The organism is Xanthomonas sp. Leaf148, from assembly GCF_001423585.1.
Lineage (GTDB): Bacteria > Pseudomonadota > Gammaproteobacteria > Xanthomonadales > Xanthomonadaceae > Xanthomonas.
The window spans coordinates 631,310-688,980 of record NZ_LMOP01000001.1 but is presented as its reverse complement, the minus strand read 5'-3'; the positions used below and the strand labels follow the sequence as shown (position 1 = coordinate 688,980).

The 57,671-nt window shown below is 64.3% G+C and carries 47 protein-coding genes, 1 tRNA gene, 1 other RNA gene and 1 pseudogene (2 of these 50 running past the window's edge); 29 read left to right on the top strand and 21 right to left on the bottom strand.

Features of this window, described 5'->3' with window-relative positions; all coding sequences use genetic code 11:
* The 3 genes in view from ASF90_RS02850 to ASF90_RS02840 are tightly spaced (at most 9 nt apart) and all read right to left on the bottom strand, a layout consistent with a single transcriptional unit that may run on beyond the window.
* Positions 1-9, bottom strand: the beginning of a protein-coding gene (locus tag ASF90_RS02850) for a hypothetical protein (RefSeq protein ID WP_055845582.1). The gene continues 171 nt to the left of window position 1, outside the view; only the first 9 of its 180 coding nucleotides appear in the window; the start codon lies at positions 7-9; the stop codon falls past the left edge of the window.
* Positions 6-290: a hypothetical protein gene (locus ASF90_RS02845; protein WP_055845579.1), complete on the bottom strand. Its 285-nt coding sequence runs from the start codon at positions 288-290 to the stop codon at positions 6-8. Before ASF90_RS02845 ends, ASF90_RS02850 begins: the two co-directional genes overlap by 4 nt.
* A gap of 9 nt (positions 291-299) precedes the next feature.
* On the bottom strand, positions 300-1,169 hold the full coding sequence (locus tag ASF90_RS02840; protein WP_055845576.1) for an SPFH domain-containing protein: 870 nt from the start codon (positions 1,167-1,169) through the stop codon (positions 300-302).
* 127 nt (positions 1,170-1,296) lie between these two features.
* Between ASF90_RS02840 and purT the strand changes: the two genes are divergently transcribed.
* Positions 1,297-2,499, top strand: coding sequence for a formate-dependent phosphoribosylglycinamide formyltransferase (gene purT / locus ASF90_RS02835; protein ID WP_055845573.1), 1,203 nt, complete (start codon positions 1,297-1,299; stop codon positions 2,497-2,499).
* A gap of 252 nt (positions 2,500-2,751) precedes the next feature.
* Here the strand turns inward: purT and ASF90_RS02830 are convergent, their stop codons facing one another.
* Positions 2,752-3,981: an endonuclease/exonuclease/phosphatase family protein gene (locus ASF90_RS02830; protein WP_055845571.1), complete on the bottom strand. Its 1,230-nt coding sequence runs from the start codon at positions 3,979-3,981 to the stop codon at positions 2,752-2,754.
* 51 nt (positions 3,982-4,032) lie between these two features.
* Complete coding sequence (locus ASF90_RS02825) at positions 4,033-4,947, bottom strand: arginyltransferase (protein ID WP_055845568.1); 915 nt, start codon at positions 4,945-4,947, stop codon at positions 4,033-4,035.
* A gap of 39 nt (positions 4,948-4,986) precedes the next feature.
* Here ASF90_RS02825 and ASF90_RS02820 point away from each other — a divergent pair, with 39 nt between their 5' ends.
* A complete protein-coding gene (locus tag ASF90_RS02820) occupies positions 4,987-5,586 on the top strand; it encodes an EF-hand domain-containing protein (RefSeq protein WP_055845565.1) in 600 nt (199 codons plus the stop codon).
* A gap of 11 nt (positions 5,587-5,597) precedes the next feature.
* Here the strand turns inward: ASF90_RS02820 and ASF90_RS21240 are convergent.
* The 4 genes from ASF90_RS21240 to ASF90_RS02805 form a co-directional block, all read right to left on the bottom strand.
* Positions 5,598-5,673, bottom strand: a non-coding RNA gene (locus ASF90_RS21240) — sX9 sRNA.
* 420 nt (positions 5,674-6,093) lie between these two features.
* A complete protein-coding gene (locus tag ASF90_RS02815) occupies positions 6,094-6,597 on the bottom strand; it encodes a DUF2007 domain-containing protein (RefSeq protein ID WP_055845563.1) in 504 nt (167 codons plus the stop codon).
* A gap of 231 nt (positions 6,598-6,828) precedes the next feature.
* Positions 6,829-7,734: an acyl-CoA thioesterase II gene (tesB, locus tag ASF90_RS02810; RefSeq protein ID WP_055845560.1), complete on the bottom strand. Its 906-nt coding sequence runs from the start codon at positions 7,732-7,734 to the stop codon at positions 6,829-6,831.
* Between the two features lie 59 nt (positions 7,735-7,793).
* Positions 7,794-8,564 carry an enoyl-CoA hydratase/isomerase family protein gene (locus tag ASF90_RS02805; protein ID WP_055845557.1) on the bottom strand — a complete coding sequence of 257 codons (771 nt, stop codon included), beginning with the start codon at positions 8,562-8,564 and terminating at the stop codon, positions 7,794-7,796.
* 23 nt (positions 8,565-8,587) lie between these two features.
* Here ASF90_RS02805 and ASF90_RS02800 point away from each other — a divergent pair.
* Positions 8,588-9,043 (top strand): annotated as a pseudogene (locus ASF90_RS02800) (copper chaperone PCu(A)C); the annotation flags it as partial.
* Positions 9,044-9,299: 256 nt separating this feature from the next.
* On the opposite strand, the gene ASF90_RS02795 reads toward ASF90_RS02800, so the two are convergent.
* A complete protein-coding gene (locus ASF90_RS02795; RefSeq protein WP_055845555.1) occupies positions 9,300-9,704 on the bottom strand; it encodes a thioesterase family protein in 405 nt (134 codons plus the stop codon).
* A complete protein-coding gene (gene uvrA / locus ASF90_RS02790) occupies positions 9,704-12,670 on the bottom strand; it encodes an excinuclease ABC subunit UvrA (protein ID WP_055845551.1) in 2,967 nt (988 codons plus the stop codon). Before uvrA ends, ASF90_RS02795 begins: the two co-directional genes overlap by 1 nt.
* A gap of 292 nt (positions 12,671-12,962) precedes the next feature.
* Here uvrA and rplU point away from each other — a divergent pair, with 292 nt between their 5' ends.
* From rplU to obgE, 3 genes are all read left to right on the top strand, one after another.
* Entirely contained in the window at positions 12,963-13,283 is a 321-nt protein-coding gene (gene rplU / locus ASF90_RS02785; protein WP_055845548.1) for a 50S ribosomal protein L21, read from the top strand.
* Positions 13,284-13,295: 12 nt separating this feature from the next.
* Positions 13,296-13,556, top strand: coding sequence for a 50S ribosomal protein L27 (gene rpmA, locus ASF90_RS02780; RefSeq protein ID WP_002807880.1), 261 nt, complete (start codon positions 13,296-13,298; stop codon positions 13,554-13,556).
* Positions 13,557-13,809: 253 nt separating this feature from the next.
* On the top strand, positions 13,810-14,859 hold the full coding sequence (gene obgE / locus ASF90_RS02775) for a GTPase ObgE (RefSeq protein ID WP_055845546.1): 1,050 nt from the start codon (positions 13,810-13,812) through the stop codon (positions 14,857-14,859).
* Positions 14,860-14,950: 91 nt separating this feature from the next.
* Here the strand turns inward: obgE and rpsT are convergent, their stop codons facing one another.
* Entirely contained in the window at positions 14,951-15,220 is a 270-nt protein-coding gene (gene rpsT / locus ASF90_RS02770; protein WP_002807888.1) for a 30S ribosomal protein S20, read from the bottom strand.
* A gap of 116 nt (positions 15,221-15,336) precedes the next feature.
* Here rpsT and murJ point away from each other — a divergent pair, with 116 nt between their 5' ends.
* The 13 genes from murJ to ASF90_RS02705 all read left to right on the top strand — a co-directional run bounded on the left by murJ (position 15,337) and on the right by ASF90_RS02705 (position 31,688).
* Positions 15,337-16,941 carry a murein biosynthesis integral membrane protein MurJ gene (murJ, locus tag ASF90_RS02765; protein ID WP_055845542.1) on the top strand — a complete coding sequence of 535 codons (1,605 nt, stop codon included), beginning with the start codon at positions 15,337-15,339 and terminating at the stop codon, positions 16,939-16,941.
* Between the two features lie 271 nt (positions 16,942-17,212).
* Entirely contained in the window at positions 17,213-18,301 is a 1,089-nt protein-coding gene (locus ASF90_RS02760) for a bifunctional riboflavin kinase/FAD synthetase (RefSeq protein ID WP_082473380.1), read from the top strand.
* Positions 18,302-18,307: 6 nt separating this feature from the next.
* Positions 18,308-21,139, top strand: a complete 2,832-nt coding sequence (gene ileS / locus ASF90_RS02755) for an isoleucine--tRNA ligase (protein ID WP_055845536.1) — start codon at positions 18,308-18,310, stop codon at positions 21,137-21,139.
* A 229-nt stretch (positions 21,140-21,368) separates the two neighbouring features.
* Positions 21,369-21,887, top strand: a complete 519-nt coding sequence (lspA, locus tag ASF90_RS02750; RefSeq protein ID WP_055845533.1) for a signal peptidase II — start codon at positions 21,369-21,371, stop codon at positions 21,885-21,887.
* A 64-nt stretch (positions 21,888-21,951) separates the two neighbouring features.
* Positions 21,952-22,902 carry a 4-hydroxy-3-methylbut-2-enyl diphosphate reductase gene (ispH, locus tag ASF90_RS02745; RefSeq protein ID WP_055846264.1) on the top strand — a complete coding sequence of 317 codons (951 nt, stop codon included), beginning with the start codon at positions 21,952-21,954 and terminating at the stop codon, positions 22,900-22,902.
* A 140-nt stretch (positions 22,903-23,042) separates the two neighbouring features.
* Positions 23,043-23,118: transfer RNA gene (locus ASF90_RS02740), tRNA-Thr, on the top strand.
* 360 nt (positions 23,119-23,478) lie between these two features.
* A complete protein-coding gene (gene cyoA, locus ASF90_RS02735; RefSeq protein ID WP_055845531.1) occupies positions 23,479-24,414 on the top strand; it encodes a ubiquinol oxidase subunit II in 936 nt (311 codons plus the stop codon).
* Positions 24,414-26,414, top strand: coding sequence for a cytochrome o ubiquinol oxidase subunit I (gene cyoB / locus ASF90_RS02730; RefSeq protein WP_055845528.1), 2,001 nt, complete (start codon positions 24,414-24,416; stop codon positions 26,412-26,414). Before cyoA ends, cyoB begins: the two co-directional genes overlap by 1 nt.
* Positions 26,411-27,043, top strand: coding sequence for a cytochrome o ubiquinol oxidase subunit III (gene cyoC / locus ASF90_RS02725; protein ID WP_181112921.1), 633 nt, complete (start codon positions 26,411-26,413; stop codon positions 27,041-27,043). Before cyoB ends, cyoC begins: the two co-directional genes overlap by 4 nt.
* Entirely contained in the window at positions 27,043-27,378 is a 336-nt protein-coding gene (gene cyoD / locus ASF90_RS02720) for a cytochrome o ubiquinol oxidase subunit IV (protein WP_005989936.1), read from the top strand. The genes cyoC and cyoD overlap by 1 nt, the downstream gene beginning before the upstream one ends.
* Before the next feature lie 170 nt (positions 27,379-27,548).
* A complete protein-coding gene (locus ASF90_RS02715; RefSeq protein ID WP_161963594.1) occupies positions 27,549-29,429 on the top strand; it encodes a tetratricopeptide repeat protein in 1,881 nt (626 codons plus the stop codon).
* A gap of 197 nt (positions 29,430-29,626) precedes the next feature.
* Positions 29,627-31,018 (top strand): DNA repair protein RadA, encoded by a 1,392-nt coding sequence (gene radA, locus ASF90_RS02710; protein ID WP_055845525.1) that lies wholly within the window; start codon positions 29,627-29,629, stop codon positions 31,016-31,018.
* A 283-nt stretch (positions 31,019-31,301) separates the two neighbouring features.
* Positions 31,302-31,688: a DUF805 domain-containing protein gene (locus ASF90_RS02705; protein WP_055845522.1), complete on the top strand. Its 387-nt coding sequence runs from the start codon at positions 31,302-31,304 to the stop codon at positions 31,686-31,688.
* Between the two features lie 708 nt (positions 31,689-32,396).
* Here the strand turns inward: ASF90_RS02705 and ASF90_RS02700 are convergent.
* Positions 32,397-33,182 carry a response regulator transcription factor gene (locus tag ASF90_RS02700; RefSeq protein ID WP_055845518.1) on the bottom strand — a complete coding sequence of 262 codons (786 nt, stop codon included), beginning with the start codon at positions 33,180-33,182 and terminating at the stop codon, positions 32,397-32,399.
* A 904-nt stretch (positions 33,183-34,086) separates the two neighbouring features.
* Between ASF90_RS02700 and ASF90_RS02695 the strand changes: the two genes are divergently transcribed.
* From ASF90_RS02695 to ASF90_RS02685, 3 genes are all read left to right on the top strand, one after another.
* Positions 34,087-35,442, top strand: a complete 1,356-nt coding sequence (locus tag ASF90_RS02695) for a helix-turn-helix transcriptional regulator (protein WP_193552548.1) — start codon at positions 34,087-34,089, stop codon at positions 35,440-35,442.
* Between the two features lie 223 nt (positions 35,443-35,665).
* On the top strand, positions 35,666-37,534 hold the full coding sequence (locus tag ASF90_RS02690) for an ATP-binding protein (protein ID WP_055846260.1): 1,869 nt from the start codon (positions 35,666-35,668) through the stop codon (positions 37,532-37,534).
* 24 nt (positions 37,535-37,558) lie between these two features.
* The gene (locus ASF90_RS02685; protein WP_055845512.1) at positions 37,559-39,883 is read left to right on the top strand and encodes a bacterial transcriptional activator domain-containing protein; all 2,325 of its coding nucleotides are present in this window, start codon (positions 37,559-37,561) and stop codon (positions 39,881-39,883) included.
* 382 nt (positions 39,884-40,265) lie between these two features.
* Here ASF90_RS02685 and ASF90_RS02680 read toward each other — a convergent pair whose 3' ends face one another.
* A complete protein-coding gene (locus ASF90_RS02680; protein WP_055845509.1) occupies positions 40,266-41,366 on the bottom strand; it encodes an NADH:flavin oxidoreductase/NADH oxidase in 1,101 nt (366 codons plus the stop codon).
* A 614-nt stretch (positions 41,367-41,980) separates the two neighbouring features.
* Between ASF90_RS02680 and ASF90_RS02675 the strand changes: the two genes are divergently transcribed.
* Genes ASF90_RS02675 through ASF90_RS02650 form a run of 6 tightly spaced genes read left to right on the top strand, consistent with a single transcriptional unit; the run spans position 41,981 to position 47,397 of the window.
* On the top strand, positions 41,981-42,823 hold the full coding sequence (locus ASF90_RS02675; protein ID WP_055845507.1) for an STAS domain-containing protein: 843 nt from the start codon (positions 41,981-41,983) through the stop codon (positions 42,821-42,823).
* Position 42,824: 1 nt separating this feature from the next.
* On the top strand, positions 42,825-43,187 hold the full coding sequence (locus ASF90_RS02670) for an STAS domain-containing protein (RefSeq protein ID WP_055845505.1): 363 nt from the start codon (positions 42,825-42,827) through the stop codon (positions 43,185-43,187).
* Positions 43,184-43,579: an ATP-binding protein gene (locus ASF90_RS02665; RefSeq protein ID WP_055845503.1), complete on the top strand. Its 396-nt coding sequence runs from the start codon at positions 43,184-43,186 to the stop codon at positions 43,577-43,579. Before ASF90_RS02670 ends, ASF90_RS02665 begins: the two co-directional genes overlap by 4 nt.
* On the top strand, positions 43,570-44,580 hold the full coding sequence (locus tag ASF90_RS02660; protein ID WP_055845500.1) for an ATP-binding protein: 1,011 nt from the start codon (positions 43,570-43,572) through the stop codon (positions 44,578-44,580). The genes ASF90_RS02665 and ASF90_RS02660 overlap by 10 nt, the downstream gene beginning before the upstream one ends.
* Positions 44,577-45,452 (top strand): ATP-binding protein, encoded by an 876-nt coding sequence (locus tag ASF90_RS02655; RefSeq protein WP_055845498.1) that lies wholly within the window; start codon positions 44,577-44,579, stop codon positions 45,450-45,452. Before ASF90_RS02660 ends, ASF90_RS02655 begins: the two co-directional genes overlap by 4 nt.
* Entirely contained in the window at positions 45,442-47,397 is a 1,956-nt protein-coding gene (locus ASF90_RS02650; RefSeq protein WP_055845496.1) for a response regulator, read from the top strand. The genes ASF90_RS02655 and ASF90_RS02650 overlap by 11 nt, the downstream gene beginning before the upstream one ends.
* A 225-nt stretch (positions 47,398-47,622) precedes the next feature.
* Here ASF90_RS02650 and ASF90_RS02645 read toward each other — a convergent pair whose 3' ends face one another.
* A complete protein-coding gene (locus ASF90_RS02645) occupies positions 47,623-49,272 on the bottom strand; it encodes a glycoside hydrolase family 43 protein (RefSeq protein WP_055845494.1) in 1,650 nt (549 codons plus the stop codon).
* Positions 49,273-49,560: 288 nt separating this feature from the next.
* On the opposite strand from ASF90_RS02645, the gene ASF90_RS02640 reads away from it, so the two are divergent.
* Complete coding sequence (locus ASF90_RS02640) at positions 49,561-51,921, top strand: TonB-dependent receptor (RefSeq protein ID WP_055845489.1); 2,361 nt, start codon at positions 49,561-49,563, stop codon at positions 51,919-51,921.
* Positions 51,922-52,014: 93 nt separating this feature from the next.
* On the opposite strand, the gene trxC is transcribed toward ASF90_RS02640, so the two are convergent.
* From trxC to ASF90_RS02610, 6 genes are all read right to left on the bottom strand, one after another.
* Positions 52,015-52,461 carry a thioredoxin TrxC gene (trxC, locus tag ASF90_RS02635; RefSeq protein WP_055845485.1) on the bottom strand — a complete coding sequence of 149 codons (447 nt, stop codon included), beginning with the start codon at positions 52,459-52,461 and terminating at the stop codon, positions 52,015-52,017.
* Between the two features lie 181 nt (positions 52,462-52,642).
* Positions 52,643-53,008, bottom strand: coding sequence for a DUF1428 domain-containing protein (locus ASF90_RS02630; RefSeq protein ID WP_055845481.1), 366 nt, complete (start codon positions 53,006-53,008; stop codon positions 52,643-52,645).
* Between the two features lie 395 nt (positions 53,009-53,403).
* Positions 53,404-54,528 (bottom strand): hybrid sensor histidine kinase/response regulator, encoded by a 1,125-nt coding sequence (locus tag ASF90_RS02625; RefSeq protein WP_055845479.1) that lies wholly within the window; start codon positions 54,526-54,528, stop codon positions 53,404-53,406.
* On the bottom strand, positions 54,525-55,109 hold the full coding sequence (locus ASF90_RS02620; RefSeq protein ID WP_055845477.1) for a chemotaxis protein CheB: 585 nt from the start codon (positions 55,107-55,109) through the stop codon (positions 54,525-54,527). Before ASF90_RS02620 ends, ASF90_RS02625 begins: the two co-directional genes overlap by 4 nt.
* Positions 55,106-55,954 carry a CheR family methyltransferase gene (locus ASF90_RS02615; RefSeq protein ID WP_193552562.1) on the bottom strand — a complete coding sequence of 283 codons (849 nt, stop codon included), beginning with the start codon at positions 55,952-55,954 and terminating at the stop codon, positions 55,106-55,108. Before ASF90_RS02615 ends, ASF90_RS02620 begins: the two co-directional genes overlap by 4 nt.
* On the bottom strand, positions 55,927-57,671 hold the 3' portion of the coding sequence (locus tag ASF90_RS02610) for a response regulator (RefSeq protein ID WP_055845474.1). Its footprint extends 1,438 nt past the window's final position; 1,745 of the gene's 3,183 nt are visible here — the last part of the coding sequence; its start codon lies beyond the right edge, outside the window — the gene reads right to left on this strand; its stop codon occupies positions 55,927-55,929. Before ASF90_RS02610 ends, ASF90_RS02615 begins: the two co-directional genes overlap by 28 nt.

The window sequence follows — 57,671 nt, the reverse complement described above, 5'->3', positions numbered from 1 at the left end:
TTCGCTCACTCGCGCTCACCGCGGCCGCTGTAACGGCGCAGGTGCATGACCATTGAGACGATCAATACGTTGACGCCGATGATCATGCCGATCACCACCGCATAGATACCGGCGCGGTTGTCACCTGCCCAGTACAGGCAGGCAGCGCCGATCAGGATCACCAGGCTGATCAGCGCCCAGCGCAGGCCCAGACCGCGTGCGCGGTCGTCGTCGTCCGCACCGATGGAGGCGGCGATCGCCAGCGCGGGCAAACCGGACAGAGCGACCACCAGCGGCACCATGACATTCATTATTTCACCTCAATAGAGCGAGCCGGCGTTGACCACCGGTTGGGTGCCGCGATCAGAACACAACACGGTGAGCAGGTTGCTGACCATATGCGCCTTGCGCTCTTCGTCCAGCTGCACCACGCCGTTTTTCTGCAACTCGGCCAGTGCCATCTCCACCATGCCCACGGCGCCCGCCACGATGCGCGTGCGTGCGGCGATCACTGCATTGGCTTGCTGGCGCTGCAGCATGGCTTGCGCGATTTCAGGTGCATAGGCGAGATGGCTGATGCGCGCTTCGATCACATCCACGCCGGCCTGGGTCAGGCGCTCGTCGAGATGGCGCTTGAGCTGCTCACTGATTTCGGCCGGGTGGCTGCGCAACGAAATCTGATCGTCTTCGTGCTGATCGTAGGGATAGCTGGTGGCCATGGCGCGCAGCGCCGCTTCGGACTGGATATGCACGAAGCTTTCGTAGTCGTCGACGTTGTATACCGCCTCCGACGCGTCCATGACCTGCCACACGATCACGGCAGCAATTTCGATCGGGCTGCCATCCAGTTCGTTGACCTTGAGCCGGCCGCTTTCGAAATTGCGCACACGCTGGCTGACCCGGCGCTTGGCGTAAAAGGGGCTGTTCCAACGCAGGCCAGGGTCCTTGACCGTGCCCACGTACTTGCCGAACAGGCTGAGCACGGCGGCCTGGTTGGGTTCCAGGGTGTATAGCCCGGCCAGGAAAAAGATGCCGACGGCAACCACCACGATGGTGGCGATCAACGCGAGCGGAATCGCCTCGGCCGAGGCCGCCACGGTAAGCAGCATCCAGGCGCTGGCTGCGAACGCCGCACCAACGGCGATGATGACGGGGATGCCAGGCAGTGAGTTGATCGGCTTCTCTTTCATGAGCGGATGTCCTTGAGTTTGGAATGAAGATATCAAAGTGATATCAAGTGATGCAAGATTTGCGGGCAGCGTTCGAGCGGAAGGCCCAGTTAGAATGGCCGCCCCCTTCCGATCTGGACCCGCGCTCATGACTACTCTCGGCACGCCGTTATCGCCTTCCGCCACCCGGGTGCTGCTGCTGGGGTCGGGCGAACTGGGTAAGGAAGTAGCGATCGAACTGCAGCGCTTCGGGGTGGAAGTGATCGCGGCCGATCGCTATGCCAATGCACCGGCGATGCAGGTGGCGCACCGCTCGCACGTGCTGGACATGCTCGATCCTGCCGCGCTGCGCGCGCTGATCGCCGCAGAGCAGCCGCACCTGATCGTGCCGGAGATCGAAGCCATCCATACCGAAACCCTGGTGGCGCTGGAGCGCGATCAGGGCCAGCGCGTGATTCCCACCGCGCGCGCCGCACGCCTGACCATGGACCGCGAAGGCATCCGCCGCCTGGCTGCCGAAACCCTGGGCCTGCCGACCTCGCCGTATCGCTTTGTCGACACCGCTGCCGAGTACCGCGATGCGATCGCCGCGGTGGGCCTGCCGTGCGTGGTCAAGCCGGTGATGTCGTCCTCGGGCAAAGGCCAGAGCACCTTGCGCAGCGAGGCCGACATCGATGCGGCGTGGGACTACGCGCAGACCGGTGGACGTGCCGGCGCCGGGCGTTGCATTGTCGAAGGCTTTATCGATTTCGATTACGAGATCACCTTGCTGACCGTGCGGCACGCGGGCGGCACCTCGTACTGCGACCCGATCGGCCACTGGCAGCAGGATGGCGACTACCGCGAAAGCTGGCAGCCGCAACCGATGTCGGCTGCCGCATTGCAGCGCTCGCAGGAGATTGCGAAAGCCATCACCGACGATCTGGGCGGCTGGGGCTTGTTCGGCGTGGAGTTGTTCGTCAAGGGCGACGACGTGTGGTTCAGCGAAGTCTCGCCGCGCCCGCACGACACCGGGCTGGTAACGCTGGTGTCGCAGGAATTGAGCGAATTCGCGCTGCACGCCCGCGCAATCCTCGGCCTGCCGGTCGGTGCTGAAAACGGCGGCGTCATCCGTCAGAGCGGCCCGTCTGCTTCCTGCGCGCTGCTTGCGCACGGCAATGGCGTGCCGGTGTTCGACAACGTTGCCGATGCATTGCGCGACCCGGACACCGCGCTGCGCTTGTTCGGCAAACCGCGCGTCGATGGCCACCGCCGTGTCGGCGTCACGTTGGCGCGTGCTGACAGCATCGATGCAGCACGCGAGAAAGCGCGCGTAGCGGCGGCGGCGTTGACGATTCAGTTGAAAGACTGAGCAGCGCCTTGCTTGAAAGAGTGCAGCTTGGTGCTGCACTTCTTTCAGAACGCCAGCTGCAAGCATGTGATGCGCTTGCCATCAACAGCGATGGCAAGCTGTGCGAGCAGTCACTCGCCGAAGTGCAGCTGTCGTCAGTTCTGTACAAGCCAGCGCAAGCGATGCCTGCGTCCATGGACCTGTCATCGCAGGCTTGGGAAGTACGGCAGATTCCAAAACGCGACGTTACCAATCCCAACTCCCTCATCCCGGCTACAAACCAACATCCACCCACACCGCATGATGGTCGCTGCCATCGGCAATTGCCGCTTCCGGGGCGGTGCTGGTCGGCCAGAAGATGCCGCTGCCGATCAGGGTGAACTGGTGCGATGGCAGCACGTAGTCCAGGCGCATGGTGCCGGCTTGCGGTCCAAAGTCGCCGGTGACCTGGTGCGGGTCGCCGGTGTGCACGATGCCTTGCGCGGCGTATTCGGCGGTCTTTTCCGGGCCGCCGTCGCTGCGCGGGGTGGGGTATTGCAGCACGCTCGGATGATTGACCAGTGCGCGGATCGCGTCGTGGCGGCCGGCGCCATCGATCGGATCGTTGTTCAGATCGCCCAGGATCACAAAGTGCGCATCGGCCGCTAGGCCGCCGCAGATCCCCTTGTCATCGCACAGCCAGCGCTTGCTGTCGGCGGCGTTGTCCAGGTACGCACGCCACAGCGCGAGCTCGTCGTGGTTGCGCGCAGCGTTGCGCTTTTCCGCGCCATCGAACACCGGTGGCGTCGGGTGCGACACCAGCGCATGCACGACACCGAGCGGCGTGCGCACCGGCACGTCCCAATGCGATTTTGACGACAGGCGCAGCTGAGACCAGATCGCGTCGCTATAGAACGAACGCCCGGTGCCCGGATCCAGCGGCCGCAATGCGCCCGGTAGTGCGCTCCATTTCAGCAATTGAAAAGTGCGCACAGACTGCGCATCGATCGGATACCGCGACAGCACCAGCATCCCGTACTGACCAGGATGCAGCCCATAGCCCCAGGCATCGTTACCACGCGAGCGGCCATCGCCACCGACGGTGCCGTTGCTGTCCAGATCCAGGCCGCTCGGCACGCCGGTATTGACCGGTGCCAGATACCGATACGGATAACGCAACGGCTCGCCGCCGCCTGGCTGGGCGACCTGCAGGTAGCGCTGCTGGAACAGATCGGCAGCGCGGTGGTCCGGGTCGAAATCGAATTCGTTGAGCAACACCAGATCCGGACGCACGCGCTGCAGCACCGCGGCGATCTTGCGTGCATGCGCGCTGTCGCCCTGCAGTTCGCGCACCAGGCCGCCGGCCTCGTCTGAGTACAACGAGGTGTTGTAGGTGGCGATGCGCAGCTGTGTCGGCACAGGATTGCCGGTGGCGCTATCGGAGGTGGCGGCCGATGCCGGCGTGCGATGGGTACAGGCAGCGCAGAGCGCGGTCAGCGCAAGCAACAAAAGAGGTCTGATCATCGCGCGATTCTCGCATGCTGGATGCGACAGCCCGATGTCGCGCGCTGCGATTCACGGCGCCGATGCGGTCGCTGGTAATCCGCGCCACTGGCGGCCGTCGTAGGCTTCCAGTGCGCTGAAACGACGCTTGTAATTCATCTTTGCATGGCCGTCGATCCAGTAGCCCAGATACACATGCGCGCGTCGCTCGCGCTGAGCCCATTGAATCTGCTGCAGGATCGCAAAGGTGCCCAGGCCGCGCGCGGCCGCCTCCGGCGCGTAGAACGTGTAGACCGCAGACAACGCATGCTCGGTGACGTCGGTGACCGCAACGGCAAGCAGCCGTCCCGGTGCATGCGCCACCGCCGGTTCGCGAATCTCCAGAAACCGCCCATGCGACCAGCCGCCGATCAGGAACTGATCGAATTCGGTGCCGCCATGCTCGTCCATGCCGCCACCGGGGTGTCGGGATTTGAGGTACTGGCGATACAGGGCGAGTTGCTCGTCGGTGCGTTCGGCTGCGACCACGCGCACGACCAGATCCTGATTGCGCGCAAGGCAACGGCGTTGACTGCGATCGGGTCGAAACGCATCCACTGCAATGCGCACCGGCACGCACGCGCGGCAGCGTTCGCAATGCGGCCGGTACACCAGGTCGCCGGAGCGACGAAACCCCCATGCCAATGCCTGCGGATAGATCGTGCCCAGGCGCGGGTCGTGCGGGTCCAGCACCAGATCGCGCGCACGACGCTCGGGCCAGTAGCCGCAGGCATGCTCGCCGGTCTGGAACAGGCGCAGGTCGTCGTGGGTGTCGGCGTGGATGGCCATGCGCGCAGGATAGCGCCTGTGCGTCGCAACAGCGGCGACTGTCCGCCGGATGAATACGTCAGGTGTGCGCGTCAACGTGTGCGCCGATGGCTCGTTGATGTGGGTGTTGGTGGCAGCGCACGGCCTCTCCGGATGCGCCACCCACGCGATGCGGCCCATGCAGGTGCCGCGTGTGGTTCCCACAATCAGGAGTTTCTCATGACGTCTCGCAAACCTTTCCTCGCCCTGGCCGTGCTGGCTGCGCTGTCCACCGGCGTCGTGTTCGCCGCCACTCCGCCTGCTGCCGGCGATGCGCCGCGTCCTGGCAAGCTCGACAGCAACAACGATGGCGTCATCGATCGTAGCGAAGCCGCCGCCGACCCAAAGCTGGCCGCGCAGTTCGACATGCTGGACACCAACAAGGATGGCAAGCTTTCACGCGATGAGCGCCCGCGGCATCGCGGTCCGGGTCGTGAGGGACGTGGCGACTGGATGGCTAAACTCGACACCAACAAGGACGGCCGCATCAGTCGCGAGGAAGCCAAGGCCGACCCGAAGTTTGCCGCGCGCTTCGATCAGATGGACGTCAACAAGGACGGCTTTGTCGATCGCGCCGACCGTGAGCTACGCATGCAGCAGCATCGCGATGCGTGGTTTGCCAAGGCCGACACCGACAAGGACGGCAAGCTGAGCAAGGCCGAGTTCGACGCCGCATCCAAGATGCGCGGCGAGCATGGTCCGCGTGGCCCGGGTGAGCACGGCGACCGTGGCGATCACGGCAAGCGTCCGATGCCGGCCAAGCCTGCCGCGGGCAACTGAGCATTGAGAGCGGCAAACAAAACGTAGCGAGCAGTCGTCAGGTGGGCGCGGACGGCCCGCAGGAACCGGAGCGTACGGGTGGTACGTGCCGATTCCGAGCGCCGGCCGCGCGCGCTTGGCAGTAAGCACGGTAGTTCTGTGAGCTGCTCTTAGGTGGAGTGCAATTGGTTGAGTAGTGCAGTGGTGGGATGACACCGCCGTCATGGCGGTTGCTCATTCGCAACAGTTAACAAGGCGCCGATCGACAGACGGCCTCCCGCGTAAGCAGGAGGCCGTTTTTTGTGTGTGCGTTGTTAGGCAGCTAACACGCGTACTGCGCGCATCCCGACGATCTGCCATGCGCGCGCGACTGGCACGCAGATCGATCCTTGTGTTGGCGCGCCTCATAGCATCCCCAGCTTGATGGAGTGATGCAGGATCGCCAGTATCACTGCGACGTTGCTGACGATCACGGCGCCAGGGCTTGACCCTGCTAGCCCAAACCACGCCACCACAGCGCAGAAGCGCTCAGCGTGCCGGCTGAATCCGCACCCGCATTTCGTCGTCCTCCGCTGGCGGCGTTGCGTCCGGTGCCGATTGCGATGCGGGCTGTGTTGCTGGGGCGACCGGCGCCGGTGTGCTGCGATGGCGCATCACCACAAACATGGCCACCGCACCGATCACCAGCAACAGCACCAGACGGATACGCCAGGCCCAGCTGCGCGCGCTGGAGCTCGAGCCGTTTTCGCCTTCGCGGAAGGTGTATTCCACATTCGGCAGATCGCGGCGGGTGGTGTCGAGCAGGCGTGCATCGCGCAGCAGGTCGCGCGCGCGCGGCTGGTCGTCGGCGTGCACGATCCACACGGTGGGATACGCCTGCGCGTTGCCTTGCTCCAGGTAGCTGAACTGCCCGGTGCGCTTGCTCTCATACGAGCGGCCATTGCTCATGCGCACATCGATGCCGGCGTTGCGCAATAGATTGGCCACGCCCTCGGCGGTTTCGATACGTTGACTGCTGAAGATCTTGCGCATGCTGGTGGAAACCGCCGTTGGGTCCCGAACAAATGGCGCCAGTGCTGCGCCGGTTCAAGATGAAAAGAAAGATGTGGGTGATGGCTGCAACTAAGTGGCCGCACGCGCGCCGGCGAGCAGGCCGGCGCGTCGTCGTAACAGCTTGCGTGCTGCGCGACGAACCGGCCGCATGCCCGCCACCTGCGCCATCGATTGATGAGTCCGCGACACGGTAGCGCCACCCATCTGCGCCTAGCCCTTGGCCGGCACGGCAATCGCGCTGCCCTCGGGCACCACGCGGATCAGGCCTTCCTGCGTGGTGCTGGCGACCAGCACGCCATCGCGGGTGAAGAACTGCCCACGTGCCAGGCCGCGTGAGCCTTGCGCGGTGGGGCTATCCAACGAGTACAGCAACCAGTCGTCGGTGCGGAAAGGGCGGTGGAACCACAGCGCATGGTCGAGCGAGGCCATCTGCACATTCGGCGTGTAATAACTGATGCCATGCGGAAACGTGGAGGTGCCCAGCAACTGAAAATCCGAGGCGTAGGCCAGCAGCACCTGGTGCAGGCCGACATCGTCGCCGATCGGGTCGTTCAGACGCAGCCACATCTGCTGGAACGGTGGGCGCTTGGGTGGCTTGAGTTCGTCACGCGGAAATACGTGGCGAAACTCGAACGGGCCACCACGAGAGAGCCAGCGCTGCACCTTGGCCGGCAGGTTCGCCAGCACCTCCGGCGCAAGCGGTGCGGCCGGTTCGATGTCTTCCGGCGGCGGCACCACCGGCATCACCGACTGATGCTCGGCGCCGTCTTCGTGTTCCTGAAACGAGGCCGCGCAGAAAAAGATCACCTTGCCGTGCTGGATCGCAGTAACCCGGCGGACTGAGAAACTGCCGCCATCGCGGGTGCGGTCGACGTCGTAGACGATCGGGTGGTCGATATTGCCGGCACGCAGAAAATAGGCATGCAGCGAATGCGCCTGGCGGCCGTTTTCCACCGTGGCCTGCGCGGCCGATAGGGCCTGGCCCAGTACCTGTCCACCGAACACGTACTTGGTGCCGATGTCGCGGCTCTGGCCGCGAAACAGATTGTCTTCCAGACGCTCCAGCGACAGCAGGCTGATCAGTTCGGAGACGACGGGTTCGGCGGTGGCGGACAAGGGGCTGGCCTGGGCGTGCGACGGACCACGATTATAGCGGGCCGCCTGCGTACCACCGTTCAGGCCTTTTGCAGGCGTTCGACCAAGCCACGCAACGCGGCCTGCGCATCGGGCGCGTACCAGCCGTCGACGAAGCGCTCCAGCTGGATCAGCTCCGGCGCCAGCGCCGCGCGCAAATCCGCCCTTGCCACCGCACGCGTTGCCAGCATTGGCTGACGCGGCAACTGTTGCAGCTCCTGCAGCCACGCCACTGCGCGCGCGGTGACCAGTTCGCCGTCGACCAGCTCGTCCACCAGGCCGATCTGGCCGGCCTGTTCGGCAGGCAGCAATTGCCCGGAAATCAGCAGGCGTTCGGCACGATGCGCACCGACCACGCGGCGCAACAGCCGCTGGATACCTTCCGGCGCCGCCAACCCCACTTGCACTTCGTTCAGGCCGATGGTGTACGGCCGGGCGGTATCGGCGCTGCGCGCCATCACCCGGTAGTCGCAGCACAGCGCCAGCACGCAGCCACCGGCCGGTGCATGGCCGCCGATTGCCGCGACCACCGGCACCGGGCAGTTGGCCAGTGCTTGCGCCGCATCGAAGAAGGCGGTCCAGCTGGCCAGCAGTGCAGCGCGGTCGGTGCCATGCGACAGCAGGTGCGGTACGTCCATGCCACCGGAAAAAATGCGTGCGCTGCCCGACAGCACCACGCCGTCGACCGTGGCGTCCAGCTGCTGCACGGCCGCGCTCAGTGCCTGGCAGAGCGCGGTATCCAGTGCATTGACCGGCGGGCGCGCCAGACGGATTTCACGAATTCGGCCGTGGTCTAAGATCTGGATGCTCATTCGGGGCTCCTGGAGGTCGGGTCATGATAGACGGCAGTGACAGCAGGCGGCGCGTGCGGCGCAGCGTCATTGGTGCAGTGGCGCTACTGGTCAGTGCAGGCGCATCTGCGCAATGCATGCCGACCTTCCAGGAAGGTTGGGTGCGGATTCCGCCGCCCGGTGGTATGGGCATGGCGGCAGGATTTGGCAGCTTTCACAACGACTGCCCGCATGCAGTGCGGATAACGGGGATCAAGCGCGCCGCCTTTGGCGAGGTGTCGCTGCACCAGACCCTGCAGACCGATGGGGTCAGCCGCATGCGTGCCGTACCGGAGCTGTTGTTGTTGCCTGGCGCGGTGGTGACGCTGGCGCCAGGCGGGTTGCACCTGATGCTGATGCGGTCGCAGGCACCGTTGAAGGAAGGCGCACAGGTGCCTGTGCTATTTATCTTGCAGGATGGCCGGCAGGTACAGGCCACGCTACAGGCACGGACGCGCGCCGAAGTAGTAACCGTCTCGCCCCGAGTTGCGGATCTGGCTCTGCACAGCAACCTGCGCTGTGTTCTTTCAGTACGTAAGTACAGTACGTCAGTGCGATGCAAAGTAAAGCCAGGCGCCGACGAAATCGTACGCGCCCACATCGCGTCCAGAGCCCCAAGGCTTGCAGTCACTCGCAGCCGTAGACGCCACCAAAAAAACGGCGGCTCCGCTAACGAAGCCGCCGTGCATCACTGACCTGCGTCTGCGCAAGTCTGCGTCAACTGCTCGCTGCGCGCACCGGCTCCGGCAGCGCGGCGCTCTTGCCGGTCTGCGTATCGATCCACACCACCACCACGTTGCCGTCCGAATACAGCACGCCCTCGTCCTTCTGGTCGACGATGCGATGGCCGATGGTGATGCTGCTGCTGCCCAGACGCTCGACGAATAACTCCACCGTGATGTCGTTGGGCCACACCAGCGGGCGTTTGTAGTTGACGTTGGTGGCGGCAACGACCGGCGCGATGCGGTCGGTCATCGAAACGCCTTGTACGCCCAGCATCCAGCGCACGCGCGCTTCTTCCAGATACGAAATGTACTTGGCGTTGTTGACGTGGCCCATGCTGTCCATGTCGCGCCAGCGCACGCTGATCGGGATGCGTGCCAGGATCTTGTGTTCGCTCATCAGCTTGCCTTCTTCTTTGCAGTTTTCTTGGTGGCGGACTTGGCGACCTTGGCCACCTTCTCTGGTTTGACCTTGCGCGGTGGGCGCGCATCCGGCTTGTTGGCCATTGCGGCCGGGCGGGTTTCGCGTGCCTTGACCGACGGCAGCATCTTGGCCAGGAACTGCCCGGTGTAGGACGCCTCGTGCGCGGCCACGTCTTCCGGTGTGCCGGACACCAGGATGGTGCCACCACGATGGCCGCCTTCCGGGCCCAGATCCACGATCCAGTCGGCGGTCTTGATCACATCCAGATTGTGTTCGATCACCACCACCGTGTTGCCCTCGTCGCGCAGCTTGTGCAGCACGCCGAGCAGCGCTTCGATGTCGTGGAAATGCAGGCCGGTGGTCGGTTCGTCGAGGATGTACAAGGTGCGCCCGGTATCGCGACGCGACAGTTCCTTGGACAGCTTCACACGCTGCGCCTCACCGCCAGACAGCGTGGTCGCGCTCTGGCCCAGCTTGATGTAGCTCAGCCCCACATCGATCAGCGTTTCCAGCTTGCGCGCAATCGACGGCACCGGCTCGAACAAGCGCAGCGCGTCTTCGACGGTCATCTGCAACACGTCGCTGATGTTGAAACCCTTGTAACGGATCTCCAGCGTCTCGCGGTTGTAGCGCTTGCCGTGGCAGACATCGCACGGCACGTACACGTCGGGCAGGAAGTGCATCTCCACCTTGATCATGCCGTCGCCCTGGCACGCCTCGCAGCGGCCGCCACGCACGTTGAAGCTGAAACGCCCCGGCGAATAGCCGCGCGCACGCGATTCGGGCACCTGTGCGAACAGCTCGCGCAGCGGGGTGAACATGCCGGTGTAGGTCGCCGGATTGGAGCGCGGGGTGCGCCCGATCGGCGACTGGTCGATATCCACGACCTTGTCGAACAGGTCCAGATTTTCCACTTCGCGATGCGGTGCCACCGTATGCGAGGCGCCGTTGATCTCGTTGGCGGCCAGCGTGAACAAGGTGTCGTTGATCAGCGTCGACTTGCCCGAGCCGGACACGCCGGTGATGCAGGTCAACAGGCCGGCCGGAATCTCCAGATCGACATTCTTGAGGTTGTTGCCGGTCGCCCCGCGCAGATGCAGCATCATCTTCGGGTTGGGCTTGTGGCGCTGCTTGGGAATTTCGATGCGGCGCTTGCCGGACAGGTATTGGCCGGTCAGCGAGCGTGGCGAATCCAGAATGTCCTGCAGCGTGCCCTGTGCGCAGATTTCGCCACCGTGCACGCCGGCGCCGGGGCCGATGTCCAGCACGTGATCGGCCAGCCGGATCGCGTCTTCGTCATGCTCGACCACGATTACCGTATTGCCCAGGTCGCGCAGCCGCGTCAGCGTGCCGAGCAGGCGTTCGTTGTCGCGCTGATGCAGGCCGATCGATGGCTCATCGAGCACGTACATCACCCCGACCAGGCCGGCGCCGATCTGGCTGGCCAGACGGATGCGCTGCGCTTCGCCGCCGGACAAAGTGTCTGCCTTGCGCTCCAGGGTGAGGTAATCCAGGCCGACATCGACCAGGAAGCCCAGCCGCTCGGCGATCTCCTTGACGATCTTGCTGGCGATCTCGCCGCGCCAACCCGGCAGCGACAAGCCGCGGAAAAAGTTCAGCGCTTCGTTGACCGGCAGCACCACCAACTCCGGCAGCGGGCGATCGGCCACAAACACGTTGCGCGCAGCGCGATTCAGGCGTGTGCCGTTGCAGGCAGGGCAGGGCTGCTGGCTGACGTACTTGGTCAACTCTTCGCGAACGGCCGGCGATTCGGTTTCGCGGTAGCGCCGTTCCAGATTCGGCAGGATGCCTTCGAAGCGATGCTTGCGTGTGGTGCGCCCGCCCGCATCGGTGAAGTAGGTGAAGCTGATCACCTCATCGCCGCTGCCGAACAAGACCGCCTGGCGCACCTTGGCCGGCAGCGTGTTCCACACCGCATCCACGTCGAACTTGTAGTGCTTGGCCAGCGAGGCGATCAACTGGAAGTAGTAGGCATTGCGCCGATCCCAGCCGCGTACCGCACCCGCAGACAACGACAGTTCCGGATGCACCACCACCCGGTCCGGGTCGAAGAATTCGGCCACGCCCAGACCATCGCAACTGGGGCAGGCGCCCACCGGTGCGTTGAACGAAAACAGTCGCGGTTCCAGCTCCGGCAGCGAGTAATCGCAGACCGGGCAGCTGTACTTGGACGAGAACAGATGCGGGGCTGCGGCCGGGTCGTCCAGCGACTGCACCGCCACCATGCCTTCGCCGAGCTTGAGCGCGGTTTCGAAACTTTCCGCCAGCCGCTGTTTGATGTCTTCGCGCGGACGGAAACGGTCGATCACCGCTTCGATGGTGTGCTTCTGGCGCAGCGCCAGTGCCGGCACCGCATCGATCTCGTACAACTCGCCATCCACACGCACGCGTACGAAACCCTGCGCACGCAGTTGTTCGAACACCTGCGCATGCTCGCCCTTGCGGTCGCGGATCACCGGCGCCAGCAACATATAGCGCTGTTCCTGATCCTGGGTGAGCATGTGGTCGACCATCTGGCTGACGGTCTGCGCTTCCAGCGGGAAGCCGTGATCCGGGCAGCGCGGCTGACCGACGCGTGCATACAGCAGGCGCAGGTAGTCGTAGATCTCGGTGATCGTGCCCACGGTGGAGCGCGGGTTGTGCGAGGTGGACTTCTGTTCGATCGAAATCGCCGGGGACAGCCCTTCGATATGGTCCAGGTCCGGCTTTTCCATCACGCTGAGGAACTGGCGCGCATACGCCGACAGCGACTCGACGTAGCGGCGCTGGCCCTCCGCATAAATGGTGTCGAACGCCAACGACGACTTGCCCGAGCCGGACAGGCCGGTGATCACGATCAGTTTGTCGCGAGGCAGGTCGAGGTCGATGTTCTTGAGGTTGTGCGTCCGCGCGCCGCGGATGCGGATGAAATCCATCGCCATGGGGGATCCGATGTCGGGCCGGCGAACCGGCAGTGGTGCGAGCGTGCTCAGCAGGAATGAGTGGCAGTCGATCAGCCTACCCGCCGACCTAGGTGAGGGCAATTGCCCCAAATGCCAGTCTGACCGGGCCGTTGTGGCGACCGGATGATGCGTTGCACCCGCCCGATTCCGGTGCGCGGCGGTTGACCTGCTTGCAGGTTGACCCGAAACCGGCTAAGCCAGTACAATCCCGCTCCTGTCTGCCCTAGGGCACGTCAGTGCGACCATAATAACTACAGAGGAAAACCTGGTCATGTACGCAGTTCTGTTAACCGGCGGTAAGCAATACCGCGTCGCGCAGGGCGAAACGCTCCGCGTGGAAAAGCTCGAAGTCGAAGCAGGCAACGAGATCAAGTTCGACACCATCCTGATGCTGGGCGATAGCGATGGCATCAAGCTGGGCGATGCGCTGAAGGGCGCCTCGGTCACCGCCAAGGTCGTGGCCCATGGCCGCGCCGACAAGGTGCGCATCATCAAGTTCCGTCGCCGCAAGCACCACATGAAGCGTCAGGGACACCGTCAGTACTACACCGAAATCGAGATCACCGGCATCGCCGGTGGCGACAAGAAGTAAGGAGAACCAGTCATGGCACATAAAAAAGGCGTAGGTTCCTCGCGCAACGGTCGCGATTCCAACCCGAAGTACCTCGGCGTGAAGATCTTTGGTGGCCAGGCCATCGACGCCGGCAACATCATCGTGCGTCAGCGCGGCACCCAGTTCCATCCGGGCGCCGGCGTCGGCCTGGGTCGCGACCACACGCTGTTTGCGTTGGTCAACGGCAAGGTCGAGTTCTCGGTCAAGGGTGCGAAGAAGCGTCGTACCGTCAGCGTGGTTGCCGAGGCGTAATCGCCCGCTCCATGCAGGCCAGTTCGTAGCCGCGCCAGCGCGGTTGCGAACGACACGGAGAGCCCCGCTTCGGCGGGGTTTTTCGTTTGACGGCTGAGAATCGGGAATGGGGAATGGGGAATCGGAAAAGCCGGCTCCTAACTCCGTTTCGCTCTCTGCCGTCGTGCCGGTGAGTGTGCTCGCTGGCAGGAGTCACGCCGCTTTTCTTTGGCCGATTCCCCACTCCCTATTCCCAATTCCCGGTTGTAAGCTCATGAAGTTAGTCGACGAAGCAGAAATCCTGGTGACCGCCGGTAATGGCGGCAATGGCTGTGTCGGCTTTCGCCGCGAGAAGTTCATTCCGCTTGGCGGGCCCGACGGTGGCGACGGCGGTGCCGGTGGCAGCGTCTGGATCGTCTCCGACGAGAACGTCAACACCCTGGTCGATTTCCGTCATGAGCGCACCTTCAAGGCGCAGCGCGGCGAGAACGGCATGGGCCGCCAGGCCTATGGCAAGGGTGGCGAAGATCGCGTCATCGTGGTGCCGGTCGGTACCATGGTTGTCAATGTGCAGACCGATGAAGTGATCGGCGACCTGACCCAGCACGGCGATCGCCTGCTGGTCGCCAAGGGCGGCAAGGGCGGCCTGGGCAATATGCATTTCAAAAGCTCGGTCAACCGCGCGCCGCGCCAGTCCACCACCGGTGAAGAGGGCGAAGAGCGCCTGCTCAAGCTGGAGCTCAAGCTGCTGGCCGACGTCGGCCTGCTGGGTTTCCCGAATGCCGGCAAGAGCACGCTGATCCGCGCGGTGTCCTCGGCAACGCCGAAGGTGGCCGACTATCCGTTCACGACGCTGTATCCGAATCTGGGTGTGGTCAGCGTCGAGGCCTACCGCAGCTTTGTGATCGCCGACGTGCCGGGCCTGATCGAAGGTGCAGCCGATGGCGCCGGCCTGGGTACGCAGTTCCTGCGCCATCTGCAGCGCACGCGCCTGTTGCTGCATCTGGTGGATATTTCGCCGATGGATGGCGGTGTGGATGTGTCGCCGGTTGATCAGGTGCGCACCATCGAGCGTGAGCTGGAGCGCCACGACCCCGAGCTGTTGAAGAAGCCGCGTTGGCTGGTGCTCAACAAGGCCGACCTGATGTTCGAGGACGAGGCGCGTGCCGCTGCCGAAACCATCGTGGCCGAGCTGGGCTGGACCGCGCCGTGGTACCTGGTGTCCGCGCTGGGTCGCGATGGCACCTTCCCGATCATGAAGGACGTCATGGCATTCTTCGACCGCCAGCGCGAGGACGAACTCGAGGCGCGCAATGCGGGCTGAGTGCACGGACAGGCACACAAAAAACCCGGCCGAGGCCGGGTTTTTCTGTGCTACCGGAAGCCAGGCTTCCGGTAACGTCGCAGCTGATCGCTTACGCGGCCTTGATGGCCTTGATGCGAGCGGTCAGACGGCTCTTGTGACGCGCAGCCTTGTTCTTGTGAATCAGGCCACGGGCGCTGAAACGGTCGAGGATGGGCTGAGCAACGGCGAAAGCAGCTTCGGCGCCTGCAGCATCGTTGGCGTCAAGGGCCTTGATCACCTTCTTGACGGCGGTGCGCAGCATCGAGCGCTGTCCGGTGTTGCGCTCATTGCGCACAACGGTCTGCTTGGCGCGCTTCTTGGCGGACTTGATATTGGCCACGGTGGTGGGTTCCTGAAGAATCGGTATGGTGGAAAAAGCAAGCGCGAAAGTATGATGGACCTAGATATGTACGTCAAGTCAGTTGTCAAGAGGGATGCAGCGTGAGCAAGCCTGGCATGTTGAGAGGCCTGCTCTCATTCAGCAGTATGACCATGGTGTCGCGGGTGCTGGGGCTGGTGCGCGACCAGGTCATAACCACCACCTTCGGCACCAATGCGGTGACCGATGCGTTCTGGGTGGCCTTCCGGGTCCCCAATTTCCTGCGCCGGCTCTTTGCCGAGGGGTCCTTTGCCACCGCTTTCGTGCCGGTGTTCACCGAGGTCAAGGAAACCCGCCCGCACGCCGAACTGCGCGAGTTGATGGCGCGCGTGGCCGGTACCCTGGGTGGAGCGCTGCTGCTGGTCACCGCGCTGGCGCTGATCTTCGCGCCGGCGCTGGCCACGCTGTTTTCCAGTGGGGTCTATACCGACCCGGCCAAGCATGGCCTGCTGGTGGATCTGTTCCGTCTGACCTTCCCGTTCCTGCTATTCGTCTCGCTGACCGCGCTGGCGGGCGGGGCACTGAACAGTTTCCAGAAGTTCGCCATGCCGGCGCTGACCCCGGTGATCCTCAACCTGTGCATGATCGCCGGCGCCGTGTGGCTGGCGCCGAAGTTGGGCGGCACGCCGGAGAAGCAGATCATCGCGCTGGGCTGGGCGGTGCTGGCGGCAGGCATGCTGCAGTTGCTGTTCCAGCTGCCTTCGCTGAAAGGCATCAATCTGCTGACCCTGCCGCGCTGGGGCTGGCGACATCCAGGCGTGCGCAAGGTGCTGACCCTGATGGTGCCGACCCTGTTCGGCTCATCGATCGCGCAGATCAACCTGCTGCTGGACACCGTCATCGCGGCCAAGCTGACTGATGGCTCGCAGTCGTGGCTGTCGCTGGCCGACCGCTTTCTGGAATTGCCGCTGGGCGTGTTCGGGGTGGCGCTGGGCACGGTGATCCTGCCGGCGCTGGCGCGGCATCACGTCAAGACCGACCGCGCGGCGTTTTCCGGTGCGTTGGACTGGGGATTCCGCATCACGTTGGTGATCGCAGTGCCGGCGATGCTCGGCTTGCTGCTGCTGGCCGAGCCGCTGGTGGCAACCTTGTTCCAGTACGGCCAGTTCACCGCCTTCGATACGCGGATGACCGCGATGTCGGTCTATGGCCTGAGCTTTGGCCTGCCGGCGTACGCCATGCTCAAGGTGGTGCTGCCGGCGTTCTACGCGCGGCAGGACACCCGCACCCCGGTGCGTGCCGGCGTGGCGGCGTTGATCGCCAACATGGTGTTCAACTTCGCGTTGCTGGCAGTGGTCTACCAGCTCATGGTGCCGCCCGAGCTCAAGGCGCAGGGCGTGATGCAGGCGCTGGGCAAGCAGCCGGGTCTGCATCTGGCGCTGGGCATCGCGAGCGCGCTGTCCAGTTATCTCAACCTGGCTTTGCTGTGGTACTGGCTGGGCAAGTCCGGCGTGTACCAGCGCCGGCCGGGGTGGGGCGGCTATGCAGCACGCCTGCTGCTGGCATGCGCGGCGATGGTGACGGTGCTGTTGGGCCTGCTGTGGTGGCTGCCATCGTTCACCGTGATGGAGAAGTGGGATCGTATCGGTTGGTTGGCGGTGCTGGTCGGCAGTGGCGGGCTGACCTATGTGGTCGCGCAACTGGCGTTGGGCTTGCGGCCGCGGCATCTGCGCGAGAGCTGAGCCGTGGATGTCGAACGCTGCAATTGCCCCTGGTGAGTGCAGCCGGTGTCTGCAGTCGGCAAGGGCAGTGCAGCCGTGGAAGGTCTGCTGCGGTCTGCGCCGACGTTGCGGCCATGGAGCGATTGCAGGCCACCGCCTGCATAGGCTGCGGTCTCTGCCGACGCTGCGCGCGTCCGGTGCGCGGCCATGCGGCTTGACAGGCACGGCTATACTTACAGGTTATGTATCAGCGAGGGCCGGCCGCCAAGCCGGCATCTGTTTGGATCGAGGAATGAGCAGGCTGTTTAGAGACGTCGAGGGCGGGACGCTGTTCCCGCACGGAAGCGTGGTCTGCATCGGCGCCTTCGATGGCCTGCACCTTGGGCATCGGACGTTGGTGCAGCACGCCGTCGCGCGTGCGCGGGCGCTGGGCGTGCCAGCGGTAGCGTTGAGCTTCGAGCCGCTGCCGCGCGAGTTTTTCGCCCCGGCCGCGCCGCCGCCGCGCCTGACCCTGGCGCGCGCCAAGATCGAAGGCCTGTACGACTTCGGTGCCGACAGCGTTGGCCTGATCCGTTTCGACGGCCGCTTGTCGTCCATGCGTGCAGAAGATTTCGTACGCCTGGGGCTGGTTGGCCGGCTGTGTGCGCGCGAAGTGTGGATCGGCCCGGAATTCCGTTTCGGTCATCGGCGTGGCGGCGATATCACCTTGCTGCGTGCGTTGGGTGAGCAGCATGGATTTGTGGCTGGCGAAATCACGCCGGTGCACCTGCATGGCGAACGGATTTCTGCCACGCGCATTCGCGAGCTGCTGGGTGCAGGCGAGTTCGTGCCTGCCGGCGAATTGCTCGGCCGCCCGTATGCCATCGGTGGGCGGGTGGTGCGCGGCAAGCAACTGGGGCGCACGCTGGGCTATCCCACTGCCAATCTGCGTTTTCCGCGCACCCCGGCGTTATCGGGCATCTACGCGACCTGGGTGCATGGCGTAGCCGAGCGGCCGTGGCCATCGGTGTCCAGCTTCGGAACGCGGCCCACCGTGGCCGGCGTGGAGCCGTTGCTGGAAGCGCACCTGTTCGATTTTCAGGGCGATTTGTATGGCCGGCATATCGAAGTCGAATTCGTCGCCAAGCTACGCGACGAAGAAAAGTTCGATGGGCTCGATGCGCTCACTGTGCAGATGCACCGCGATGCCGAGCAGGCGCGTGCCGTGCTCAAGGCGAGCCCCTCGCGACTGCCTGCTGCCGATGAAAGCGTTGCACGCTCCGCCGGTCTTTCCATGGAGGGGCAACACGGCGGTTCTTCGCACCGCTCTGCAGACGCAGATGCCGTCGATGCCACTCCCTCGCAACATCCCCGTACATCACCTCACGCAGCGCAACGGTAGATTCCTGTGACCCAAGACTACAAAGCCACTCTCCATCTGCCTGCGACGGAATTTCCGATGCGCGGCGACCTGCCCAAGCGCGAGCCGGCGATGCTGGACCGCTGGGAGCGCGAGGGGCTGTATGCGCAGCTGCGCGCCAACGCGGCAGGGCGTCCGCTGTTCGTGCTGCACGACGGCCCGCCGTATGCCAATGGCCAGATCCATCTGGGCCACGCGGTCAACAAGATCCTCAAGGACATCATCGTCAAGTCGAAGTATCTGGCTGGCTTCGATGCGCCGTACATCCCGGGCTGGGATTGCCATGGCCTGCCGATCGAGATCGCGATCGAAAAGAAGTACGGCAAGGTCGGCGTCAAGCTCGACGCGGCCGAGTTCCGTCAGAAGTGCCGCGAATACGCGACCGAGCAGATCGATCTGCAGCGGCGCGACTTCAAGCGCCTGGGCGTGGTCGGCGATTGGGACAACCCGTACAAGACGCTGGATTTCCGCTTCGAAGCCAACGAAATCCGCGCGCTGGCCAAGGTGGTGGATAACGGCCATCTGACCCGCGGCGTCAAGCCGGTGCATTGGTGCTTCGATTGCGGCTCGGCACTGGCCGAGGCCGAGATCGAATACGCCGACAAGGTGTCGCCGACGGTGGATGTGGCCTATCCGGCACGCGATCCGGCGGCGGTCGCTGCCGCGTTCGGCGCCAGCCTGCCGGCAGGCACCAGCGTGGCGGTGCCGATCTGGACCACCACGCCGTGGACGCTGCCGGCATCGCTGGCAGTGAGCCTGGGTGCGGAGCTCGATTACGTGTTGGTCGAAGGCCCGGCCGATCGCGGTCAGCCGCGCTGGCTGGTGGTGGCCGAGGCCCTGGCGGCCAGGGTGCTGGCGCGCTATGGCGTGGACGACGTGACGGTGCATGGCCATGCCAAGGGCGCCGTGCTGGACCAGATGCTCCTCAATCACCCCTTCTATGCCGAGCGCGAGATCCCGCTGCTGCTGGGCGAGCACGTCTCTGCCGAGGAAGGCACCGGCGCCGTGCATACCGCGCCCGGTCATGGTCAGGAGGACTATCAGGTGTCCAAGCAGTACGGCCTGCTGGAGCGCTACAGCGCCGCGCAGATCAATCCGGTGGACGGGCGTGGCGTGTATCTGCCCTCCACGCCGCCGCTGGGCGACACCGTGCTGGCCGGTCTGCATATCTGGAAGGCCAACGACGTCATCATCAACGCGCTGCGCGACACCGGCGTGTTGCTGGCGGCCAGCAAGATGGAGCACAGCTACCCGCATTGCTGGCGCCACAAGACGCCGATCGCGTTCCGCGCCACGCCTCAGTGGTTCATCTCGATGGAGCAGGCCAACCTGCGTGCCGATGCGCTCAAGGCCATCGAGCAGGTGACCTGGTACCCGGCGTGGGGCCAGGCGCGCATCGCCGGCATGGTCGAAGGCCGCCCGGATTGGACCATCTCGCGCCAGCGCACCTGGGGCGTGCCGATCGCCTTGTTCGTGCACCGCGAAACCGGCGAGCCGCATCCGCGCAGCACCGAACTGCTGCGCCAGGTGGCCGACCGCGTAGAGCTGGGCGGCGTGGACGTGTGGTACACGCTGGACGCGGCCGAACTGCTGGGCGATGAAGCGGCCGACTACGACAAGATCACCGACATCCTGGATGTGTGGTTCGACTCCGGCGTGACGCATGAAGCAGTGTTGGTGGACCGCGGCCTGCCCAAACCGGCCGACCTGTATCTGGAAGGCTCCGACCAGCACCGCGGCTGGTTCCAGTCCTCGCTGCTGAGCGGCGTGGCGATGGACAAGGCGGCGCCCTACAAGCAGTGCCTCACCCATGGCTTCACCGTGGACGAGCACGGCCGCAAGATGTCCAAGTCGTCCGGCAACGGCATCGAACCGCAGGAGATCATGAAGACCCTCGGCGCGGACATCCTGCGCCTGTGGATCGCATCGGCCGATTACAGCAACGAGATGTCGCTGTCGCAGGAAATCCTCAAGCGCAACGCCGATGCGTATCGCCGCCTGCGCAATACCGCGCGCTTCCTGCTCGGCAATCTGCATGGCTTCGACCCGCTGCAGCATCTGGTGGCGCTGGACGACATGGTGCTGCTGGACCGCTGGATCGTGCATCGCGCGCATGAGCTGCAGGAAAAGATCGTCGCTGCCTATGCGCGCTACGACTTTGCCGAGATCGTGCAGGCGCTGCTGAATTTCTGCAGCGTGGACCTGGGCTCGTTGTACCTGGACGTCACCAAGGACCGTCTGTACACGATGGCCGAAGACGCGCGCGGTCGCCGCTCGGCGCAGAGCGCGATGTATCACGTGGCCGAGGCATTCGTGCGCTGGGTGGCTCCGGTGCTGACATTTACTGCCGAAGAGTTGTGGGCGTATCTGCCGGGCGAGCATGTCGGCAACGTGTTGTTCGCTACCTGGTACGACGGGTTGGCGCCGCTGCCTGCCGCTGCCGCGCTGACCAGTGCGGATGTCGACAAGTTGCTGGCCCTGCGCGAGCAGGTGTCCAAGGTGCTGGAGCCGATGCGTGCCAATGGCGCCATCGGTGCGGCGCTGGAAGCGGAGATCACCGTGGCCGCTGATGCACAGACCGCCGCGCGCTGGCAGCCGCTGGCCGAGGAGCTGCGCTTTTTGTTCATCAGTGGCGACGTCACCGTGACCGCGGCCAGTACCGACGACATCTTCGTCAGCGCGCAGCCGACCACCAAGGCCAAGTGCGTGCGCTGCTGGCACCACCAGGCCAGCGTGGGCAGCGATGCGCGTCACCCGGAACTGTGCAGCCGTTGCGTCAGCAATATCGAAGGCCCTGGCGAGGAGCGTCGCTGGTTCTAGCGTCGCTGGTTCTGATGTCGTGATTGCTTCTCCCGCGAGCGGGAGTCCGTTTCAATACACCTTCTCCCGCAAGCGGGAGTCCGTTCCAATTATTCCTTCTCCCGCAAGCGGGAGAAGGTGGCGCGCAGCACCGGATGAGGGCCGCGATGGCGCATTCGGCGTTGTTTGCCGATTTGCCCGTCGGGCAGCTTCTCCCGAACCCGGGAGTAGCAACAGTTAAGGTGATTCCATGACCGCAAGACCCAAACCCTCTGCCTTGATCTGGCTCGTGCTGTCGGCCGTCGTAATCGGCCTGGACCAGTGGAGCAAGGCCTGGGTGCTGTCCAGCCTGCCCGAGTACACCCCGGTGCCGGTCATCGACGGCTTCTGGAACTGGTACCGCACCTATAACACCGGTGCAGCCTTCAGCTTCTTGAGCGATGCCGGCGGCTGGCAGCTGTGGTTCTTCACCGCCTTGGCGGTGGGTATCAGCGGCCTGCTGGCGTTCTGGCTGTCGCGCACCGCCCGCGGCGAATGGCGCAGTGCGCTGCCGTATGCGCTGGTGATCGGGGGGGCGATCGGCAATGTGATCGACCGGCTGATGCACGGCCACGTGGTCGATTTCATTCAGTGGTACATCGGTAGCCATATCTGGCCGTCATTCAATATCGCCGACTCGGCCATCGTGGGCGGTGCCATCGGGATTGCCGTGTTCGGGCTGTTCGACAAGGGCGGCAAGCGCGAGCCGGGAATCGGGAATCGCCCCTGAAGCCCGGTTGCCGACGCGCCCCGCTTGCTCCGACCCTCTTCTCCATTCCCGTAGAATGCTCGCCATGGATGTCCTGCTCGCCAATCCCCGTGGTTTTTGTGCCGGTGTCGACCGTGCGATCGAGATCGTCAAGCGCGCGATCGAGACGCTGGGCGCGCCGATCTATGTACGCCATGAAGTCGTGCACAACCGCTTTGTGGTCGACGACCTCAAGCAGCGCGGCGCGATTTTCGTCGAAGAGCTCGACGAGGTGCCCGATAACGCCACGGTGATCTTCAGCGCACACGGCGTCTCGCAGGCGGTGCGCCAGGAGGCCGAGCGCCGTGGCTTGAAGGTGTTCGACGCCACCTGCCCGCTGGTGACCAAGGTGCATTTCGAGGTCGCGCGCCACTGCCGGGCCGGCCGCGATGTGGTGCTGATCGGCCATGCCGGGCATCCGGAAGTGGAAGGCACCATGGGGCAGTGGAGCCGCGAGCGCGGCCCGGGCACGATCTATCTGGTGGAAGACATCGATCAGGTCGCTACGCTGCAGATCAATCAGCCGGAAAATCTGGCGTACACAACCCAGACCACGCTGTCGGTCGACGACACCATGGGCATCATCGAGGCGCTGCGCGCACGCTACCCGGCGATGCAGGGGCCGCGGCACGACGACATCTGCTACGCCACCCAGAACCGCCAGGACGCGGTACGCGATCTGGCGCGGCAGTGCGATCTGGTGCTGGTGGTCGGCTCGCCCAATAGCTCCAATTCCAACCGGCTGAGCGAACTCGCCCGCCGTGACGGGGTGGAGTCGTACTTGATCGACAACGCCAGCGAGATCGATCCGGCCTGGATCGTCGGCAAACAGCATATTGGCCTCACTGCCGGTGCGTCCGCTCCCCAGGTGCTGGTCGATGGCGTGCTGGCCCGGTTGCGCGAGCTGGGCGCGGGTAGCGTGTCCGAACTGGAAGGTGAGCCCGAATCGATGGTGTTCGCACTGCCCAAGGAACTGCGGCTGCGTCTGGTCAGCTGACCGCGCGTCGATGGCCAACGTTGGCCGCGGCAGAGTGAGCAGCGTTTGGGTACCGCCACGTCACTGGCGCCGGCTACGGCAGCCGCCCGCCCCTGGGGCGATTGACCAGCCCCCGGCTCCGCTCCTACAATGCACGGCTCGCCGGAATAGCTCAGTTGGTAGAGCGGCGCATTCGTAATGCGTAGGTCGTAGGTTCGATTCCTATTTCCGGCACCATCGCTTCAGCACTGGGTCGGCCCTTGGCCGGCCCAGTTGCGTTTTTGGCCTCTGCAGGCGCAATTTCACCCAGTTGTCGCATGCATTTCAGTGCGATTGCAGGTCGCAACGACGGCCATCACGGCACCCATCCTGGCTTACGCTGCGCTGCGACAACATGTCGCACGATTTTGCGCGCATTTATTGCGGCAGATCATTGCCAATGGGTTTCGTGCAGGTGCAGCAAAGACTAAAATTAGCGCGCTAACTCGTGTCTTCGGTCTGCGCGGGCCCGCCTTCAACAGGGAAGGGCATCGTCGGACATCTCCCTTGCCGGAGACGATGCGCGCGGCTGGCGTTCCTTCGCACTTGGATCGACCGATGATTCCGCTGAAACATCTCGGGCGTTTACTTCGTCCAGGTCTGATGTTGCCCTTCCTGCTGTTGGCAGGGTGCAACTCGGCCATCCTCAATCCGAAAGGCCAGATCGGCCACGACGAGAAGCAACTGCTGATCACTTCCGTGGTGCTCATGCTGATCGTGGTCATCCCGGTGATCGTGATGACGATTGCGTTCGCGTGGAAATATCGCGCATCCAACACGAAGGCGCGCTACGAGCCGGATTGGTCGCATTCCACCGCCATCGAAGTGGTGGTGTGGTCGATTCCATGCGTGATCATCCTGGTGCTGGCGGTGCTGACCTGGCGCTCGTCGCATGCGCTGGACCCGTACCGGCCGCTGGATTCGGACGTCAAGCCGCTCAACATCGAAGCAGTGTCGCTGGACTGGAAGTGGATGTTCATCTACCCGGATCAGAACATCGCCACCGTCAACGAGATCGCGTTCCCGGTGCACACGCCGCTGAACTTCAAGATCACCTCCGATACGGTGATGAACTCGTTCTTCATTCCGCACCTGGGCACCATGATCTACGCGATGGCGGGCATGGAAACCAAGCTGCATCTGGTGGCCGACGAGCCCGGCGAATACTTCGGCCTGTCGACCAACTACAGCGGTCACGGCTTTTCGAAGATGAGCTTCAAGGCGCATGCGGTCGATCAGGCCGGCTTCGACGCGTGGGTGGCCAAGGTCAAGGCATCGCCGACGTCCTTGAATGCCGCCGAATATCAGGTGTTGGCTGCCAATCGCAACGACAAAGAACAGTATCCGGTCACCTACTACTCGTCGGTGCAGGACGGCATGTTCCGGTCGCTGGTCGACAAATACATGAATGGTCCGGGCCATAGCAAAGGCCACGGCGACCATGAGGCATCGGCTGTAGAGCCGGTCGCCATGTGCACTTCTGGAGACAAGTGATGCTAGGCAAACTTACCATCGAGGCGGTTCCGTACCACGAGCCGATCATCATGATCGCGCTGGGTGGTGCAGGCCTGCTCGGCCTGCTCATCGCGGGCGCCATCACCAAGTACAAGCTGTGGGGCTACCTGTGGAAGGAGTGGTTCACCTCGGTGGATCACAAGCGCATCGGCGTGATGTACATCATCGTGGCGCTGGTCATGTTGCTGCGCGGTTTTGCCGATGCGGCCATGATGCGTACTCAGCAGGCATTGGCGGGTAACGGTGGCGAAGGCGTGCTACCTCCGCACCATTACGACCAGATCTTTACTGCGCATGGCGTGATCATGATCTTCTTCATGGCCATGCCGTTCATGACTGGCTTGTTGAACCTGATCGTGCCGCTGCAGATCGGTGCACGCGACGTGGCGTTTCCGTTCCTGAACTCGCTGAGCTTCTGGCTGTTCGTGGCCGGCGCAGCGTTGATCAACATCTCGCTCGGCGTCGGTGAATTCGCGCAGACCGGTTGGCTGGCGTATCCGCCGTTGTCGGGGCTGGAATACAGTCCAGGGGTCGGTGTCGATTACTACATCTGGGCGTTGCAGGTCTCGGGCTTAGGCACGTTGCTGACCGGTGTGAACTTCTTCGTGACGATCATGCGGATGCGCGCGCCGGGCATGACCCTGATGCGCATGCCGATCTTCACCTGGACCGCGTTGATCACCAATATCCTGATCATCGCTGCGTTCCCGATCCTCACCGTGGCGCTGGCGCTGCTGGGTGCCGACCGTTACCTGGGCACGCACTTCTTCACCAACGACGGTGGCGGCAACGCCATGATGTACGTCAACCTGATCTGGATCTGGGGTCACCCGGAGGTCTACATCCTGATCCTGCCGGCGTTCGGCATCTTCTCCGAGTTGATCGCCACCTATAGCCGCAAGCGCTTGTTCGGCTACACCTCGATGGTGTACGCCACCTCGTGCATCGGCGTGCTGTCGTTCGTGGTGTGGTTGCATCACTTCTTCACCATGGGCTCGGGTGCCAACGTCAATGCCTTCTTCGGCATCACGACGATGATCATCTCGATTCCGACCGGCGTGAAAATCTTCAACTGGTTGTTCACCATGTTCCGCGGTCGCGTGCACATGACCTCACCGGTGCTGTGGACCATCGGCTTCATCATCACCTTCACCATCGGCGGCATGACCGGCGTGATGTTGGCGATTCCGGCCGTGGACTTCGTGCTGCACAACAGCCTGTTCCTGATCGCGCACTTCCATAACGTGATCATCGGCGGTGTGGTGTTCGGCTACCTGGCAGGTCTGACCTACTGGTTCCCGAAGGCGTTCGGCTTCAAGCTCAACGAAAAGATCGGCAAGGCCTCGTTCTGGTGCTGGATCATCGGTTTCTTCGTGGCCTTCATGCCGTTGTACGTGCTCGGCTTCATGGGCATGACCCGTCGCATGAGCACCTACAACCATCCCGAGTGGGCGCCGTGGCTGTATGTCGCTGCGGCCGGTGCTGCGATCATCGGCATGGGTATCTTCCTGAATCTGCTGCAGATCGTTTACAGCGTGTGGAAGCGCAAGGAGCACATGGACTACACGGGCGATCCGTGGGATGGCCGTACGTTGGAGTGGGCAACCTCTTCGCCGCCGCCGTTCTACAACTTCGCCGTGCTGCCGCACATCGACGACCGAGATCAGTTCTGGGCCGACAAGCAGAATGGCAAGGGCTGGGTGCGTCCGTCCAAGTACGAGCCGATCCATATGCCGCGCAATACCGGTGCAGGCGTGTACATGGGTGCCTTCAGCGTGCTGATGGGCTTCGGTCTGATCTGGCACATCTGGTGGCTGGCCATCCTCGGCCTGGTGGGCATGATCGGTAGCTTCATCGTGCGCACCTTCGATGACGACATCGATTACTGGGTGCCGGCCGATGAAGTGGAGCGCATCGAAAACGCGCGCTTCGCCCTGCTCGAACAGCAACAGGCGGCGCAGGCCGCGAAGGTGGTATGACCATGGCTTCCTCGACCACGCTTGACCACGCCGCCCACGCGGGCGGCCACGATCACGACCACGAGCATCACGACGGCGGTGGCAACACCGTCTTCGGATTCTGGGTCTATCTGATGAGCGACTGCCTGCTGTTTGCCGGTCTGTTCGCCACCTATGCGGTGCTCTCCGGCGCCACGGTGGATGGGCCGACCGCCAAGGAGCTGTTCGATCTGAAGTTCGTGCTGGTGGAAACCTTCCTGCTGTTGTTCAGCAGCTTGAGCTTCGGCTTTGCGATGATCTCTGCGCACAAGCGCAGCATGACCGGCCTGTATGGCTGGCTGGGCGTGACCGCGCTACTGGGTATCGGCTTTCTGTGCATGGAAGTCTGGGAGTTCAATCACCTGATCCATGAAGGTGCCGGCCCGGGGCGCAGCGCGTTCCTGTCCGCCTTCTTCACCCTGGTCGGAACCCACGGTTTGCACGTGGCGTCGGGCCTGTTGTGGATGGCAGTGCTGGTGATCCAGATCTCCAAGAACGGCCTGACTGCGCGCAACAGCACGCGTCTGGCCTGCCTGAGCCTGTTCTGGCACTTCCTGGACATCATCTGGATCGGTGTGTTCACCGTCGTCTATCTGCTGGGAGCGCTGTAATGGCCAATCACCACCACACCGAGACCGCGGCCGATGCGCATGCCGGCGGTTTGAAGTCCTACCTGATCGGCTTCGTCATGGCCGTCATCCTCACCGTCATCCCGTTCGCGATGGTGATGAGTGGGGCGTTCTCCAAGGGTGTCACCATCGTCGTGATCTCGGTCATGGCCGCGGTGCAGATGCTGGTGCACATGGTGTACTTCCTGCATATGGATCGCACGCCCGAGCAGCGCTCCAACGTACAGGTGGGCCTGTTCTCGCTGCTGATCATCGGCATCGTGATCGTCGGTTCGCTGTGGGTGCTGCACAACATGAACGTCAACATGATGCATTGAGACGGCGCCACGCCGGATCGCGTCATGCTGTTATGAAGAAGGCCGCCAGCGATTGGCGGCTTTTTTTTGCGCATGAATTTGCCTGCGGCATGACCAATGGCATACGGGGAAGCCGTGGTGGACGCTTAGCATCGTGGGCTTGCCTGTTTCAGGTCACCCGCGGAGTTGCGATGAAGATGCCCACCCTGTTGTCCGTGTCGTTGCTGGCAGCGCTGTCGTTGCCCGCCGCCGCGCAAACCGCACCGCCGCAGGACGTGCCGTTCGACGGCACCTTGAAGATCGACGTCGATGCCACCGACCTGGCGCACCGCATCTTCAAGGTCAAGACCACCATGCCGGCAAAGCCCGGCCCGATGACGCTGCTGTATCCGCAGTGGATTCCCGGCAACCACTCGCCCACCGGTCCGATCGACAAGCTGGCCGGTCTGGTGATCAAGGTCGATGGCAAGGTGGTGCCATGGAAGCGCGACCAGTTCGATGTGTACGCTTTCACCGTGGACGTGCCGCAGGGCGCCACCGAGCTGGTAGCCGAGTTCAAGTTTCTCTCGCCGCAGGCCCCCAACCAGGGCCGGGTGATGATGACTCCGGAGATGCTCAACCTGCAGTGGAATACCACGGCGCTGTATCCGGCCGGCGTCTTCGCACGCAACATCAAGGCGCAGGCCAGCGTGACGCTGCCAGCCGGCTGGAGCTATGCCACGGCGCTGGAAACCGAGCGCCGCGTCGGCGACACGGTGACCTTCAAGCCGATCGATTTCGATGATCTGGTCGATTCGCCGATGTTCGCCGGCAAGTACTACAAGCGCGTGGAGCTGAGCGCCGGCAAGCAGCCGGTCTACCTCAACGTATTCGCCGACGAAGCCAAGTCGCTGGACGCCAAGCCCGAGCAGATCAAGGCGCATGCCTCGCTGGTGCAGCAGATGGACAAGCTGTACGGCGCGCGGCATTTCGATCACTACGAATTCCTGCTGGCGCTGACCAAGAAGTTGGGCGGCATCGGCCTGGAGCATCACCGTTCCAGCGAAAACAGCGGCGTGCCGACTTACTTCACCGAGTGGGACAAGAGCTGGACCGGGCGCGACCTGCTCGCACACGAGTTCAACCATTCCTGGAACGGCAAGTACCGCCGCGGCGCCGATCTGGCCACGCCCAACTTCAACGTGCCAATGGGCGACAGCCTGCTGTGGCTGTACGAGGGCCAGACCCAGTTCTGGGGCGAAGTGATGTCCGCACGTTCGGGCCTGTGGACGCAGGATCAGGCGCGCGAGATGCTGGCCGGCGTGGCGGCCAGCTATGAGCGTGGTCGCCCCGGCATGGCCTGGCGCACCGTGCAGGACACCACCAACGACCCGACCATGTCGATGCGCCGTCCCAAGGCGTACCGCAGCTATCAGATGGCCGAGGACTATTACTCAGGCGGCCAGATGATGTGGCTGGAAGTGGACAGCAAGCTGCGCGCGCTGACCAACAACAAGCGCTCCATCGACGATTTCGGCAAGGCGTTCTTCGGCATGAAGAACGGCGATTGGGACGTCAATCCGTACACCTTCGACGACATCGTCGCCACCCTCAACGGCGTGGCCGCCTACGACTGGGCGAGCCTGTTGCGCAGTCGCATGGACGGGCATGGTTCGTTGAACGGCGGCATCGAAGCCAACGGCTGGAAGCTGGTCTACAACGAGGAGCCGAATCTGGCCACCAAGGCCGACGAGAGCGACGACAAGGACGCCAGCCTGACCTATTCGCTTGGACTGTCTTTGAAAGCCTCGGGCGATATCAGCGATGTGCTGTGGGACGGCCCGGCCTTCAACGCCGGCTTGATCGCGGGCAACACGATCATGGCGGTCAACGGCCGCGCCTTCAGCAGTGAGGTGATCAAGGACGCGATCAAGGCGGCCAAGGGCACCACCGCGCCGATCGAGTTGCTGGTCAAGCGCGGCGATCGTTACGACACCGTGCGCATCGATTACCACGGTGGTTTGCTGTATCCGCATCTGGAACGCATTGCCGGTACGCCTGACCGTTTGAGTGAGTTGTACAAGGCCAGGTAAGTGCATGGCTGATGTGCGCGCGTAGGCGCATGTCGACAACGCAGCCGCAGGGGCGACGGACGTCGATCCTGCGGCTTTTTTGTGCTGCAGAATCAGAACTTCCCGATCGCATGTCGGCCGCGCGCTGCAGCGCCGTCGCGCATGCTGAGACCGTCAGCCACTATCCTGTCGCATCAACGACAACAGGCAAGACGACGATGGCGAAGGCGAAGACGGCCTATGTCTGCGGCGAGTGCGGCGCCGAGTACACCAAATGGCAGGGGCAATGCACCGAATGCGGTGTGTGGAATACGCTCAGCGAAATCGTGCTGGAAAGTGCCACCCCTGGCGGCAAGGCCTCGCCCGCGGCGTCGCGTCGCAGTGGTTGGGCCGGCAAGACCGAGGCACCCAAGATCACTGCGCTCAAGGATGTGCAGCAGTCCGAACAAGCGCGCGTGTCCACCGGCATCGGCGAGTTCGATCGCGTGCTGGGCGGTGGCCTGGTTGAAGGTGCGGTGGTGCTGATCGGCGGCGACCCGGGGATCGGCAAGTCGACGCTGTTGTTGCAGGCGCTGGCCAGCATGGCCTCAACGCTGCCGGTGCTGTACGTCACCGGCGAGGAATCGCTGGCGCAGGTAGCCGGGCGAGCGGTGCGACTGGATCTACCGCTGGAAGGCTTGAACGCCCTGGCCGAAACCGGCATCGAAAACATCCTGCAGCACGCCAGCGTGGCGCGGCCGAAACTGATCGTGGCCGACTCGGTACAGACCTTGTGGACCGAATCGTTGACCGCAGCACCTGGGTCGGTCAGCCAGGTGCGCGAGAGCGCGGCGCGGCTGGTGCGTTATGCCAAGGAGACCGGTACGGCCGTGTTCCTGGTCGGGCATGTGACCAAGGAAGGCGGCATCGCCGGCCCGCGCGTGCTTGAGCACATGGTCGATGCGGTGCTGTATTTCGAAGGCGAAAGCGGCAGCCGGTTCCGCCTGCTGCGCGCGTTCAAGAACCGCTTCGGCGCGGTCAACGAGCTGGGCGTGTTCGCGATGGGCGAGAAGGGCCTCAAGGAGGTCTCCAATCCGTCGGCGATCTTTCTGTCTGGCGGCAGCACCCAGCAGCCCGGCAGTTGCGTCATGGTGACCCGTGAAGGCACCCGGCCGCTGATGGTGGAGGTGCAGGCGCTGGTGGATGCCTCGCCACTGTCCAATCCACGCCGGGTGGCGGTGGGATTGGAGCAGAACCGGCTTGCGATGTTGTTGGCGGTGCTGCATCGGCATGGCGGCATCGTGGTGGGCGACCAGGACGTGTTCGTCAACGTGGTCGGCGGCATTCGCGTGCAGGAGACCGCGGCCGATCTGCCGGTGTTGCTGGCAGTGCTGTCCTCGCTGCGCGACCGGCCGTTGTCCGAGAAGACGATTGCCTTTGGCGAAGTCGGGTTGTCCGGCGAGATCCGTCCTGTGCCCAATGGCGAGGACCGTCTGAAGGAAGCCGCCACCCATGGCTTCAAGCGCGCGATCGTGCCGCGTGCCAACGCACCGAAGACGGCCAGCATCAAGGGGATGGAGATCATCGCGGTGGAGCGGCTGAGTCAGGCGCTGGAGGCCGCGGCCGACTGAGGTGCGGCTGCGCCGTGGTCAGGGTTGGGGCAGGGACGGGGCAGGCTGTCCGGCCAAGCGCGGGGTTCGCGCAGTGGGCGCTGCCAGCAGGCAGCGTCGAACATTGCCATCGCCTGACGCTCCCCAGCGGAGCCGGCGACCGTCCGTCGGCTGGCGCCCGGCAATTTGCATGTGGGCGTGAAGAAAACGTTTTCACCAGAGTGCGGCTATGGCACCATGCGCGGCCCGTTGCACTGTGCACCGGATCACAAACACTGCTGACTGCTCGTACTGGAGAACCACGATGGAATGGATGTTGTTGCCGCTTAAGCGTTACGCCGACTTCGAAGGTCGTTCGCGTCGCAAGGAATACTGGATGTTCATGCTGCTGCAGGTGATCGTTCTGGTCGTGCTGGGCATCATGTTTGGTATCGCAGCGGCGGTGATGGGGGGCGAGAACGGCCCCGGTCCGCTGGCATGGGTGGTCGGCGCCATCATGGCAATCTTCGTGCTGGCGCTGATCGTGCCCAGCATTGCAGTGACCGTGCGCCGTCTGCATGACCAGGGCAAGTCGGGTTGGTTCTACCTGATCAGCTTCGTCCCCTACGTCGGCGGCTTTGTCGTCCTCGTGTTCATGTGTCTGGACGGCACCCCGGGCCCGAACCAGTACGGCGAGAGCCCGAAGCAGTAATCGCTTTGCACGAAGTGGATTGAACGATGGCGCAGGAATTCCTGCGCCATCGTCGTTTATGCGGCTTGAAGCGACCAGGCAAGCGTCGCGAGCGGTGGTCAGGTCAGGTCGCTTGGACGGCGCGAAGAAGTCGCAATGTCGCGTGGTACCTGCTGATCTGCAGCACGGGCTGCGCTGCCGCGCTGATTGCATGGCGTACCGAGCACGCCATCGCCGGGCGCAATCACGGCGACGCGCTGTGGCCGCATCGAGCCGGTTGCCGCCCGATGGTTGCGCAGTCGTTCTGTCAGCTGCCCTTTGGCGTCTGCACTGGGCTAGCTGCTCCAGCGGAGCGGCCCTAAGCGCAATCGGTTGTACCTCGGCCAATGCAGGTGCTTATTGCGCATGCAACCGGGCGAGCTGCATTCCGCAAGAGGACCAGGCGGCAAGCCTGCAAGGCGCCTCACTTGGCTGATTCCCAGCGTGGGAGAGCGCATGAGCAGCGCAGCGGCCTGCAGTCTATCTGCGCCGATGGAACCCCTGTCGGTTCCTGTTCAAGTCGGCCTAAATAGTTCGAAAATGAAGTTAATCGGATAACTCAACTACGCTGAAAATCGCAGCTAAGACCGCATGACGCCGTCGCTAGAGAATGCATGTCACTACCGTCGCTATCCGCAATGCAGTTACCTCGATACCTGCATCAGTCTGGCCTGATCCCGAGAGCAGCGTTCAGCAGGCGGCGGCGTGATGTCCGGTACTCGAACCCACGCTTTTGCCAAGCATTGGCGGGTCCCTCTCCTGCAGCGCGAGCTCCAGCTTGTAGCCATGCGAATACACGGTTCTGATGCGCACCACTCCACTGTGGTTGCACAGCTGCAATTTCTTGCGCAGCTTGTAGATGTGTTGCTCCATCGTGCGATCGGTGAACTCGGTATGGCTACCCCAGACCGCCTTGGCGAGCTGGCAGCGGCGGAAACAGACGCCGGGGCTGGAAAACAGCATCCAGGCAATCGAGAACTCGCGCGCGGTGAGCACGATCGGCTTGCCGTGCAGATAGACGGTGTTTTCTTCGCGTATCAGCTGATACGGGCCGACGGTGAGGTGCTGCGATTCCTGGCAGGTCTGGGGTGCAGGGGCAATCGCCAATGCCGCGCGCACCTGGAGTTCGCACGAATTGAATGGGAGCGCTAACACTTCTTGTGCGCCGGCTTGGTACCAGGCCAGGATGTCGTCAGGGCAGTCGAAACGTCCCAGCACGATCAGCGGCGTGGGATGACCGCTGTGGCAGCGCTGCCAGGCCAGGACCGAGCTATCGTCCGAGGCGACGCAGGTCGCATCGAAAATCAGGAGTTCGCAGGGCGAATGCCGCAAGGAGCGCAACAGCTCCAGCTCATCGGAAAACACTGCAAATTGTGGCCCCAGCGGGGCAAGGCTCGCGTTGACCTGCGATGCCAGACGCGCGTCCTGCGTCAACAGGAAAGCCGATCCATGCTTGCCGGGAGGATTGCCGTGCATCAGCCAGCCTTCCCATGACGGCACACGTACCAGTCGTGCGTGCGGTGCCGATCACGGGCCGCAGGCGTCGCCACAAAATCCACAGAGAGAGATAAGTGCATTGCCATACCATCCGGCTGCGAAGGGGGGGGGGAGGGTCTGACCGAGGTCGGACGAATGGTATGTACCATTCCAGCGGCAGAAAGTTTCACTGCTACGCACTTTTCTTCGGGTTTGGGTCGGTGCGCTTTAGCTTGCGCTCATCTATACGCAACGCAGCTCTTACATCTTGGGTATGTATAAGCCGATGCATGCATATCCACGCGCCGTGTCTGGACATGTGTGTCCGGATGGGCAGTAGAAAATTGGTTGGAAAGGTCTAGACCAAGGTATTGCGATTACGGCGAACCCGCCGCGCTTAGGGAATAGGTTCAGCTGGGCAGGTAACACGAAAGTTACTTTCGTTATGAGCGGGACGTGCCCGCAGCTGCGTGACTACGGTGCGCCTGTCGCACATGCCGAAATCGACTCAAACACCCCAGAATCCGCATTGAGACCGTGCGTTGGCAGACGTTACAGGACGCCGCTGCGCTGTTCGGGCGCAGCGCGACGTCCGTACGTGTTCGGATGGTGGGAAATGTCCTGCGCTAGACAATGCGCACGCTCTGCAGAAAAGAATGCCGCATATGCAAAACGTACGGCAGAAGCGTTGGAAGACAGAGTGAGGTTTTTTGATTTTTGCGGTGCTTGCAGGTGGGAAATTCCATTGGATCCGCTGCATACAATCGTTTGCGCCAGTGAGAGCTGCGCATTGTTTGTTTTTGCTCGTCCCCCCAAGAGAGAGCCCGGCATGATCCTTTCAACCTACTTCGCAGCGATTTCTGCGTTGTCTTACGCAGATCGTCTTCCTACCTATACAAGCAGGATGCTGGTTGGTGCCTGGCCGCAAGGTCTGCAACATCTTCAACAACGCCGTGATGGCCAGGGAACACCCGATGGCCCCGACGATGAGGTCAGCCTGCTGGGCGCCAGCGGCGATGCCCTATTGATTCTCGAATACCAGGAAGAAGCCGAAGATGCATACCGCCATGCGCTGAAGGCAATGCGCGGCCAACAGCGGCAGCTGCGGCTGCTCTCGTGCCGCAATACCGCCTGGTTGATGCTGAGCCAGCGTCGTCTGAGTGCGGCGTTGAACTGCTTTGCGCAGCTTGCGATGGACCGCGATACGCCAGCCTGCCTATGCGGCGAAGGTCTGCTTGGCAAGGCGCTGACCCACTTTCACCTCGGCCAGAGCACGTTGGCCCTGCAGACGCTGGAGCGTGCGCGCGAGTCGCTGTCCGAGCTGGAAACCGGTGCATCGGACTGGTTGCGCATTGCCACCGCGCTGCGCCTGGACATGATTGCGCAGCTGCGCATCCGTCGCGCCGACCGCATGAGCGACCACGTGTTCTGGCAGGCCACGCTGCGCCAGGAAGACGCCGCGCATGCCTTCGAGCCCAGCGAACTGCGCGCCTGTATCGCCGATCTGGCCGAGAGCATGCCGGTGCTGGCGCAGCGGATGCGCCACGTGCGCAACCTGCTGCGGATCGCTGGCGGCGACACCTTTGGGTTCGACGCGCAGATCGATGCGCTGCCGGCCGCGGCAACCGGTTGCCCGCCCTGCGCGCGGCAGGATGCGCAGGTGGAGCTGGCATTGGCTGCACTGGCGGTAGGCCGCGCCGATCTGGCCGAGCGTGCCCTGGCCGGGGCCGGCCGGCATCACGCGCCGCGCTGGAATCTGGAGTTCGAGTACTGCCAGGCCAAGATCAGCCAGGCGCTGGGCCGTACCGAACAGGCCCTGTTGCTGTACAACCGCTATGCGCTGGGTGCGGTGCAATGCCTGCGCAGCGAAGTGCAGGCACCGCGTCTGCTGGAAAGCGGCACCCCGGCGCACGTCAGCGACGATATCTCCGCGCGCCTGCCGGCCAAGTACCGCCGTGCCTACGGCTACATGATCACCAATGCCCACCGCTCGGACCTGTCGATCAATGAAGTGGCCGCGCAGATCGGTGTGACCGGGCGTGCCTTGCAGCAGGCGTTCAAGTCGGCCACCGGGCTGTCGCCGACTCAGGTGCTGCGGCGTTATCGCATGCAGAGCATCCGCGACGAGCTGCTGGCCGAAGGCGGCTGCGGCAGCGTGTTGCAGGCGGCCAGCCGCTGGGGCGTTGGCAGTCGTTCAGCGCTGGCCAAAGGCTATCGCCAGCACTTCAATGAAGCGCCGATGGAAACCCTGCAACGTTAGCCGACAGCGCCACGGCCCGGCATGTACGCCGGGCCGTGGCGCGTCGTTTCCGACGACTGGATACGGGCTGGTCGCGGGACGTACGCAGCTGTACGCACGCTGGCACAGAAGCCGAAGTGAGACGTGCGTCCAGGATGGCTTGCGGCTATCCTTGCCGGCTCGCACTGCCACCCAGGAGGCGCGTCCGAGGACGGGCGTGGCCGCCAAGGAAACGACGACGATCATGCAAGATCATATCTCCGAGGCGACGGACGCCTCACAGATCCGCCGCGCCGGCGTCGATCTCAATGGACTGATGTCCGTTCTCAGCAAGCATCTGTATTCCACGCCAGTGGTCGCGCTGCGCGAGTTGGTGCAGAACGCGCACGACTCAATCCTGCGGCGCCGCCTGGAACAGCCCGATTGGCAAGGCGAAGCGCGCATCCATGTGCATGCCGATCCGGCGCAGGGCATCGTGCGCATTACCGATACCGGGGCCGGGCTCACCCAGCAGGAAATTCACGATTATCTGGCCACCGTGGGTGTGGGTTACACCCGCGGGCTGCGCCAGGGAGGCCACGAAGATAGCGGCCTGATCGGGATGTTCGGGCTGGGTTTCTTGTCGGCCTTCGTACTGGCGCGACGCGTCACCGTGCGCACCACCTCGTACCAGAGCCCGACGCTGGGTCATTGCTATATCTCCAGCAATGCCGAGCAATACACGGTCAGCCCGATCCCGGCGCGCGCGCAGGTGGGCACCGAGGTGGTGCTGGAATTGCACGACCAGTATCTGTCGTTGGCGCAGGACGCGCGCCTGCACGAGATTCTGTCGCGCTACTGCGCCTTGTTGCGCGAGCCGATCTGGGTCGGTGCCGATGCGCAGCCGATCAATCCGGAGCCGCCGCCGTGGCGCATGGACGACGCAGTGCCGTTGCACCCGGTGCAGGCATGGCGCCGGCAACGCGAGTTTGCGGCGCGCTTCGAACGCAATTTCGAACCGCTGTGCTGCATGCCGGTGCGTGCCGCCGACGGCAGCGATGCGGTCGGCCTGTTATGGGTGCAGGACGGGGCCACCTACGGCACCAGCGACAATCGCAATCTGTCGGTGTTCTTGCGCGGCATGTTGCTGGACGACAATGCGCGCGAATTGCTGCCGCCGTGGGCCGGTTTCATCGGCGGAGTGATCGAATCCAACCGTTTGACGCCGACCGCGAGCCGCGAGGATCTGCAGCGCGATACGGTCTATAGCTCGGTGCAGCACGCCTTGTCCGAAGCCCTGGTGCAGGGCTTGGCGGAGGTGGCGCGGCAACAGCCCGAAGCCTGGCGTCGCATTCTGTTGCGGCATAACGAGGCCTTGTTGGGTGCGGCGCTGTGCGATGAGCGTCTGTTCGACTTGCTGCTGGAACATGTGCGCGTGCCGACCTCGCAAGGCGATCTGCCGGCCCAGCAGCTACCGGCGCGTGGCGCGGTGCATGTGATCCTGGACAGCGACAGCGGTTTCGAAGAAATGTTGTTCCGCGCGATGGGCGTGCCGGTGGCGTACGGAAACCGCTACGCGGTAGTGCCGTTTCTGCGTCGGTGGGCGCAGGCCAAGGGCGTGCGCCTGGTCGAGCTGGGCACCGAGCATGGCAACCGCCAGTTGTTCCATCTCGATACGTTGCCGGCCGACGAACTGGCGTGGCTGGAACAGCATCTGGGCGATGGCGAGGCATTGGTTCCGGCGCGTTTCAGCCCCGAAGAGCTACCGCTGGTGGTGGTGCCCGACCGCGAGGCGGAACTCAAACGCCGGCTGGAGCAGGACGAAAACGACAAGCGGGTGTCCACTGCAGCGCTGCGCCTGGCGCGGCAGTTCACTGCGCGGATCGAAGCGCGCCAGACCCAGCGGTTGTATCTCAATCTCGACAATCCTGCGCTGCAGGCATTGCTCGCCGCACAACGTGCCGGCAACCCGCAGGCTGCGGTCGCCGCGCGCTTGCTGCGCTCGCTCAAGGTGATTGTCTCTGCGCAAGGGCGCGCGCAGCCGCAGGCTGGCGGCGCGGAGTCGGGCGGTTCGGATCTCAACAAGGCCTTCGGCGATCTTGCCGAGGCCGTGACCCAATTGCTGGCGCGCTGAGCGCCGCATTAAAGGAACAACGCAATGGAAATCTGGAACTGGGTGGAGAAGCTGCAGGACGACCTGGGCGAAGCCGGGCAGCCGCAGAATGCGCAGCTGCTGACACGCCTGACCGACCATATCTGCGATCTGCAGATCGAGCGTGCCGAAGCGTTGTTGCCCGAGGCGCGTGCGCTGGGCAAGACGCTGGCCAACCCCTGGCTGGAGGTGTTCGTCGGCCATTGGGAAATGCGTAACCGGGTCGGCAATCTATGCGAAGGCGAGCGCGCGCTGGGCGATGCGGTGGCACTGTTCGAGCGCGCGCATCGCGCCGATGCGGTGGAGTGCCCGCAATCGGTGTGTGTCACCCAGGATCTGGCGGCGTGCTACGCCAACATCGATGGCCCGGGCTGGGTGGAAGAGCGCATCGAGGTTTGCGATGAAACCCTGGGCCGTATCGACCCGAGTTGGTCGTGCTACCAGTGCCTGAGCTGCGAAAAAGCCGACGCCTTGCTCGACGACGGCCGCGGCGACGCGGCGCTGAGCTATCTGGAGCAGCAGTCGCAGACCATCGTGGCGCACGGCGGCCAGATCTACGACGGCGTGCCGGACATGCGGATCTCGATCCTGCTCTCGTTGGGGCGTGCAGCCGATGCCTTGGCGCTGATCGAACAGCGCGAAGTCGAGGCCGCGCGCGAGGGCGCGGAGTGGGCCAACTGCAGTCAGCCGCGTCGTCTGCAGAAAGCACGTGCGCTGGCGCTGTTGCAGCGCGATGACGAAGCGATGGAGGCGTTGCTGCCGTGGCGCGAAGTGGCGCCGCGCTATCGCCTGCATTGGCTGCGCGCGGTGGCGGTGCTGACGTCACGCGCACCCGAGCGCAACACCTGGGATCTGGGCAGCCGCCTGCAGGTCATGCTGGATCATTACGCGCAGGTCGGTGCGCATCGCATCCTGATCGAGGCCGCCGAGCTCGCGATGGATCTGGCGCTGCAGCGCGGTGCGGTGTGGACCGCGCGCCGGCATCTTGCGCTGGCGCGCGCGCATGCGTCCAAGTTGCGGCAGGACCGTGGCGCCACGCAGGCGCTGGATGGGTGGGCTGCGCGCATCGCATCCGCATCGGCGGGCGAGGACGCGCCTGTACCTGCGGCGCAGTTGCTGGAATGGTTGAACGCGCAGGGCGAGGAGGCGGTGCGCAATCCCGAGCGCGAAGCGCAATGGTTGCTGCAGGCGGTGGCCGAGCGTCCGGACGATGCCGAGCTGGTCGATACCGCGGCGTCGGCATTGAGTGCCTGCGCGGCAGACGAGCAAGCGATCACGCTGTTGTGGGATTTCGTGCAGCGGCATGCCGACCGCGAAACCAGCCCCACCTTCCGCCTGATGAATCTGTTGCTTGGCCGCGGCGATGACGCTGGCGTGCGCCGGCTGGCGTTGCTGTATCGCCCGCAGGTACCGGTGGCGGCGCTGTGGTGCGAGGCCCAGCTTGCGCAACGGTTGGGCGATTGGCCGGCGCTGGAACAGGCTTGTACCGCGCTACTGGAGCTCTCGCCGGGCTCGCACGGCGCGCGCGGGCTGCTGGCGCGCATGTATCTCAACACCGGCCGCTTTGCCGAAGCGGCCGACGTCTACCGCCAACTGATCGCGCTGATGGACGAGCCGCGTTCGGCGCATTGGGACCATATGACCGCCGCCAGTGCCGCGCAGGACTGGGATGCGGTGCGGGTGTCGGCAGCCGCGATCGGCATGGAGCTGAGCAGCACCAGCGGGGTTGTCGAAGAAGACTGGGGCTGGGTGATCGTGCGGTGCGTGGACGACGGCGAAGTGGGCGAGTACTACGCGCGTCGCACCGGTCCGGTGACCGCGCGCATCATCGAAAACGCACCGGCCCACCGCCGTCAGCATGTCGGCGATTGGGTGGTGTTCGATGCGGAGCTGCTGTATCCGGCGCCGGAGGACGAGGCCGAGCGTGCGCGGTTCGTACCGACCTATGCGCAGGTGCATGTGCTGCAGACAGGTGGCTATGGCAGCAGCTGGCTGGTGGACGGCGTCCACCCTGGCGACGAGGTGATCGAGGCGCTGCGTGCAGATATGGAAACGCGCGGGTGGAAGGCGTGGCTGCATAGTCGCGACGACTATCGCGTGGTCGACCCGGAGCACCCGGATGCATTCGACCCGGAGGATGCGACGTCCGGGCTGCCAGGCGTGTTGTTCACCGTGGCGCTTCCGGAAAACGTCGCGCCGCAGGAACTGCATCGCGTACTGCGGTGCACGACCTCGCGCTGGTCGCATCCGATGTGCTGGCTGCGGTTGGCCGAAGCCTGCGAGCAGGACACGCGTCCGCATCTGGAGGCGGTGGAGCGCTACGGGCTTTAGAGCGGCTGATGCCGCAGGGATTGGGGATTAGGCGTTCGGGATTGGCGTGCTGCTTTGCACGCCGTCTCTGCGGTCTGCGGTGACGTGCGAAGGTGCGTGGGTTCTCGCGCGTGCAACGCTCAATGAGCGTGGTCCTTTGCCATTGGCACACTTTGGTTCTTAGCGCGCCGTCCAATGCGTCGTGCGACCGGTGTGTCGCTGGTCGCTGCAGAGATTGGGAATTGGGGATTGGCGTGCTGTTCTGCGCGCCGTCCGTGCGGTCTGCGCGAAGGTGGGAGGTAGCGTTCCCTCCCGTGCTTGCAGCGATCGTGGCGGGGCGGGATATGTCTTTGTTTGAGCAAGACGTTGCCGCGCTAGCGGCAACGTCGCAGTCCGCGTGTGATCAGCTGCGGTTGCCGTAGCGCTCCAGCCAATGGGCGTATGACGGCGGCAGCACCCAGGACGGACGCGCTTCGCCCAGTGCCAGTGCCGCCTGGTACGGCCAATGCGGGTTGGCCAGGTGCGCGCGTCCGACCATCACCAGCTCCATCTGCCCATCGGCGACGACGCGGTTGGCTTCGATGGGGTCGTCGATGTTCCAGGACGAGGCGACCGGCAATTGCGCCTCGCGGCTGACGCGTTCGGCGATCGGTGCCAGCAACGCCGGGCCCCATGGAATCTGCGCATTCGGCGTGCTGAAGCCCATGCTGACGTTCAACAGATCCAGACCGCTGCGCTTGAACTCGCGGGTCAAGTCGATCGCCTCGGCCAACGTCTGTTCGTCGCGGCCGTCGAACTCGATGACACCGAAGCGTGCGGTGAGCGGCAGATGTTCCGGCCACACCGCGCGCACGGCCTGCAGCGTTTCCAGCAGAAAGCGCGCGCGGCCTTCGGCGCTGCCACCGTAGCGATCCTCACGGTGGTTGGCGTGCACCGAGAAGAAACTCTGTGCCAGATAGCCGTGGGCGAAGTGCAGTTCCAGCCACTTGAAGCCTGCATCGCGTGCACGTTGCGCGGCGGCGACAAAATCGCCACGCACGCGGGCGATGTCGTCCAGCGTCATCGCCCGCGGCAGTTTGGACAGGCCGCCACCGAAGGCGACTGCGGACGGCGACAACGTGTCCCAGCCGCGCGCATCGCCGTCGGCGATATGGTCGTCGCCTTCCCACGGTGCGTTGGCGCTGGCCTTGCGACCGGCATGGCCGATCTGGATGCCGGGCACCGCACCTGCTGCGGTGATCGAGGCGGCAATGCGTGCCAGTCCTTCGGCCTGCGCATCGTTCCACAAGCCGAGACAGCCTGGGGTAATGCGACCTTCTGGCGATACGCCGGTCGCCTCGACGATGACCAGCGCGGCGCCACCGCGCGCCATGCTGGCGTAGTGGACCTGATGCCAATCGTTGGTAAAGCCGTCGACGGCGGTGTATTGGCACATCGGCGGGATCGCGATGCGATTGCGCAGCGAGACATCCTTGAGCTGATAAGGCGAAAAAAGCGACGACATTGCGGGGAGGGAACCTTGGAAAAAGCGGTTGGCGATCAGACCACGCCGACGGCCGGATCAAAACACTGCCAGTAGCACACCGCGTTGCAGCGGCTTGGGGATGCACCGCCGAGGCCGGTAGCGGTTGCTTGAGTGCCATGGCGTGGTGGGTGCAGAAGCAAAGGGCAGATGCGTGGCGCAATGGCGCCACACGCGCGCTCCCGGCGCGTGCGCGCACACAAGACCTGCGCGACAACGCGCAGCGACCGTAGCAGCGCAGCGACATGCCGCTTGCAAGAGACCGGGACTCGCCGTCGCTCAGGCATACGTCTCAGCAGCCAATCACACACATGCAGTCCGCGCCTGCGCACTCCCGACCAACATCAAGCACCCTAATGCCAATTCCCAATTCCCGATTCCCGATTCCAACGACGTGTCCCGGTGCACGTTCGGCGCTTGCGCTGCAATGTCAAACTGCCGCCAGTAGCGTCCTCTGACTGCTACAGGTTTGGTCGCTGGTTGCCGAATCTGAATTGCTTTACTCTGCTGCGCATCGGCGTGGGGGCGCCGCGTCAGTCATGGCGCAGGCCAACCTGCATGCCCAGTGTCTCCTCTTAACTTTGGCGGGTGATCTCATGGTGGCATTGCAGCAGCGCTCAATCGACGCGATCCGTGGCCAAGAAGCCGCGTTGTTGGCCGCCTGGCTGGACGTAGGCCTCGGCAACGATGCGCGCATCTCCCGGCAGGATCTGCAGGCCCAGGGCGCGGACTTTCTAAGGCTGTTGGTCGCCTCGTTGAAGGACGACGGTAGCAGTCTGGACAGTGCCGAGTGGAGCGAAGTGCGTCGCTTCCTGGAAAATCTGTCGCGCGACCGCGCCACCCGCGGCTTCGATTCGCAGGAAACCGCCAACTTCATCTTCTCGCTCAAGCGCGTGCTGTTCGAGCTGGTGCAGCGCGAATATGCCAGCAAGCCGGAAGACCTCGCCCAGCAGCTGTGGGCGCTGTCCGAACTGCTGGACCGCCTGGGCCTGTACACCGTCAAGGCATTCCAGAAAACCCGCGAAGACATCATCGTGCGGCAGCAGGAAGAAATGCTGGAGCTGTCCACGCCGGTGGTGAAGTTGTGGGAGGGCGTGCTGGCATTGCCGATGATCGGTACGCTGGATTCGCAGCGCACCCAGGTGGTGATGGAATCGCTGCTGCAGCGCATCGTCGACACCGGCTCGGAGATCGCCATCATCGACATCACCGGCGTGCCTACCGTGGACACGCTGGTGGCGCAGCATTTGCTCAAGACCGTCACCGCGATCCGGCTGATGGGCGCCGATGCCATCATCAGCGGCGTGCGCCCGCAGATTGCGCAGACCATCGTGCATCTGGGCCTGGATCTGCAGGGCATCGTGACCAAGGCCAACCTGGCCGATGCGTTGGCGCTGGCGCTCAAGCGCACCGGCGTGACCGTGAGCAAGGCGAGCTGACATGGAGCGCATCCCGATCCTGCGGATGGGCAATCTGTTGCTGGTCACCATCCAGGTGGACATGCACGACCAGCTCGCGCTGCAGCTGCAGGAAGACTTGTCGGAAAAGATCAGCGTCACCTCCGCGCGTGGTGTGCTGATCGACATCTCCGCACTGGATATCGTCGACTCGTTCATCGGCCGCATGATCAGCACCATCTCCGGGCTGGCGACGCTGATGGGCGCCCGCACCGTGGTGGTAGGCATGCAACCGGCGGTGGCGATCACCCTGGTGGAACTGGGTCTGACCTTGCCCTCTGTGCGTACGGCGCTCGACGTCGAACGCGGCATGCGGCTGTTGCAGCAACCCGACCCCGCATCATGACCACCGGCTCGCAGCCGGTGCGGACCGAGCAGGACGTCGTGATGGCGCGGCAGACCGTGCGCAAGCTGGTGGTCCAGTGCGGGCTGCGCTTGGTGGACCAGACCAAGCTGGTCACCGCAGCCAGCGAGCTGGCGCGCAACACCGTGATCTACGGCGGCGGCGGCGACATGGACTGGGCGCTGGTGGAAAGCGGTATCCGCAAGGGCGTGCAGCTGACCTTTCGCGACGAAGGTCCGGGCATCCCGGATCTGGATCTTGCGCTCACCGACGGCTGGACCTCCGGCAGCGGGCTGGGGCTGGGCCTGTCCGGCAGTCGACGGCTGGTGGACGATTTTGTGCTGGATACTGCGGCCGGCAAGGGCACGCGCATCACCATCACCAAATGGAAGTGAATGTCGCCGGCGCACTCACCCAGGTCATCCGCGTTGAGGAAGTGACCCAGGTGGGGCAGGTGCGCCGCGATGCGGTGGCGCTTGCGCAGGCCAATGGGTTCGACGAATACGCCTGCGGCCGCGTTGCCCTGGTTGCGACCGAGCTGTGTACGAATCTGCTCAACCACGGCGGTGGCGGGCAGATCCAGCTGTGCAGCGTGGCCGGTCGCGACGGCATCGGCGTGGAGCTGTGTGCGTTAGACCAGGGCCCGGGCTTCGTACTCGCCGATTGTTTGCCCGACGGCTATTCCACCGGCAGCACGCCAGGTAATGGCCTGGGCACGGTGCACCGGAATGCGGCGCTGCTGGATGCGTATTCGGACCGCACCGGGGCGGTTGTGCTGGCGCGCGTCTATGCCGATGCACGCGCCACGCGCGATCTGCCCTATGGCGCGATCCGGCTGCCGCTGCATAACGAAGTGGTGTGCGGCGATGCCTGGCATCTGGCAATCGATGCGCAGCGCGTCACCGTCACCCTGATCGATGGCCTGGGCCACGGGCCGGGCGCGGCCGATGCCGCCGATGCCGGCGCCCGCGTTGCCGCCACTGCCAGTGGCTACCCCGATGAACGTGTCGCACGACTGCATGCCGGCATGTCCGGCAGCCGTGGCGGTGCTGCGGCGGTGATGCAGTTCGACCGCAGCAGTGGGCAGGTGCGCTTTGCCGGCGTTGGCAATATCGGCGCAATGCTGTGCGACGGCGATGGAGTGCGCGGCATGCCCTCGCACCCGGGCATCGTCGGCGTGCAGTTTCGCAAGGCCAACCCTTTCGATTTTCCGCAGGCTGCGGGCAAGCTGCTGGTCATGCATAGCGACGGTGTGCAGACACGCTGGAACCTGCGCGATCACGCCGGGCTGTTGTCGCGCCATCCACGCATCATTGCGGCTGTGCTGCTGCGCGAATACGCGCGCGGCCGCGACGATGCGTGCGTTTTCGTCATGCGCCTGGGAGGCATGCAATGAACGGATCCGATGCAGCGCCCGGCAGCGCTTCGATCGCCGAACTTGAAACCCTGCGCCAGCAGAACCAGGCGTTGCGCCAGGAGCTGGAAGAAACCAATCAGGGCGTGCTGGCACTGTATGCCGAGCTCGACCAGCAGGCCGAACAGCTGCGCGAAGTATCCGAACTCAAGAGTCGGTTCCTGTCGTACATGAGCCATGAGTTCCGCACGCCGCTGGGTTCGATCCTGAGCATCACCCGGCTGCTGGAGGACGGCATGGACGGACCGCTCAACGACGAGCAACTCAAGCAGGTACGCTTTGTCAGCGCGTCGGCGCGCGAGCTCACCGAGATGGTCGATGACCTGCTGGATCTGGCCAAGATCGAAGCCGGGCGGGTCACCATTTCGCCGGGCTGGTTCGATCTGATGGACCTGTTCGCAGCGTTGCGCGGGATGTTCCGCCCGCTGACCGATGCCAGCCGCACGACCTTGATTTTCGAAGATCCGCCGGTGTTGCCGATGCTCTACACCGACGACAAGAAGTTGGCGCAGATCCTGCGCAACTTCATTTCCAATGCGCTCAAATTCACCCCGCACGGCCAGGTGCGCGTGCTGGCGCACCTGGAAGGTGACAGCCACGTGCGCTTCAGCGTGCAGGACACCGGTATTGGTATCGCGCCCGAGCTTCACGATGCTTTGTTCGAAGATTTTGTACAGGTGGACTCGCCGCTGCAGAAGCGCCTGACCGGCACCGGGCTGGGGTTGGCGATCTGCAAGCGGTTTGCCGAATTGCTTGGCGGACGGGTCGGTATCAACAGCGTGGTCGGGCAAGGCTCGGAATTTTTTGTGGTCCTGCCGGTGACGCTGGCAGCGGAGAAGGCACTTGAGCAGTAAGCAGCACATTCTGGTCGTCGATGACAACGCGGTGACGCGCTATTCGGTGCGGCGCGTGCTCGAACATCACCGTTTTGTGGTCGACGAAGCAGGCACCGGTACCGAAGGCCTGAGCAAGCTGGCGACGCAGACATTTGCCGGTGTGGTGCTGGACGTCAACCTGCCGGACATGAGCGGCTTCGACATCGTGCGCAGCTTGCGCGCCGAGCCGCGCACCGCATTGTTGCCGGTGGTACACGTGTCTGCCGCATCGATCGCCACCGGCGACATGATCACCGGCCTGGATGCCGGCGCCGATGCGTACCTGATCCATCCGGTCGACCCCAATGTACTGGTCGCCACCTTGCGTACGCTGTTGCGCGCGCGCAATGCCGAAGAAGCATTGCGGGTCAGCGAGGCCCGCTTCCGCGAGATCTTCGAGCACATCAGCGCGCCGATCGCGGTGGTCGATGCCACCCTGCATACGCATGAACTCAACGCGGCGTTTCAGCGCCTGATCGGCGACGCCACGCCGGGTGATGCGATCCACGCCGCCGGGCTGGATCAAACGGCCACGGTGCAGGCGCTGACCAGCGCACTGGCGCAGCGCGAGCGCTGGAGCGGCACGTTGTCGATCCTGCGCGATGGCAAGCTGTGCGAAACCGAATGGCGGGTGTCGCCGTACCGCGAGCCGGATTTGGGCCTGCTGATGGTGGAAGACGTCACCGAGAGGCGCGAGCGCGAGCGCGAGCAGCGTCAGGAACTGGATACCGCCACCACCGAACTGGCGCACCAGATCGCCGAACGCCAGCGCACCGAAATCCAGCTGTTGCAGGCGCAAAAAATGGAAGCGCTGGGCAAGCTCACCGGCGGTATCGCGCACGACTTCAACAATCTATTGACCAGCATCATTTCCGGCCTGGACATGATCCAGCTGGCGGTGGAATCCAACCGTATCGAACGTGTACCGCGCCTGGCCGAGATTGCCACCGGCTCTGCGCATCGTGCTGCAGCGCTGACTCAGCGCATGCTCGCGTTCGCGCGCAAGCAATCGCTGGATGCGCAGCCATTCGACGTCAATCTGCGCGTGCGTTCGCTGGAAGACATGCTGCAACGCTCGATCGGCGAGAACATCGCCCTGGAGCTGGAGCTTGCCGATACCTCGCTGGTGGCCATTGCCGATGCCAACCAACTCGAGAACGTGGTGCTCAACCTGGTGATCAACGCCCGCGACGCCTTGCGCGGGCAAGGCACGATCTGTGTGCAGACCGCTGCCTACACCGCGCACAACGACCCGGAACTGGACGATGGCGAGTACGTGGCGGTCAACGTCATCGACAATGGCAGCGGCATCGAGCCGGCGGTTCTCAATCAGGTGTTCGAGCCGTTTTTTACCACCAAACCCATCGGCGAAGGGACCGGCCTTGGGTTGTCGATGACCTACGGCTTTGCGCGCCAATCCGGCGGTACTGCGCGTATCACCAGTGCGATCGGCCGGGGCACGACGGTGGCGTTGTTGCTGCCGCGCGGGTTGTCGGCGAGCGCGTTGCCGCCGGCACCGGCGCCGACCACACCACGGGCGCGTAACGCGCGCATTTTGTTGGTGGACGACACCGACGTGGTGCGCATGATGGTGAGCGAGGTGCTTAGCGACGCCGGCTATGAGGTGATCGAAGCCGAAGATGCCATCGGCGCGTTGGATCAATTGCGCACCGATGTGCAGATCGATCTGCTGGTGTCCGATGTCGGCCTGCCGGGCATGAACGGGCGCGACATGGCCGACGTGGCGCGTACGTTGCGCCCGGGGTTGCCGATTTTGTTCATCACCGGCTACGCCGAAAACGCGATCACGCGGCAGGAGTTCCTGGCCGACGGCATGGCCTTGCTGCCCAAGCCCTTCAGCCTCAACGATCTGCTCAATACGGTGGGGCAGATGCTCGACAGCAGCGTGCTGGCGCGCGCGTAAAGCGCAGTGATTTGCATGTTGGTGTGGGTGGATGCGACGTCGGATACGACGACGCTGCGGCACGACGCTGCTGTTGCGGCACTGGATGTGATAAGTCGCATCCGCAGTAGCGCGTTCGATCAGGCCTGCGCCAGGCGCAGATAACGCAAGCAACAGTGCGCGCTGGTTTTCGCGTGCACTGCATGGAGCTGATTGCGCGGCAGGGCGGTGTACGCGTGCCGGCAGTCAACGCGAATACGCGTACGGCCCGAACGTGGCGCCCAGAAAGCCGCCGGCCGTCTCGGTGCTGAGCAGCGTGGCGTCACCCTGTTCGAGCAACGTCTGCCACTGGCCGCTGCCCACCGCGTAATCCACATGCACACGCGCGCCGTCCAGCGCAAAGCGCAGCTGCACCGGTTGCGTTGCATCGGGCAGCGGCGCACGCGCCAGCACGGTGCCGATGCTTGGGTCCTGCAGGCCGGCGCGGCGATACAACACCACCGACGCGCCAGCCTCATCGCGCACCAGCATGGCTGCCAGAAAGTGGCTCTCCTTGGCCACCAGCGCAAGACCGGCCTGTTCGCCGGCCGCCAGCGCGCTGCCATCGACACTGGCCGCCAGCGTGGCGTGGTGATGCTGCAGGCGATGGCCCAGATACGCGGGTTGGCCGCGGCCGATGTCGCCCAGCGCGACCTGCGACGGGGTGATGCGCAACCCCTGCGGGCCGGGCAGGTACCACGGCTGGGTGGGCGGGTGGATGGTCATCCATTGCATCGGCACGCGCGCTTCCTGGAAGCGCTCGCTCCATTGCATCGGGCCGCTGGTGGGCAGGGTCTGGGTGCCGCTCGGCAATGCGGGACGCGTGGCCACCGGCGGCACAGCGCTGCCGTGCGGCACTACCTGCGGCCAGCCGTCGCGCCATTGCACCGGCAACAAGAAGGTTTCGCTGCCAAGCGCGTAGTGGTTGCCCTGATACGGGCGGGTGCCCAGGAACACCGCCCACCAGGTACCGTCCTTGAGCTCGACGAACTGTGCGTGCCCGGTGGAGGTGATCGGTGCGCTGCGGCTCGGGTCCAGGTCGCGCTGGGTCAGCACCGGATTGCCGCTCCAGGGCTCGTAGGGGCCGGTGATCTGGCGGCTGCGGTAGATCATCTGCGCATGCTGCTCGCCGGTGCCGCCTTCGGCCGCGGTGAGGTAGTAATAGCCATCGCGGCGGAACAGATGCGGGCCCTCGATGTGCTCGGGATTGGTGGCCGGTTGAAAGCCCGAATCCACGATTGCCTGACGCGTGCCGACCAGCTTCATGCGGGTCAGATCCAGCTGCTGCAGCCAGATGGCGCGGTGTCCGTCGTAGCGCAACTTGCCGGCGGGCACATCGTTGTTGACCAGCCAGGCGCTGCCGTCGTCATCGAAAAACAGCGACGGGTCGATGCCTTTGGCGTCGAGCCAGATCGGATCGGACCACGGCCCGGCCGGATCGGTGGCGGTGATCAGGAAGTTGCCGCCATCGCAGTAAAAACAGGTGTTGGCGATGTAGAAGGTGCCGTCGTGGTGGCTGATGCTGGCGGCGAACAGGCCACGGGTCAGTTCGTCGCGGCCGTAGTCGATCTGGTCGGCGCGATCGATCGCGTTGCCGATCTGGTTCCAGTGCACCAGGTCGCTGCTCTTGAACACTGGCAGGCCGGGAAAATAGCCGAACGTGGAATTGACCAGATAAAAGTCGTCGCCGACCCGGATCGCGGACGGGTCCGGATAAAAACCGGCCACCACCGGATTGCGGTACTGCGCCTCTGTCGGCAACGGGCCGCCGTCATCGCCCTGGTAATCCACCTGGGTGATCAGTGCGCTGCCGGCGTAGGCCAGCTGACAACTCATGGCGGCCATCAGGCCCAGCATCCATCCAATTCGTTTCACGACAGTTCCCCCGATGCGCGCCACTGGCGTAGCGCCAGCCTTGCGGCAGCATGACAGCTCGCCGCCGAGCAGGGCATGCCGTTTTGCCATGCCGCACGCGTGTGGTGGCATGGCTGTGCGCAACGTGGCCGATGGGCGCGGATCGGCACGCCTGCCACTTCGCTGCAACATTGCTGACATATCGTGCGCGCGGCGCCATGCGGCGCCCCCTTCTGGCAGACCCATGCCGAACGGACTCATCTTCGCGTCTTTACCCAAGGATCAACCCGCATGTCGTTGTACTCGTCTGTTTCTCCGTCGCTGAGGTCCGTTGTTGCGCATCTGGATGCGCGTGCACCGCAACCTACGCCGCTGGCACGCGCCTGCGCCGGTCTGCTGCTCGCCTCGATGGCCGCTGCCGCATCGGCCCAGCAGGCGCCGGCCAGCCAGGGCGAGGGCAGCCCCACTGCGCTGGATGCGGTAACCGTCACCGCCGAGCACCGCGAGCAGAACCTGCAGGATGTGCCGGTGTCGGTGGGCGTGGTGCAGGGCGCGGCGATGCGCGAGTACACCGCCGGCGGCGACGACACCTTGCTGGCGCTGTCCGGCCGCGTGCCGGGCTTCTACGCCGAGACCACCACCGGGCGCATCTTCCCGCGCTTCTATATCCGTGGCCTGGGCAATATCGACTTCTATCTGGGTGCCTCGCAGCCGGTCTCCATCATCCAGGACGACGTGGTGCTGGAGCACGTGGTGCTCAAGTCCAACCCGGTCTACGACGTGGACCAGGTCGAAGTGCTGCGCGGCCCGCAGGGCACCTTGTTCGGCCGCAATACCACCGCCGGCATCGTCAAGTTCGACACCGTCAAGCCCGGCGATACCTATACCGGCCGCGTCGACGCCAGCTACGGCAGCTACAACACGGTGTCGCTGGATGGCGGCTTCGGCGGGCCGATCAACGACGTGCTGTCGTTCCGCGTGTCGGCGTTGTACCAGCACCGCGACGACTGGGTGGACAACACCTTTGCCGGCAGCAGCGCCGATGGCACGCGTACCCCACGTAAGGACGCAATGGGCGGCTACAACGACCGCAATGCGCGCCTGCAGGTGCTGTTGAAGCCCAACGATGCGTTCTCGCTGCTGGGCTCGGTGCACACCCGCGATTACGACGGCACCTCCACACTATTTTTGCGCAATGCGGTGACACGTGGCAGCGACAAGGTTGACGTGCCGCGTGATCGCGTGGCCTACGACGAAGCCCACGACAACCCGCAGGCCTACAAGACCGATGGCGGCTCGATCAAGGCGATCTACGATTTCGGCGGCGTCTCGCTGACCTCGATCACTGCTTACGAAACCACCTCCGGCTACAGCCGTGGCGACACCGATGGCGGTGCGGCGGCCAATTATCCGGTCAATGGGGTGCCGAACGGGTTCGGCCAATCGATGGGGCAGATTCGCGATCTGGATCAGTACACCCAGGAGCTGCGTCTGGCCAGCGAGGGCGACGACGCGCTGCAGTGGCAGGTGGGCGCGTTCTATTTCGATGGCCGCGACACCACCGATTTTTATCAGCGTGCGTATTTCTTGCGCACTGCGGCGCGCAATCCCAATAACTGGGTGAGGCTGCGCAACACCAATACCTCGTGGGCCGGCTTCGGTCAGCTCAGCTACAAGGCCACCGATGCGCTGACGCTGACCGCCGGCATCCGCCAGACCAAGGACACCAAGGAAACCCGTCTGCTCAAGACCGCCGACACCGCGGCCGGCGCGGTGACCTACCGTGGCCGTCGCGATGTGCGCATGTCCGACACCCAGCCCAGCTGGGACCTGAGCGCGATGTATGAACTCAACCCGGACCTGAGCGTGTATGCACGCGTGGCACGCGGCTTCCGCGGCCCCACCATTCAGGGCCGCAGCGCGGTGTTCAATTCGGATTTCACCACCGCCGATTCGGAAGCCATTCTGTCGTGGGAAGCCGGCATCAAGAGCAGCCTGTTCCAGAACCGGCTACGCCTGAATGTCAGCGGCTTCACCTACACCGTCGATGACATCCAGCTCAACGGCAACGATTCGGACGGCAACGGCGTGCTGTTCAATGCCGACAAGGCCAAGGCCTACGGTCTGGAAGCAGACCTGGATTGGCGCCCGATCTCCAACCTGTCGCTGACCGCGGGCCTGAGCCTGTTGCATAGCGAAATCAACGACAAGCGCGTGTTTGCGCAGGCCTGCGCGCTCAATGGCGTGGTGGTGTGCACGGTCAACGACCCCACCATCCGCGTCGGCGCCAACACCTTCGCGCAGATCGACGGCAACCCGCTGCCCAACGCGCCCAAGTACAACCTCAACCTGGCCGCACGCTACGACATTCCGATGGGCAACGACGGCGCGTTTTTCGTGTCCACCGACTGGAACAAGCAGGGCGAGACCAGCTTTGTGCTGTACGACTCCACCGAGTTCCGTGCCGATGGCAACTTCGAAGGTGGCCTCAAGCTGGGCTACACCGGCGGCTACGGTGCATGGGAAGTGGCGGCATTCGCGCGCAACATCACCAACGAAAAGAACGTCAAGGGCGTGATCGAAAACTATATGGCGGCGGTGTACAACGAGCCGCGCATCGTGGGCGTGTCGGTCAACGTCAACTGGCAGTGATCGCCAGCTGATCGATGGGCTGCGGCGTCTGCGTCGCAGCGGCACCTGCATCGACGAAGGCCAGCTGCGTGCATGCGCAGCTGGCTTTTTTTATCAGCGACCGTCCAGCACCGAACGCACCCAGCTGACGATCTGCGCGCTGCTCACCGTGCCGGAATGACGGCCGATCTCATGCCCGCCGCGGATGACCAGCAGGGTGGGGATGCTGCGGATGCCAAAACGCGTGCCCAGCGCAGGATGCAGATCGGTATCCACCTTGGCCAGCCGCACCTGCGGCTCCAGCGTCGCGGCGGCGGCCGCAAATTGCGGTGCCATGCTCAGGCACGGCGCGCACCACGGCGCCCAGAAATCCACCACCAGTGGCAGTTCGCTGCGCACGGCGTGCTTGTCGAAATCCGCCGCCGACAAGGTCACCGGCGCCCTCAGAAACAGCGGCCGATGGCAACTGCCGCAGTTGGGCGCATCGTGCAGGCGTGCGCGCGCAACGCGGTTCATGGCGGCGCAGTTCGGGCAGGCGATCAGGAGCGGTGCGTCGGTCATGCGGTGGTCTCCGGTGGACAGGCAATGCAGTCGCGACGCCCGGACATCACCGACGGCACATGCGGCTGCATGTGGTCAGTGTAGCGACCACGGCAGAAGGCCCTGTGTCGGGAGGCCGGCCGCCGCGCATGATGCCTGCGGCGGCCAGGCGACAGCGCGCGGCAATCGCGCGCTGCTTCGCTCAGGCTGATTGCCCAAGCGCCACGATCGGGACAAAGCCGCCGTAGATCATGCGTTTGCCATCGAACGGCATCGGGTTGACGGCCGGGTCCATGCGCGGGTCGTCCATCATCTTGCGCATGCCCGCATCGCGGGTGGCCTTGTCCGGCCATTCGATCCACGAAAACACCACGATCTCGTCGTCGGTGGCCGCTACCGCGCGCTGGAAGTCGGTCCATTGGCCCTGCTGGACATCGTCGCCCCAGCACTCCATCACGCGCAGTGCGCCGTACTCCATGATGATCGTATCGCCCATGCGGGCGTACTCCTGAAACGTGTCCTTGTTGGCCTTGGGCACTGCAAGGACAAACCCATCGACATACGACATAACCGCCTCCGCTGACATGACGCACGGCGTGCGCCTGATGATGACGAACAGATGTTGGTGCGATCGAAGAACGTGGAGAGCCGAGTTCAGGCGCGTGGCACCAGGGCATCGAGCGGAGCATACGGTGCATTTCGGCGACTGGCACTGCTCGCGCTCGCATGACCCCCATCGGCTGCGGTTGAGTCCGGCGATGCGTTACAGGGCGCTGCGATCCACGTTGGATACACACGCCAGGTGCGGTTGCGATGCTGCAACGCCTAGATGGGCCGGTGGTGCGCGGTGCGCGGTGCGCCTGCGCCGGGCATTGCGCGGGCGTCGAACCGCACGGCGCAGCGTGGCCGCATGCGTTGTCGCAGGCCGCCAGTGCGTTGCCTGGCCGCCCGCGCGCGCTGCGATCATGCAGCCAGGTTGTGCCGCCGCAGTCTGGCTTCGAACACCACGTCGCCGGCTTCGTTGCGCGCCTGCAGCGTGCCGCCATGCGCCTTGACGAACTGATCGGCGATGAACAATCCCAGCCCCAGGCCCTGGCTGGCATGGAAGCTGGCCTTGAATGGTTCGAACAAGCGCGGCATCAGGCTGTCGGGGATGTGCCCGGTGTTGCGGACCGACAGCCGCAGCACGTCGTGCTCGCGGCCGTCCAGATGCACCTGCACCGGATGACTGCCGCCATGCAGCACCGCATTGCCGACCAGGTTGGACACCACCTGCGCCAGCCGATCGCCGTCGCCGTCGCCGTCCAGGTCGCCTTCGGTGCGCAGATCGATGGTGGTGAGCGGGTTGGCCTGCGCCACCTCGCCGACCACGCTGTGCGCCACCTCGCCCAGATTGCACGGACCGAACTGCATCGACAGCCCATCGGTGCGCAGCCGCGAGAAATCCAGCAATTGTTCGACCATGCGAGCCATGCGCCGCGCGCTGGTTTCCAGATGTCCGAGCGTGCGTGCGGCCGAGCCGTCGCCATCGACGTCCAGGCTCAGTTTGTCCGCACACAACAGGATCACCGAGAGCGGCGTGCGCAGATCGTGGGTGAGCACCGCCATCATGGTTTCGTTGAGCGTGAGCGCGCGTTCCAGCGAGGCATTGCGCGCCTTGAGCAGCCGGCGCTGTTGGTACAACTCGATGAACACATTGACCTTGCTCAGGATCACGTGGGGCTCGATGGGCTTGTGCAAAAAATCCACTGCACCGCTTTCGTAGCCCTGGAACGCGCGCATCGGATCGTTTGGCGATGCGGTCAGGAAGATGATCGGGACATGCCGGGTGCGCTGCGAGCCGCGCATCAGTTCTGCAAGCGAAAATCCGTCCATTTCCGGCATCTGTACGTCGAGCAGGGCCAGCGCCACATCGTGTTCAAGCAGCAGCTCCAGCGCTTGCGCGCCGGAGGATGCGCACAGCAGCTGGATGCCATCGCGCTGCAGCAGCGCTTCCATCGCCACCAGATTCTGCGGCACATCGTCCACGATCAGGAGCTTGGCGGGTTCGTCGCCGTGCGCAGCAAGGCCGGTCGTGGTGAGATTCATGGGTGAAAGACTTCCAGTCGTTTGCAGATCGCCTGCAGGGTCAGCACCGCATCGGCACCGGCGTGGGCAAGGGCAGAGGCGGGCATCAGCGGAGACGCGGCATCATCGGGCAGCTGGATCCAGGCGGTGCCGCCTGCTGCGCGCACTGCGGCCACGCCGGCACTGCCATCGCTGCTGGCGCCGGTGAGCAGGATCGCCAACAGACGCTCGGCAAACACGTCCGCAGCCGATTCGAACAAAGGGTCGATCGCCGGGCGCGAGAACAGCACCGGCGCATCCATCGACAGGGCCAGGCTGTCGCGGGTTTCCACCAGCAGGTGATAGTCGGGCGGGGCAATGGTCACGGTGCCAGCGCGCAATGGCTGCTTGTCGTCCGCCTCGCGCACCGGTAGCGCGCAACGCGCATCCATCAGCTCGGCCAGATGGCTGGTGCGGTCGCGCGGCAGATGCAGCACCACCAGCACCGGCATGGGCAGATCGGCAGGCAGGTGGGACAACAGCGCCTGCAGCGCCATCACGCCACCGGCGGAGGCGCCGATCACGATGGCGTCGAAGTGTCGGTGCGCCAGTGTGCTGCTCATGCGGCCTTCCGATACAGGCGTTGTTCGCGTGCGCAGGTTTCAAAGGCCTGCGCATGTGCGCCGAATTGCAGTGATTCCTTGCTGCCCAGGCCCAGAAACCCGCGGTGCACCAGCGCGTCGAAGAACAGGCCCACGGCACGGTCCTGCAGGCCGCGGTTGAAATAGATCAGCACATTGCGGCACGACACCAGATGCACTTCGGAGAACACCGTATCGGTGGCCAGGCTGTGATCGGCGAACACGATATTGCGCTTCAAGCGGCGGTCGAACACCGCGCCGTCGTAGGCGGTGGTGTAGTAGTCCGACAACGACCCACGGCCGCCGGCATCCAGGTAGTTGCGGCTGAACTGTGCGATGCGATCGATGCCGTACGCGCCGGCTTCGGCCATGTTCAACGCTTCGGGATTGATGTCGGTGGCGTAGATGACGGCCTTTTCCAGCAAGCCTTCTTCGTGCAGCAGGATCGCCAGCGACCAGACCTCTTCGCCAGTGCTGCAGCCGGCCACCCACAACTTGATCGACGGATAGGTGCGCAACACCGGCACCGCGTGCTCGCGCAGCACGCGAAAGTACGCCGGGTCGCGAAACATCTCCGACACCTGCACGGTGAAGAATTGCATCGCCTGCGCAAACGTTTCCGGTTCGTGCAGCAGCCGATGCTGCAGATCGGCCACGCGCGCGCACTCGAAACGCGCCATGGCATGGCGCATGCGCCGCCGTAACGACGACACCGCGTAATCGCGAAAATCGTAGTGATAGCGCTGGTACACCGCTTCCAGCAGCACCCGCAACTCCAGATCGAACAGTTCAACCGGCGTCATTGCCGCGAGCACCACACCCGGCACAGCGACACCAGCTTGTCCACGTCGATGGGCTTGGCGATGTAGTCGTTGGCACCGGCTTCCAGGCAGCGTTCGCGGTCGTCGGCCATGGCCTTGGCGGTCAGCGCGATGATGGGCAGATCCTGCCACTGGCGGTTGGCGCGGATCTCGCGCATCGCGGTGATGCCATCCATCTCCGGCATCATGATGTCCATCAGTACCAGGTCCACCTCGCGCTCGGCCAGGCGTTCCAGCGCTTCGCGGCCATTGCGTGCGATCTCCAGGGTCACGCCCAGCGGTTCGAGCACGCTGGACAGCGCAAAGATGTTGCGTACGTCGTCTTCGGCCAGCAGCACGGTGGCGCCATCGAGCACCGCATCGCGGCGACGTGCTTCGCGCAGCAAGCGTTGCTGGTCGCTGGGCAGCGAGGCTTCCACGCTGTGCAGGAACAGCGTCACTTCGTCGAGCAGCCGTTCGGGCGAGCGCACGCCCTTGATGATGATGCTCTTGGAATACCGGCGCAGGCGCTGTTCTTCATCGCGCGTCAGTGCGCGCCCGGTGTAGACGATCACCGGCGGGAACGCCACTGCGTCGTTGCCGGCCATGCGTTCGAGCAGGTCGTAGCCGCTGCCATCGGGCAAGGTGAGATCGGTGACCATGCAGTCGAAGGTGGAGCCGGCCAACTGCGCCATCGCCTCGGCAATGCTGCCTACTGCAACGATGTCCAATTGGTCGCGCGCCAGCAGCAACTGCAGGTTTTCGCGCAAGGCGCTGTCGTCTTCGACGATGAGCAGGCGACGCACCGCACGCGCGTTGGTGTCTTCCAGTTGACGGATCGCACCGGCCAGCAACTCGCGCGTTGCCGGCTTGATCAGATAGCCCACCGCGCCTAGTTCCAGTGCGATCTGGCTGCGTTCCAGTGCAGACACCACGTGCACCGGGATGTGACGGGTGGCAGGGTCGCGCTTGAGGCGTTCGAGCACGCTCAGGCCGGAGGCATCCGGCAAACCGATGTCGAGCAGGATGCCGCTGGGGCGCAACTCGGCGGCCAGTCGCAGTGCTTCTTCGGCGCTGGGCGCCACCACGCAATCGAAGTCCAGCTCGTGCGCCAGGTCCACCAGGGCCTGCGCAAAGCGGGTGTCGTCTTCCACCGCCAGGATCAGCCGGCCGGGGCGGGTGCGTTGATCGCGGTCGTCCTGCGCGCGTTGCTGTGGCGCCGCGTTGGGCGCAGGAATCGGCAGCGGCACTGCAGCGGAGACAACGCCGGGGTGCTCGCCAGCCCGCGATGTCATCGTCATGCCGGTGTGGTGAGGCGATAGCGCGGGCGCGTTGATTGCAGTTGACGTCGATGTCGATGTCGGCGTCGATGTCGCTTCGGCGGCGCGCATCGCTTCTGCCGGTGCACCGTCGGTGGGCAATTCCAGGGTGAAGCAACTGCCGCGTCCGGGTTCGCTGTCCACGCTGATGCTGCCGCCCATGCGTTGTGCCAGGTCGCGCGAGATCGACAGGCCCAGGCCAGTGCCGCCATAGCGACGCCGTGTGCTGCCATCGGCCTGCCGGAACGCTTCGAAGATCACATCGGTCTGTTCGCGTGCGATGCCGATGCCGGTGTCGTCGACCTTGAATAGCACCCGTCCCGGTGCGCTCGCCTGGATCGACAGACTTACCGTGCCGCGTTCGGTGAACTTGATCGCGTTGGCCAGCAGGTTCTTGAGGATCTGCTGCAGACGCTGGTTGTCGA

Bases quoted from the DNA above. Each gene is read 5' to 3' on its own strand.
- ASF90_RS02820 (WP_055845565.1), top strand. From the start codon at position 4,987: ATGACGTCTCGCAAACCTTTCCTCGCCCTGGCCGTGCTGGCTGCGCTG.
- trxC (WP_055845485.1), bottom strand. From the start codon at position 52,461: ATGACCGACGCACCGCTCCTGATCGCCTGCCCGAACTGCGCCGCCATG.
- rplU (WP_055845548.1), top strand. From the start codon at position 12,963: ATGTACGCAGTTCTGTTAACCGGCGGTAAGCAATACCGCGTCGCGCAG.
- cyoA (WP_055845531.1), top strand. From the start codon at position 23,479: ATGATTCCGCTGAAACATCTCGGGCGTTTACTTCGTCCAGGTCTGATG.
- ASF90_RS02675 (WP_055845507.1), top strand. From the start codon at position 41,981: ATGGTGGCATTGCAGCAGCGCTCAATCGACGCGATCCGTGGCCAAGAA.
- ASF90_RS02685 (WP_055845512.1), top strand. From the start codon at position 37,559: ATGGAAATCTGGAACTGGGTGGAGAAGCTGCAGGACGACCTGGGCGAA.
- ASF90_RS02690 (WP_055846260.1), top strand. From the start codon at position 35,666: ATGCAAGATCATATCTCCGAGGCGACGGACGCCTCACAGATCCGCCGC.
- lspA (WP_055845533.1), top strand. From the start codon at position 21,369: ATGACCGCAAGACCCAAACCCTCTGCCTTGATCTGGCTCGTGCTGTCG.
- ASF90_RS02670 (WP_055845505.1), top strand. From the start codon at position 42,825: ATGGAGCGCATCCCGATCCTGCGGATGGGCAATCTGTTGCTGGTCACC.
- ASF90_RS02825 (WP_055845568.1), bottom strand. From the start codon at position 4,947: ATGGGCCGCATCGCGTGGGTGGCGCATCCGGAGAGGCCGTGCGCTGCC.
- ASF90_RS02620 (WP_055845477.1), bottom strand. From the start codon at position 55,109: ATGAGCAGCACACTGGCGCACCGACACTTCGACGCCATCGTGATCGGC.
- ASF90_RS02665 (WP_055845503.1), top strand. From the start codon at position 43,184: ATGACCACCGGCTCGCAGCCGGTGCGGACCGAGCAGGACGTCGTGATG.
- ASF90_RS02695 (WP_193552548.1), top strand. From the start codon at position 34,087: ATGCTGGTTGGTGCCTGGCCGCAAGGTCTGCAACATCTTCAACAACGC.
- ASF90_RS02640 (WP_055845489.1), top strand. From the start codon at position 49,561: ATGTCGTTGTACTCGTCTGTTTCTCCGTCGCTGAGGTCCGTTGTTGCG.
- ASF90_RS02795 (WP_055845555.1), bottom strand. From the start codon at position 9,704: ATGAGCGAACACAAGATCCTGGCACGCATCCCGATCAGCGTGCGCTGG.
- ASF90_RS02660 (WP_055845500.1), top strand. From the start codon at position 43,570: ATGGAAGTGAATGTCGCCGGCGCACTCACCCAGGTCATCCGCGTTGAG.
- ASF90_RS02645 (WP_055845494.1), bottom strand. From the start codon at position 49,272: ATGCTGGGCCTGATGGCCGCCATGAGTTGTCAGCTGGCCTACGCCGGC.
- ASF90_RS02705 (WP_055845522.1), top strand. From the start codon at position 31,302: ATGGAATGGATGTTGTTGCCGCTTAAGCGTTACGCCGACTTCGAAGGT.
- ASF90_RS02625 (WP_055845479.1), bottom strand. From the start codon at position 54,528: ATGAATCTCACCACGACCGGCCTTGCTGCGCACGGCGACGAACCCGCC.
- ASF90_RS02830 (WP_055845571.1), bottom strand. From the start codon at position 3,981: ATGATCAGACCTCTTTTGTTGCTTGCGCTGACCGCGCTCTGCGCTGCC.
- cyoB (WP_055845528.1), top strand. From the start codon at position 24,414: ATGCTAGGCAAACTTACCATCGAGGCGGTTCCGTACCACGAGCCGATC.
- obgE (WP_055845546.1), top strand. From the start codon at position 13,810: ATGAAGTTAGTCGACGAAGCAGAAATCCTGGTGACCGCCGGTAATGGC.
- rpmA (WP_002807880.1), top strand. From the start codon at position 13,296: ATGGCACATAAAAAAGGCGTAGGTTCCTCGCGCAACGGTCGCGATTCC.
- cyoC (WP_181112921.1), top strand. From the start codon at position 26,411: ATGACCATGGCTTCCTCGACCACGCTTGACCACGCCGCCCACGCGGGC.
- ASF90_RS02805 (WP_055845557.1), bottom strand. From the start codon at position 8,564: ATGAGCATCCAGATCTTAGACCACGGCCGAATTCGTGAAATCCGTCTG.
- ASF90_RS02655 (WP_055845498.1), top strand. From the start codon at position 44,577: ATGAACGGATCCGATGCAGCGCCCGGCAGCGCTTCGATCGCCGAACTT.
- ASF90_RS02700 (WP_055845518.1), bottom strand. From the start codon at position 33,182: ATGCACGGCAATCCTCCCGGCAAGCATGGATCGGCTTTCCTGTTGACG.
- ispH (WP_055846264.1), top strand. From the start codon at position 21,952: ATGGATGTCCTGCTCGCCAATCCCCGTGGTTTTTGTGCCGGTGTCGAC.
- murJ (WP_055845542.1), top strand. From the start codon at position 15,337: ATGTTGAGAGGCCTGCTCTCATTCAGCAGTATGACCATGGTGTCGCGG.
- ASF90_RS02715 (WP_161963594.1), top strand. From the start codon at position 27,549: ATGAAGATGCCCACCCTGTTGTCCGTGTCGTTGCTGGCAGCGCTGTCG.
- ASF90_RS02840 (WP_055845576.1), bottom strand. From the start codon at position 1,169: ATGAAAGAGAAGCCGATCAACTCACTGCCTGGCATCCCCGTCATCATC.
- ASF90_RS02680 (WP_055845509.1), bottom strand. From the start codon at position 41,366: ATGTCGTCGCTTTTTTCGCCTTATCAGCTCAAGGATGTCTCGCTGCGC.
- purT (WP_055845573.1), top strand. From the start codon at position 1,297: ATGACTACTCTCGGCACGCCGTTATCGCCTTCCGCCACCCGGGTGCTG.
- ASF90_RS02815 (WP_055845563.1), bottom strand. From the start codon at position 6,597: ATGCGCAAGATCTTCAGCAGTCAACGTATCGAAACCGCCGAGGGCGTG.
- ASF90_RS02845 (WP_055845579.1), bottom strand. From the start codon at position 290: ATGAATGTCATGGTGCCGCTGGTGGTCGCTCTGTCCGGTTTGCCCGCG.
- ASF90_RS02630 (WP_055845481.1), bottom strand. From the start codon at position 53,008: ATGTCGTATGTCGATGGGTTTGTCCTTGCAGTGCCCAAGGCCAACAAG.
- cyoD (WP_005989936.1), top strand. From the start codon at position 27,043: ATGGCCAATCACCACCACACCGAGACCGCGGCCGATGCGCATGCCGGC.
- uvrA (WP_055845551.1), bottom strand. From the start codon at position 12,670: ATGGCGATGGATTTCATCCGCATCCGCGGCGCGCGGACGCACAACCTC.
- ASF90_RS02760 (WP_082473380.1), top strand. From the start codon at position 17,213: ATGAGCAGGCTGTTTAGAGACGTCGAGGGCGGGACGCTGTTCCCGCAC.
- radA (WP_055845525.1), top strand. From the start codon at position 29,627: ATGGCGAAGGCGAAGACGGCCTATGTCTGCGGCGAGTGCGGCGCCGAG.